Origin of the sequence: Corynebacterium sp. LK33 (genome assembly GCF_014334955.1) — a bacterium.
GTDB classification, from domain to species: domain Bacteria; phylum Actinomycetota; class Actinomycetes; order Mycobacteriales; family Mycobacteriaceae; genus Corynebacterium; species Corynebacterium jeikeium_D.
In genome coordinates this window covers 229,208-286,878 of record NZ_PDGU01000011.1, presented here as the reverse complement: position 1 = coordinate 286,878, position 57,671 = coordinate 229,208, and the positions used below count along the sequence as shown (strand labels likewise).

Sequence of the window (57,671 nt, the reverse complement as noted above, 5' to 3'; positions counted from 1 at the left end):
GGCGGTGATCGCTGCGCGGTCACCGGTGGTACGCGCGTGCTTTCCGACGCCATCGCCATTGAGGTCACCACCATGCCCGGTGAGAGCTTCATGGACCGCATGATTGGCCTGGTCGAAGGCGCACAGCGCAAGAAGACCCCGAACGAGCTGGCACTCGGCTCCCTGCTGCACGTGCTGACCCTGATCTTCCTCATGGTTGTCATCGCACTGGCTCCCATGGCCGTCTTCAACGGCGCCGAGCAGGACCCATTAGTCCTGGTCGCACTGCTGATCTGCCTGATTCCGACCACCATCGGCGCACTGCTGTCCGCCATCGGCATCGCCGGTATGGACCGCCTGGTGCAGCACAATGTGCTGGCCATGTCGGGCCGTGCAGTTGAGGCCGCCGGCGACGTCGCGACGCTGCTGCTGGACAAGACCGGCACCATCACCTTCGGTAACCGCCAGGCCGCGGAGTTCTCCGAGGTCGGCGACACCACGCACGCTGAACTGGTGCACGCCTGCCAGCTCTCCTCTCTTGCCGACGAAACCCCGGAGGGCCGATCCATTGTCGAGCTCGCGGAAACCGAATCGAATGAGCGCATCGACGAGTCCGTCTACGCCAATGCAACCTTCATTCCCTTTACGGCGCAGACTCGTATGAGTGGCATCGAGTTCCCGGCTACCGGCGGCGAGAAGAACCGCAAGGTGGTCAAGGGTGCTGCAACGGAGATTGTGAAGCTGATGAAGCGCATCGGCGCCACCGTGCCACCTGAGGTCGATGGCATTGTCCAGCGCATTTCGGAGGCGGGCGGTACCGCGTTGGTGGTCGCCGAAGTATTTGGCGGTGACGAAGTAACCAGCGGTGAGTCCGGACGTGTGCTGGGTGTCATTTATCTCAAGGACGTCGTTAAGCCTGGCATGCGTGAGCGTTTTGACCAGCTACGTGAAATGGGCATTCGTACCGTCATGATTACTGGCGACAATGCGATTACGGCGCATGCGATTGCGAAGGAAGCCGGCGTTGACGATGTGCTCGCTGAGGCTACCCCGGAGCAGAAGCTGGAGCTGATTCGCAAGGAGCAGTCGAAGGGACGCCTGGTCGCCATGACCGGTGACGGTACCAACGATGCTCCTGCATTGGCGCAGGCAGATGTGGGTGTGGCAATGAATACCGGTACCTCGGCGGCGAAGGAAGCGGCCAACATGGTGGATCTGGATTCGGACCCGACCAAGCTCATTGATGTGGTGGGAATTGGCAAGCAGTTGCTGATTACCCGCGGCGCGCTGACCACTTTCTCCATTGCCAATGACGTGGCGAAGTACTTCGCCATCATTCCGGCCATGTTTGTTACGGCACTGCCGGGGCTGGACAAGCTCAACATCATGAACCTGCACTCACCGGAAAGCGCCATCCTATCTGCGGTGATCTTCAATGCACTTGTGATTGTCGCGCTGATTCCACTGGCACTCAAGGGTGTGAAGTACCGTGCCGGGTCGGCCGCCTCGCTGCTGAGCCGTAACCTGCTCATCTTCGGTGTCGGTGGCATCATCGCACCGTTTATCGGCATCAAAATTATCGACCTCCTGCTCTCCGGAGTGTTCGGGATGTAAGTGCCTTGGCCTCGCGCCAAACGGCGCAGCCAGCGCACAGCACTTGGCATCTCGCAACATGTGAAAAGAATCGAGAAGGACATGAACAAGAACTTTCGGTTGGTATCCACCACAATCAAGGCATATTTGCTGCTCACCGTGGTTATCGGCCTGCTGTACCCAGCCGCAATCTGGGTAGCGGGGCGAATCTGGTCCGATAACGCTGATGGCTCGATGATGTATGACTCCGCAGGCAAGGCCCAGGGCTCGGAGCTCATTGCCCAAGAAGTGACAAAGCCGGGATTTTTCTACCCGCGCCCGTCTGCTGCGGGGGATAATGGCTACGACGCGATGTCGTCTTCGGCATCGAACGTGTCGCCGTATAGCAAGGAGTTCCAGGCTGAAATCGAACAGCGCCGCACCGATGTCGCTGCCCGCGAGGGCATCGACCCGGCCCAGGTACCGGTGGAGGCAGTTACCGCTTCCGGTTCCGGCTTGGACCCGCACATCTCCCAGAAATACGCCGAGCTGCAGGCGCCCCGTGTGGCTAAGGAACGAAACCTGCCACAGGCTGAGGTGGAGCGTCTAATCTCTGAAAATAGTGAGAACACAATGACGGAACAGGGCTCGCAGGATGGTGGGCGACTGGTCAACGTCGTAAAGCTGAACGCCGCCCTGACAGACGGACAGTAAGCATCCCGCGATCGGGCAAGGTAAGGCAAGTAAAGGTCTGTAAGAAATGGCCAAGCGAGGAAAACTGAAGGTCTACCTGGGGTTTGCCCCGGGCGTGGGCAAAACGTGCGCCATGCTGAGCGAGGGGCACGATCTGTACTCCCGCGGGCACGAGGTAGTCGTTGGGCTGGTGGAGCACCACGGTCGCGAGCGGACGAAGAAGCTCATCGAAGGCCTGCCGGTGTTGGATTGCCGAAAGGTGTCCTACCGAGGCAACACCTATCGTGAGCTGGATGTTGATGCGATTATCGAGATGCATCCTGAGGTCGCCCTCGTCGACGAGCTCGCGCACACCGTCGTCACCGATGAGCCGGACAACGAGTTCGTTCAGCAACGCAAGCGCTGGCACGATGTCTACCAGCTTCTCGACGCAGGCATCGATGTCATCTCGACGATGAACATCCAGCACCTGGAATCGCTTAACGACGTCGTTGCGGCCGTCACCGGCGTGCGCCAAATGGAGACGGTGCCCGACCGTGTCCTCCGCGATGCGGACGAGATTGAGCTCATCGACTTAAGCCCGGATGCCCTGCGTATCCGACTGTCCCGCGGCGAAATCTACCGCAAGGAGCAAGCGGAACTGGCGCTGCGGAAGTACTTCCGACCCGGCAACCTCAGCGCCCTGCGTGAGCTGGCACTGCTGTGGCTGGCCGACAAGGTCGAAGAGGTTCTGGACTCCTACCGCGAAGATGAGGAGATCGACGATCATTGGACTACCCGCGAGCGTGTGGTGGTAGCGGTGCGTGATGACAACAACGCCGAGGCCATGATTCGTCGCGGTGCTCGTATGACCGGTCGCGTGGCCGGCCGCGAGATGATTGTCGTGCACATTACCGGTGATGACGATGGCCTCGACCGCGGCTACTTGCGTCGACTGCGAAAACTGCAGGACCTCACCGAGTCGCTGGGTGGGCAGTGGCGTACCATCGTGGGCGATGATGTGCCGGGCATCCTGCTGGAGTTCTCCCGCACGGTGAATGCATCGCAGCTGGTCATCGGATCGGAGCTGGGGTTGCGACGCTATGTGGGGTTGAGTACTTCCCAGCGCATCATTGATCAGGCCGGGCCTATCGATGTGCACATCATCTCCTCGAGCTCAGAGAAGAAAGCTAAGCGGCGCAAGAAACTGCGCTCTCGCTTTTCCAAGGAGCGACGCATCACGGGGTGGCTCCTGGCGCTGGTGGGGCCAGTGCTGTTGACGTTGCTGCTTTACCAGCTGGACACCGGCCCGGAGTTCCTGGGCGTGCTGCTGCTGACCTACCTGATGCCGATAGTCTTCGCCGCGATGGCGGCAGGATTGGTGCCGGCGCTGGCGGCAGTGGTGGTCGCCTCAATACTGGCGAACTGGTACTTCACCGCTCCGGTGAACACCCTGACCATCACCGAGCCGGCTAGCTTGGCGCAAATCCTGCTCTTCGGTGTGATTGCCGCGGCTGTGGCGACGGTGGTGGAACGTTCCGAGCGCCGCCGAGAGATGGCGGACAGGAGTCTGCATCAGGCAGTCGTAATGTCCGAGTTGGCACACGGTGTCGTCCACGATGGCGACAACATGTCCAACCTGGTCCACAGCTTGGCGGATACGTTCTCGATGGAGCGTGTGGACGTGCAGCGTTACTCTTCAGAGCGCAAGAAGTGGTTGACCATTGTCACCACCGCAGAACACGGCTTGTCCGAACCATGGACGACAGAGCTGCCGATGACCAAGGTCAGCTCCGGCGATGATCTGCGCTTTGTGCTCAGCGGGCGCGAACTCACCGCCGCGGAGACCGCCATGATTGCGGCTCACGGTTCCCGCATCCGGGCGCTCATGGACATGGAGGAGATCGCCGCGATGCGCCGCGCCACCGCTGCCCTCGAGGCGGGCAACCGCGTGGGCAGCGCGGTGCTGACCGCCGTTTCACATGACCTGCGCACACCGCTGGCCAGCATCAAGGCTGCGATCTCCAGCATGAACATGGAGGACGTCGAGCTTGACGACGAAACGCGTCTCATCCTCATGGAGACAATCGAGAGTTCCGCTGACCGCCTAGAGGTGGTCATTGGCAACCTACTCGATGCCAGCCGCATCGACTCCAGCACCAAGCGGGTGGAAAGTGTGCCGGTTAGCGTCTCCGATGTTGTGGACGCGGTATGTGCGGAGCTGCCGGAAGCCGCAGGTCACATTGACCGCGATATTGACCATGACGCCTGCATGGTGGAAGGCGATCCTGGGCTGATCCAGCGCATTGTTTCCAACATCGTCATCAACGGCCGTCAGTACGCACCGGAGTCGAGCCTGACCATTCGTACGCGGCCCAGCGAGCGCGGTGTGCGCGGTCCCGCCGACATGCCGGTTATGGGCTCGCTGGGTGCTATCGCTGCGAGCGCATGCATAGACATTTTGATCATTGACCACGGTAAGGGCATCCCGGAGGATAAGTTGGAGGAGATTTTTCAACCGTTCCAACGCCTTGGCGACTACTCGGCACAATCTCAGGGCCTTGGTCTGGGACTTGCCGCCGCCTCGCGTTTTGCCGACGCCATGGGAGGCGCCATCCGCGCCGAACAGACACCCGGCGGCGGTGCTACCTTCGTGCTGACGTTGCCGCGTGCAATGGGCGAGAGAAAGTAGGATTCCATGAATCTCAGTTCAGGACAACCCGCTGGTCAGGCTGGCAACAAACCCGGGCGAAAGATACTCATCGTCGAGGATGATGTCGCCATGGCCCGCACTGTGCTTGTCAGTTTAAAAGCCCGCGGTTACGAGCCACGTGTCGCGCAAACGGCCACGCGGGCGTTAGCCGCGGTCAGCGAGTGGAAGCCCGACGCCGTTCTCCTGGATCTGGGCTTGCCCGATGTCAGTGGCCTGGAAGTTCTGCGTTCTTTGCGCAGGTGGAGCGATATTCCAGTGCTGATTGTCTCCGCACGTCACGACGAGGCGGGGAAAATCAACGCCCTCAATGAAGGGGCCGATGACTACGTCACCAAGCCTTTCTCGATGGGGGAGTTGTTGGCTCGGCTGCGTTCAACCATGCGGCGTGCTAGCAAAGTAGTGGTCGAAGAGGTGCCGAAGGTGACCTCCGCAGATGGTCATCTAATGGTTGACCTGGCCAAACGGCAAGTTCTCGTGGCGGACGAGCTCGTGCATCTGACCCCGCGCGAGTGGGACATCCTGGTCTACCTGGTGCAGCATCGTGGCGAACTGGTGACCAAACTGGAGCTTCTCAAGGCCGTCTGGGGTGGCCAGTACGAAAAAGAGACCAACTACCTGCGCGTTTACATCTCCCAGCTGCGCCACAAGATTGAGCCTCAGCAGGCTCACAACAAGTACTTGCGCACTGAGGTGGGGGTCGGTTATCGCATGGTGCTGGACGAGGAGTAGCAGCCGGCTGCTTGCCCGTTCTTGCTTGCCCGCCTGCACGTTCCCGCCTTCCCGCTCGCCTGCCTGCCTCTCCTCGCGACTTCACGACACCTATGTCACCTCATGCCGCCTCCACAGCTGGCACGAGGTGACGCCTGTGTCGTGAAGTGGCCCAGAAGGGGGGCGGAGCGAAGTGCCCTAGGGAAACAGGCCACCGCCCAGCTACAGATCCAAATCCAACGACGCACCTGGGATGGCGTCCAGCAGCCGCTGGGTGTATTCCTTCTCCGGGTGATCGAAGAGATCGTCGGTCGGACGGTGTTCAACCATCTTGCCGTGCTCCATCACGATGATTTCATCGGCTACCTGGCGCACCACCGCGAGGTCATGCGTGATGAACAGGTAGGCCAGGTCCAGCTCTTCCTGCAGCTCAGCCAGCAACTCGAGCACCTGCGCCTGCACCACCACGTCGAGGGCGGAAACGGCCTCGTCACAGACCACAACCTCAGGATTCAGCGCCAGCGCACGCGCGACTGCCACGCGCTGACGCTGACCGCCGGAGAGCTCACCGGGGAAGCGGCGTCCCATCTCGGCTGGCAGTGCCACGCGGTCGAGAAGCTCGAATACGCGCTGCTCACGCTCCTGCTTGGTGCCAATCTTGTGAATCCGCAGCGGCTCCTCGATGGAGGAATGCACCGTGCGCATCGGGTCCAGCGTCGCATACGGGTTCTGGAAAATCGGCTGAATGCGACGCCGCAGCTCCAGCTCCTCTTTACGATTCCGGCCCTGGACGCGTTTGCCGTCGAAAAGCACTTCGCCTTCGGTCGGATCGAGCAGACCCAGCGCCATGTTGGCGACAGTGGACTTACCCGAACCGGATTCGCCCACGATTCCGATGGTGCGACCGCGACGCAGCGTAAAGCTGATGTCATCGACGGCGCGGAAGGAATCCTTGCGCCACGGACGGTCGCCGCGGATGGCGAAGTCGCGCACCAAGTTCTTCGCGACCAGAATCTCCTTCTGGTCCGCATCCGATGTCGTCGGCGCCGCCACCACGCGATCACCGCGCCGGGCAGCCAGCGATGGAGCCGCCGCGATTAGCTGCTTGGTGTATGGATGCTGCGGGCGGGTGAGAACTTGCAGGGCAGGGCCGGTCTCCACGACACGTCCTGCTTGCATAACGACGAGTCGGTCAGCGCGCTCGGCAGCCAAACCGAGGTCATGGGTAATAAGCACCACGGACGTGCCGAGTTCGCTAGTGAGCTTGTCGAGGTGGTCGAGGATCTTCTTCGCCACGGTCACGTCGAGAGCGGAAGTGGGCTCATCGGCAATCAGCAGCTTTGGGTGCGCGGCCAAGCCCATCGCGATAAGCGCGCGCTGGCGCATACCACCGGAGAACTCGTGCGGGTACTGGTCGATGCGCTTCTTAGCATTCGGCAGTCCGGCCTGTTCCAGCAGCTCAATCGCCTTTTTGTGGGCCTCGGAGCCGGTGGCGATGTTATTGGCTCGCAGCGCCTCCTTAATCTGGGAACCGACGGTCCACACCGGATTGAGATTGGTCATCGGGTCCTGCGGAACCAGGCCGATGCCGTTGCCGCGGATGCTAACAAACTCGCGGTCGGTCAGGTGTGTGATGTCACGGCCATCGAAGGTGATGGTGCCACCGGTGACTTCACCATCACCGGGCAACAGTCCCAGCGCGGCGTGGACAGTGGTGGACTTACCCGAGCCGGACTCGCCGACAATGGCGACCGTCTCACCGGGGAAAACCTCCAGGTCGACGTCATGCACCACATCGGTCAACGATTTACTGCGGCGGCCGGACGCTGTGGTCGTCGGAAAGCCAATGCAGACATCCTTCAAGGTGAGAATGGGCGCTGCGGAAGTATTGGTGTCGGTGCTCATCGACGACGCTCCTTCGGGTCGAGAGAATCCTTCAAAGCGTCACCCATGAGGATGAAGCCGAGAACGGTAATCGCCAGGGCGAGTGCTGGCCAGAACAGGTTGGACGGGGCCTGGCGGAGCACCTGCTGTGCGACAGAGATGTCGTTGCCCCAGGAAACGGTGGTCGTCGGCAGGCCAATGCCCAGATAGGACAGCGTGGCCTCGGCGACGATGTAAATACCCAGTGAGGTCGTGGCCATGACGATGACAGGGGCGAGGCAGTTCGGCAGCACATGGCGGAAGAGAATGCCGGTGCTGGACAGACCGAGCGCCTTGGAGGCGGTGACGTATTCCTCGTTCTTCACCGAGATCACCGAGGAACGCACCACGCGCGCCATCTGCGGCCAGCCGAAAGCAGCGAGCACGAAGACCACGGACCAGATGGTGCGTTCGGTAAACAGCTGCATCAGCACGATGCCGGCGAGAATCAGGGGGATGGCAAAGAACATGTCCGTGATGCGGGAGAGCACCGCGTCGACCCAACCGCCGAGATAGCCAGCGATGGCACCGAGGATGATGCCCACCACGGTCACGGCCAGGGTGACGCCGATGCCGACGATGACCGAGGCGCGGGCACCGTAGATGACACGGGCGTAGACGTCGTAGCCCTGCTGAGTGAAGCCCATCGGGTGGCCGTCGCGGGTTGGGGCCAGCGAGTCACGCAGGTTTGCCGCCGTCGGGTCCACAGAGGTGAACAGCGACGGGAATGCGGCCACTGCGATGGAGAGCAAAATAATGAATGCGGAAACCCAGAACAGTGGGCGGTAACGCAGGTTCTGCCAGGCCGAACCCCAGAGCCCCAGTGGTGGGGTATCCGGCAACTGCTTGTGGTCGGGGTTCGTCGCCGGGTTTGGTGCCTGTGCGGCGTTGGCCTGGGTGGTGCCGGACTGTGCGGTGCCGGTATGCGCGGCGTTGGACTGCTTTTCTGGCTGAGTCGAATCTAACTGCGTCGAATCTGGCTTAGGCATAACGAATCCTCGGATCCAGGACTGCGTAGAGCAAGTCGATGAGCAAGTTGGCGAACATGTAAATAACCACCAGGATGGTCACGATGCTGACCACGGTGGGAGCTTCACCAATCTGGACGGCGTGGAAGATCAGGCCACCGATACCGGGCACGTTGAAGATGCCCTCGGTGACAATTGCGCCACCCATCAGAGCAGCGAGATCAGCGCCGATGAAGGTCACAACGGGAATTAGCGAGTTGCGCAAGATGTGGCGACGGGTGACTTCAGAGGTTGGCAAGCCCTTGGCGCGGGCAGTGCGTACGAAGTCAGCATGGCGTGCCGACGAGACCTCGGAGCGCGTCAGTCGCAGAACATAAGCAACCGAGACGAGACCCAGCACGAATGCCGGCAGCAGCAGGGAGGTAAAGGAGGCATCGCTACCAACGGTGGGGGAGACAATCTCCCAGCGCACACCGAAGAGGTAGCGGGCCACGAAGCCGAGCACGAAGGTCGGAGTTGCGATAACCAGCAGGGACATCACCAGAACGGTGGAGTCGAAGAAGCCGCCCTTGCGCATACCGGCAATAACGCCGAGGCCGATACCGAAAATGGCCTCAATGGCAACGGCCATCAGAGCCAGGCGAATTGTAATAGGGAAGGCCAGCGCGATTTCCTCGCCGACCGAGCGACCGGAGAAGGTCTCGCCCATATCCAGGGTGAACAGGCCCTTGAGGTACTCCCAGTACTGGACGAGGAAAGGCTCATCCAGGTGGTAGTGGGCGCGCAGTGCTGCGACCTGCTCCGGTGGCAGCTGCTTATCGCCAGCTAGTGCAGCGATGGGGTCGCCTGGCATGGCGAAGACCATTGCATAAATCAGCAGTGTGGCACCGAAGAAAACCGGCACCATCTGCAGGAGTCTCTTTCCGATATACCAACCCATGGTGCTAGTCCTTCTCAATCATTGGGTAGTCCAAGATGCCGTCCCACATCACCACGGGGTTACGCAGCTTCGGATTCCACGCCACCGAAGCATTCGGGTACCACAGCGGGATTGCAGGCAAATCTTCCATCAACACCGACTGAGCCTTGACATAAATCGGCTTAGCGTCTTCTGGGCTCTTTGCCGAGGCCGCCTCTTGAATCAGCTTGTCGAACTCCGGATTGGAGTAGTGGTTGTCATTCGAGGAACCACCGGTGACGAACTGCGGGATCATGTAGTTGGCCACTGACGGGTAGTCCGCTGACCAGCCAGTGCGGTAGCCGCTGGTGATGGTCTCGTTGGAGATTTCATCGCGCAGCTGCTTGAAGGTCGGGTAGGCCTTGCCGTGGGAATCGATGCCGAGGGTCTCGCCAATCATGTTGGTCACCGCTTCGACCCACTGCTGGTGTCCTCCGTCGGCGTTGTAGGCAATGTCGAACGAGCCGGTAAACGGCGCAATTTTGTTGGCTTCGGCCCACAGTTGGCGGGCCTTCTTCGGGTTGTATTCCAGCACCTCTTGGCCAGGTACGTTCGGGTCAAGGTCGCCGAGCGTCAACGAGCTGAACTCGCGCGCCGGGGTGCGGGTGTCGAAGAAAATCTTCTCAGTGATTAGTTTCCGGTCAATCGCCATGGAAATCGCTTGACGACGAAGCTTGCCCTCTTCACCCGAAAAACCTGGCAGATTTCGCGGAATTGCGAAGTACTGCGAAGAGGAGGTCGGGACGTTTGCGCTGGAGTCGGGGAAGTCGGTTTGGAAGCTGGCGAGAGCCGTTGGCGGAATTGTGCGTGGCAGCGTGTCCAGGCGGCCGGCCTGGAGGTCTGCATATGCGGTGTCCACGTCCGAGTAGAAGCGGTATACCAGGCCGTTGTTACGGGCCTTGTGCTCACCGGCGAAGTCATCATTGCGAACCACAGTTAGCTGGTTGTTGTGCAGCCAAGCGCGGCCTTCGGCCATCTTGTACGGTCCATTGCCGATTGGGTGTTCACCGAAAGCCTTCTTGTCTTCGAACGCGGCCTTCGGCAGCGGCATAAACGCGACATAGCCGAGGCTGAGCGGGAAGGAAGAATCTGGGTTGGTCAGATCCACGGTGAACCTCAGGTCATCGACCTTTTTCAGGCCGGAGAGTGTTTTCTCCGTGGCCTTTTCTCCCGAAACAGCATCAAAACCCTGCACGTTGGCGAAGAAGGACTGCTGCTTCTGCAGGTTCGGTCCGTAGGCAGCGTAATTCCAGGCATCGATGTAGCTCTGCGCGGTGACTGGTTCGCCGTTGTGGAAGGTCCAGCCCGGTTTCAGCGTGATGTCGAAATGGGTCGAGTCCTCGTTGGGCTTAATTTCTGCCGCATGATCCAGGATCATCGAGCCGTCGGTGTCGTAGCGCACCAGACCCGAGTAGAGCATGCGGAGGATATCGCCACCACCGGTTTCATTGGTGTCAGTGGTGTACAGCGGCGACTGTGGTTCGGAGTTCTGGACCACAATGAACCCCGCGCCGACCTGTTGCTGGTCAGTGCTGCAGGCAGCGAGCGCGGCTCCTGGCAAGGCGATTATCAGCAAAGCCGCCAGGATCTGGCGGACATGCAGCGTGAACTTTCCTTTTCCGCTGAGCGTTGTTGCGTGCAGTTTTGTGGCACGGGACTTCTCTCGCTGTCGGAGCTTCCGCCGGAGTTTCTGCCGGGTGTGGAAGGGGCCGGAGGCAACGGGTCTATGCATCGCGAGCCTTTCTAGATTCTGCCAGATAGGCGATATGAATTTGGCAATCGGCTCACTCCAAATGACTTAGATACCCACCTCCCACCTGCATAAGCAATGGTGGTGGTGACAACTTGGGTGTGGTGGACTCTAAGGTTTGGATACGACCGTTCAATACAGTCTCTAACCATACAAGTCCAAAAAACATATGAGTATTAATCAGGCGAATCATCCCTTATTTGACGGTGTTTTTCACCCTCGATTGGGGAGTTAATCCTGTGCAGTGGTGCAACGTTGTAACATCCTGGCACCCCCGCAGGGGTTGAGGCTGCTGAATTTCTGACTGTCCCACCGCTGGGCTCCTGTCCGGACCCCATCCGCGACTTCACGACAGCTATGTCACCTCATGCCACCTCCACAGCTGGCACGAGGTGACACCCGTGTCGTGAAGTGGGCTTTGGAGGAAGGACAGCGCATTAAGTCCCGCAGTACGAGTGGAAAGCACCCAACTCCCGCGGTGCCGGCTCCGTGAACCCCGCTGGGACGTCTTGCGACTCAAAGGGGTTGGTTACCGCCTCCAGCAGGTGCCGGTAGTCGGTCAGATCCCCCGCCCCTGCCGCCGCTAACGCTTCCGTGACCAGGTAGTTTCGCGGAATATACAGCGGATTCGTTTCCTCCATAAGTGTCAGGGCCGTCGTCTGGTCGATTCCCAGCTCCTTCCGCGTCCGCTTCCACAACTGCCCCCACTCAGCCGCGGCGGCGGGGAACGCAGGATCAGCGGTCAGCCTGGTCAGCGCAGCCAACGCAGCAACTGTATCCTCATCACCATCGGCCAGAACCTCAATCAGCGCCCGATGAGCATTCGTATGATCGAGCCCAAACTTCGCCAGCAACGCCTGCCACTGCTGCACCAGGGGGATGGCCAGCGGGTCGTCGTAAAGCGAGGGGAGAATCCCCAACTTTGGTAGCCACCTGCGGCTGAGCGCAGCGGTGAACTCGTCGGCGAATTCGCCCAGGATGTCGCGGGCGCGTGCGAGGGCATCCTCCGGGGTGCCTGCGAAATGCGGTAGCAAAGTCTCCGCGAGCTTCGACATGTTCCACCCGGCAATCGTCGGCTGCGCGCCGTACGCGTACCGACCGCCGTGATCAATGCTGCTAAACACCGCCCGCGGATCGTGCGCATCCAGAAACGCACACGGCCCGAAGTCGATGGTCTCGCCCGCGATGCTGGCATTGTCGGTGTTCATCACGCCGTGAGCAAAACCGCAGGCCAACCATGCCGCAACGAGATTGGCTTGCCGCTTGACGACGTCCCGGAGAACCGACTCCGCCGAACCCTCGTAGCCGTGCCGCTGCGTGGCGAACTCGATGAGCCGATCCATGATTCCGGTGTCCGCTCCGGAGCGTGAGACGAGCTCGAATGTGCCAACTCGCAGGTGGCTGGATGCTACGCGCACGACGATACCGCCCGGTTGAAGTTCGGTGGTGGGGTCGGTGTTGTCGAATGGGGTTTGCGAGCCGCGGTAAATCTCTTCGCCGGTTTTTATGACCGCCAGCGCGCGGGTGGTGGGGATGCCGAGCGCATACATGGCCTCGCTGATGAGGTACTCCCGCAGGGCGGAGGTCAGTGTGGCCTTGCCGTCACCGCCACGGGAGAAGGGCGTGGGGCCGGTGCCTTTCGCCTGGATCTCGTAGGCCTGGGTGTTGTCGCTGTGGGTTGTCTCTTTGGGGCAGTCGGGCTGGTTGGCCTGCCAGGGAAGCCCGGTCAGCCCCGGTTCAGCCTCAACTGTGGCGAGCAAGAGCGCGCGACCATCGCCGAGTAGGCCTGCGAAGTTGCCGAACTGGTGGCCGGCATAGGCCGTGGCCACCGGGGCTGTGTATGCGCCGGGTGGGGTATCGGTTTCCTGGCCGACTCCGTGGCCAGTGAGGAACTTCAGGCCAGCGTCTGACCGGAGCCACTGTGGGGAGAGACCGAGTTGGGTCGCGAGCTCGTCGTTAAGCATGACCAGCTGCGGCGATGGGGCGTCAAACCCCTGCTGGTCGATAGCGAGTTCAGGCAGTGCGGTGGGCAGATCAGCGACGTTTCTAGCCATGTGCGCAGTTTAACGGGTAGGCCGGATTAGAGTGGGCGTGCTGGTGCGTTCAGCGGTGCTACGCACGTTGAGGTGGCCTCGAAGGCGGAAAAACCCCGGTTACTGGAACAATTCCAGCAACCGGGGTGGGTGCGCTCGGGGTAGCCCTACTTCTTCAGGGACTCCGGGGCGTTGAAGCGCTCGCCGTGCTTCGCGGCCAGCTCTTCGGCGCGCTCGACGAAGCCCGCGACACCGCGGCGCTCCGGGTGAGCTGCGGCCGGGTCGACAACAGTGGCGCCGTCGTAGTTCTTAATGAACTGGCGAGTACCACCGGTCCAGGCCGGGTAGCCGATACCGAAGATGGAGCCGATGTTGCCGTCGGCGTCGTGAAGCAGAACGCCCTCGTCGACGCACTTCTGAGTCTCGATGGCCTCGATGAAGAGCATGCGGTCAACCAGCTCCTGCAGGTCGGTGTCCTCCGGAGCAATCGGGGTGATGTTCAGCTCCTCGCGGAGCTCGTTGAACAGGCCCGGCCAGAGACCGGAGCGCTTGCCGTCGACGTACTCGTAGAAGCCCTTACCCTCGAGCTTGCCCGGGCGCTCGAACTTGTGCAGCATGGCCTCGACCAGAGCCGGTACGCCGCCCTCGTCCAAGGTCTGACCTGCAGCCTCGGCGGCAGCACGGGTCTCGCCAGCGATCTTCTCCATGAGTTTGAGGTTAAGCTCGTCGGCAAGCTGGAGCTGCGGTGCCGGGTAACCGGCCTGGCGACCAGCGGCCTCGATGATGGCCGGGTCGTAGCCCTCAGCGACCATGCGCAGGGCCTCGTTGATGACGGTGCCGATGACGCGGGAGGTGTAGAAACCGCGGGAGTCGGTGACAACAATCGGGATCTTGCGGATTGCAACAGCGAAGTCCAGCGAAGCGGCGAGGATAGCCGGGTCGGTGTTGTCGCCGGAGATGATCTCAATCAGCTGCATCTTGTCCACCGGGGAGAAGAAGTGCAGGCCGATGAAGTCCTTCTCACGCTTGACGTGGGAAGCCAGCTCGGTGATCGGAAGGGTGGAGGTGTTGGAGCCCAGGATGCAGGTCTCCGGAACTGCGGCCTCGATCTCGGCGTGAACCTTGTGCTTGAGGTCGGTGTTCTCGAAGACGGCTTCGATGACCAGGTCGACATCGGAGAGGTCGTCGTAGGACTCGGTCGGCTTGATGCGGTTCAGCAGCGCTGCGGACTTCTCCTCGGTGGTGCGACCGCGCTTGAGAGCCTTTGCCTCCAGCCCCTCGGAGTAGGCCTTGCCGCGCTCGGCGTTCTCGAGGGAGATGTCTTTCAGGACAACTTCCATGCCAGCCTTTGCGCACACGTAGGCGATACCTGCGCCCATCATGCCGGCGCCGACAACGGCAACCTTCTTGAACTCGCGCTTCGGGTACGGGGTGCCGTCAGCCTGCAGCGGGCGGGAGCCGCCGCCCTGAGCGTGATTGAGGTCGAAGAAGAACGCCTGCATCATGTTCTTCGACTGAGTGCCGGTGACCAGCTCGGTGAAGTAGCGGGACTCGATACGCAGTGCGGTGTCGATGTCGACCTGAGAGCCCTCGATGGCAGCCTGCATCGCAAGGCGCGGAGCCTTCATCGGGGAGCCCTTGAGCTGCTTGGTCAGGTTTGCCGGGAAGGACGGCAGGTTCATTGCGAACTTAGGAGTCTTCGGGTCGCCGCCCGGAATCTTGAAGCCCTTCTCGTCCCACGGCTGTGCGGCCTTGGTATCTTCGCTGGTCAGCCATGCTCGAGCAGTGTCAATGAGCTGCTCCGGAGCAACAACCTCGTCAACGAGACCAGCTGCGAGGGCCTTGCCCGGGTTCATCTGAGCGCCGGTCAGAATGACCTTCATCAGCGCGTCCTGAATACCCAGCATGCGAACGACGCGGGAGACACCGCCGCCACCCGGCAGGAGGCCGAGGGTGACCTCTGGCAGGCCAATCTTGGAACCGCGGGCATCAGCCGCAACGCGGTGGTTAGCAGCCAGCGCGACCTCGAGGCCGCCGCCCAGTGCTGCGCCGTTGATGGCGGCAACAATCGGCACCGGGAGTTTCTCCAGGCGACGCAGGGAGGCCTTCATGTCCTCGACCATGTTGAACATGTCAGCTGCATCGTCCTCAGTGGCCTTGGACATCTGCTTGATGTCGCCGCCTGCGAAGAAGGTCTTTTTCGCAGAGGTGATGATGATGCCCTTGATGGAGGTCTCAGAGCCGTCGCCAATTTCGTTTTCTAGGCGCTCCACGGTGGCGCGGATGTCGTCCTGGAAAGTCTTGTTCATGGTGTTGACCGACGCATTCGGGTCATCCATGGTGAGGGTGACGATTCCGGCGTCGTCCTGATCCCACCGGAACATGTTATCTGTGCTCATAAATCAGTCAGTCCTTTGTGGTTATCGCGGTGTGACCGCGGTAATTGTCGCTGTGAGTTTCGTTCCGGTTTGCTTTAGACGCGCTCGATGATGGTTGCAACACCCATGCCGCCAGCCACGCAGAGCGAGATGAGGGCGTAGCGGCCACCGGTGCGGTGCAGCTCGTCGATTGCGGCGCCGGTGATCATGGCACCGGTTGCACCCAGCGGGTGACCCATGGCCATTGCGCCACCGTTGATGTTGAGCTTCTCGTAGTCGATGCCCAGGTTCTGCTGAGCGTGCTTGACGACGGCGGCAAACGCCTCGTTGATTTCCCAGACGTCGATATCGTCGACGGTCAGGTTGGCCTTGGCCAGAGCCTCGCGAACAGCCGGTTCGATACCGGTGAGCATGATGGTCGGCTCGACACCATTAACGGCGGTGGCGACAACGCGTGCGCGTGGCGTCAGACCCATGTCTGCGCCGGCCTTCTCAGAACCAACCAGAGTCAGTGCAGCGCCGTCGACGATGCCGGAGGAGTTACCTGCGTGGTGGACGTGGTTGATGCGCTCAAGCTGCGGGTACTTCTTCAGTGCAACTGCGTCGAAGCCGCCCTGCTCACCCATCATGGTGAAGGCTGCGCGCAGGCCGGAGAGAGACTCTGCGGAGACACCCTCGCGGATGGTCTCATCGCGGTCGAGGATGGTCAGGCCGTTTGCGTCCTTGACTGGGACGACGGAGCGGTCGAAGCGACCCTCGGACCATGCCTTTGCGGCACGGGCGTGGGATAGTGCTGCCATCTCGTCGAGGGACTCGCGGGAGAAACCGTCGAGAGATGCGATCAGGTCAGCGGAGATACCCTGCGGGACGAAGTCGGTCGCGAAAGAGACCTGTGCGTCCATCGCCATTGCACCGCCGTCGGACATCATTGGCACGCGGGACATGGACTCGACGCCACCGGCGAGGACGAGCTCGTCCATGCCGGAGCGGACCTTCTGAGCAGCCAAGTTGATGGCGGAGAGGCCGGAAGCGCAGAAGCGGTTGATCTGGACACCGCCGGTGCGGTACGGCAGACCTGCGGTGAGTGCTGCGGTGCGGGCAATGTCCGCACCCTGGTCGCCGACCGGGCTGACGCAGCCAACGATGAGGTCGCTGATGCGTTCTTCATCCAGATCCGGGAAGCGGTTGCGAATTTCGTCGATGAGGCCGACGAGAAGTGATACCGGGCGTACCTCGTGGAGGGAGCCGTCCTTCTTGCCCTTGCCGCGCGGGGTGCGAATTGCCTCGTAGATGAAGGCTTCGCCGCCCGGCTGAATGGTGGCGGAAGTCATGTGTTTTTACCTCACAGATTCGTCGTAAAGTGTCGTGCGTCACTCTATAACGAATGGCGGATTGCCGGGGGTGATTTGAGGGGTGCTGGGGAGGAAGTTGACTCGCTGTAGTCTCCCACCTGCGGTTATGGGAGAAACCGGGGGTAATTACATAAGTAGTTTTGGTGATGTGGCGCGAGAGTGGGGCGGTAACGGTCTGTCATGTGAAGGTCCAATCGTTACGCCTGTCCAGCTGCCACGCCCGCCCCTTACAGGCCCCTGCAAACGCCTGCCCGCAACCATCAAGCCGCCTCTCCATCATCCTCCGTGAACCCCAAGTTCCGATAGCGCTCGACAAAGGCCTGGATGCGCTGCAGCACCCGTGTCTTGACCTTTTCACGCTCATTACCTGGGGTAAACCGCGACATTGGCGGAAGAATTCGAACAATTCCGGTGCCAAGCGTGCTGACAATGCCGGTGGTCAGCGCCTCTTCAATAAAAGATTGCGCCGTGGGCATCCGCAGCTTCTCTTCAGTGATAATCGCATTGAGCTCTGCCGTGCGTTTGGTTCTGATGAATTCCTCCCACTGCTCGTCAACAGGCTGTGTCAGGCTCACTGTGTTGACGAACTCTTCAATCAGATCGCGCTTGTTCCGCAGCGATGGGCTGGAGTTTGCAGCACGGGAAATCTGAGCACGAATTTCTTCGCTTTCGTCGCTGCCGTGGGTTTCACGGTATTGCTCGACGAGCATGAGAATGTAGTCGACGTTGATCTCGACCTGCTTAATCAGCTCCATCTCGAAGACCACATCGTCGTTAATGGATTCCCGGTCCCCGTCGCTTTCAGTACGGAATTCCGCGAACAGGTCGAGGTAGATACTGCGGTAGTCCTGCTCCTGGCGAGGCGTCAACAGCGCGTCATCAGCGAATTGGTCGAAGGAAGTCAGGATGTTTTGGACACGCAGAATCGCGCCGAAAAGCTTGATGAACTCCTTCTTCGCCTTCTCGCCAACAATGACCTTATCCAGCGGGTATTCCTGGAGCAGTCGCTTCACTAGCTTGGCATATTCGGCAAAGTACTCAGCGTAGGGCTTAAGCAGTACCACGCTTTGCGCCTTGGTATCGCCGAAGAGCCGCAGTGCCTGATTTGTGGCGTCTTCAAGGTCTCGGAAGCAGACAATGTTGCCGTACGTCTTGACGGAATTGAGGATTCGGTTGGTACGCGAGAATGCCTGAATCAACCCGTGGTATTTCAGATTCTTGTCCACGAACAGCGTGTTCAAGGTAGTGGCGTCGAATCCGGTGAGGAACATGTTGACCACGATGGTCATATCGACTTCCCTGTTCTTCATTCGCAGGGAGAGGTCTTTGTAATAGTTCTGGAATTTCTCGGCTGAGGTGTCGTAGTTGGTCTTGAAATACCCGTTGTAGTCGGCAATCGCCGCTTCCAGGTAATCGCGCGCAACCTTGGGTAGCTGCTCGGGCTCCATGCCTTCTTCAAGGAGCAAGCCTGTCTCGTCGGCCACGGCAGTAGCTGCCGCAGCGTTTTTCTTTTCGCTTGACGACGGAATCGTCGGTGACTCATCCTTTTCGGCCTCATTTGGCGCGAATGAGTAAATCATGGCAATCTTCAGGCGCTCTGCTTCTGGCAGTGACGCTTGCGCTTCTTTGAAGAGGTTGTAGTAGGTGTAGGCAACATCGACAGAAGCGGTGGCGAAGATAGCGTTAAAGCCCCGAACTCGTTGTTCTTTCTTGATTTCCTTAATGCGACCGCGGTGCCGGGCCTTTGCTGAGGCGGATACGTTCTCGACAACGCGGTGTTCGTAGAAGGTTTCCCGCTTTGTTTTCTGAGCGAAGTGTTCGAGCGTGTAGTCGACGACGTTTTTCAGGCGTGGCTTTGCCAGGAGTGCGCCTTCGGTGTCGATGCCTGTGACTTCCTTGTCCTTAACGTTGCCAACCGAGATGGTGTTGACGTAGTCAATCCGGAAGGGCAGGACATTTTTATCGGTGATGGCGTCAACGATGGTGTAGGCGTGGAGTCGTTTGCCGAAAGCCTGCTCGGTGGTTTTGAGGTTGGCCTTGGTGCCGCTGGTGGAGTTGTCGGCGAAGATGGGCGTTCCGGTGAAACCGAAGAGGTTGTATTTCTTGAACGCCTTAGTGATGGCCGTGTGCATGTCACCGAATTGGGAGCGGTGGCATTCGTCGAAGATGATGACCACATGCTTGCCGTAGACATCGTGGTGTTTGTTGCCTGCGATGAAGTTCGACAGCTTCTGAATTGTGGTGATGATGATGGATGCGTCGTCGTCTTCCAGCTGCTTCTTCAGCACGGCGGTCGAGGTGTTGGAGTTCGCAGCGCCCTTTTGGAAGCGGTCGTACTCACGCATGGTTTGGTAGTCGAGGTCTTTACGGTCGACGACGAAGAGAACCTTATCTACATGCGAGAGTTTGCTAGCCAGCTGTGCGGCTTTGAATGAGGTGAGGGTTTTCCCCGAACCGGTCGTGTGCCAGATGTAGCCGCCAGCCTCGGTGGTGCCAAGGCGTTCACGATAGTTATTGGAAATCTCAATTCGTTGCAGAATCTTCTCAGCAGCGACGATCTGGTACGGGCGCATCACCAGTAGTTCTTCCGCGGCGGTGAATACGCAGAACTTAGTCAGAATATTGAGAAGCGAGTGCTTGGACAGGAATGTCTTAGTGAAGCCAACAAGATCCCGGATGGGTTGATTGTTTGCGTCAGCCCACCACGATGTGAATTCAAAGCTCTTAGCACCACGCGCCGGGCGGCCTTTTCCTCCCGTTTCCTTGATGTGTAGTTCACGGGTGGTGTTGGAGTAGTACTTGGTCAGCGTGCCGTTACTGATGACAAACAGCTGCACATAATCGAACAGTCCGTCACCAGACCAGAAAGAGTCGCGCTGGTAGCGCCTAATCTGGTTAAAGGCTTCACGCAAATCTACGCCACGGCGCTTGAGTTCGATATGCACCATGGGAAGGCCATTGACCAGGATGGTGACGTCGTAACGATTGGAGTGTTTCGCACCGCCTTCGCCCTTTTCCACCTCGTACTGGTTAATGACCTGCAGCCGGTTGTTATGGACATTTGCTTTATCCAGTAGTCGGATGTTTTTGCTCGTGCCGTCGTCACGCGTAAGAACCTGAATGTGGTCTTCGTGGATGCGACGGGTCTTCTCCTTGATTCCGTCGTTGGCGCTGGTGACGCAGGTGCGATAGAACCGTTCCCATTCCGCGTCGCTAAACGTGACGTGATTGAGGGTTTCGAGTTGACGGCGCAGGTTGGCAACGAGGTCTGCTTCGCTGTGGACGGGCAGGTAGTCGTAGGCCTGCGACTGGAGGATGTTGATGAGTTCCTGCTCCAGTTGTGCCTCGGTTTGGTAGTCCTCCGAGGTGCGCTCCTCGGCCTTGTACTCCGCTACGACGGTGCTCTGCTCACCGACAGCAATCGGATCGTACTTGGTTACTCGTCGCTTGCCGACGCCGTCCTGGTTCATGCCGCCAATTCCTTAAAAGTCAGTAGTTGATCCCGGTAGTACTCGTATTGCTTCCGGCGAGCTTCAATTTCGGCAGGCAGGCCGGAGGTGAGGTCGTTTACGAGTGCATCGAACTTGTCGAGAATGTTTACGATGCGCTGCTGTTCTTCGAGGGGAGGGACGGGGATTTTTACTCTTTTGAGTGCTGGCGTCGTAAGCTGCGGAATGCCCCCTTTATCGCTTGATATTCCAGCGACGTTAAGTGAATAGTTTAGGAAGTGTACGCCAATTAAATCGCTATTCGGTATAAGTGTCAATAAACGAATGATTGGAGTGAATTTACCTTCCCGTACAGTGTGGAAGCCTATGGTTCCTCGTGCAGAAATAGTAACTGCAGGTTCTGAAACTTCATAACTTGATGAAAAGCCGTATAAAGATGATTCACCCGTACCGTTCGAGAATACTGGGTATTGAAACTCTCCTTCGGGTTCTTTTGTTCGAATAATGTCTATTGGGGCATCTTTTCCAGCGAAGATCTTTGAGCAAATCTTTCCGAGCGGGAGTGTAGGAATTGAGGAGTCAAACGTCAGCAGTTGGTCACGATAAAACTCATACTGCTTTTTCCTGGCTTCCAGCTCCGCTTCCAGCTCCGCTTCCAGCTCCGCTTCCAGCGATTGGAAGGTGTCGAGGATTTTTACGATTTCATTTTGTACTGGCAAGGGCGGTAGAGGGACTGGGATCTTTTTCACGTAAGAGTTTGTAATGCCTTTTACGATTGTTCCATTTCCTGATATTTTAAGAGTTTTCGAAAAGTGAACAAGGAAGTATGGGTTAATGTCTTCAGTTAATGTTATACCGCGAATATCTTGGTTAATTGCAATATCTTTTTCGAGAACACGCATTTCTCCTGGCGCTATTTTAGTTGCAATTACAATCGAGCCGGATTTAATTATTTTAGTCGAGCTATTGTTAAGCCCTAATTCCGTTATTCGCTGACGCGTGGTGGTTAGCGTATTTTTTGTTGCAGTGATGTCTCCAACCGAAGCCCAGGGGATGGCCCCTCCCCAATATGACGAGACTGCTCGAGATGGAGTTCCACCGCCAAGGTTCTTAACTATTAACTGTCCTAGTTCGATAAAAGGCACACCATTCGGACAGAGTTCCTCGATGAGCTTTTCGATCTGGTTCACTTCTGCTCCTTCGGTGGTTGCTGAATCTGCTTCTGAACTGCAGTGATTTCCTTGAGATAGTCCCGCTCCACACCACTGGGTTGAGTATCCATCACAGTTTTGTACTTCTCGTATTCTTCATGGGCCTTCTGTACTGCTTGGCGGTGGGAAACCGTTCCTGCTCCCTCTAAGGATTTACCGCCCATGGCCGCAATCATTGTGGTGAGGTGATCCATCCAGTCCGCCATATACGTCGGCTGGTGCATCTGCGCACGGAATTCTGCCGCATCGAAGTAGGCAGAAACCAAGGTATTCAGGCGTTTTAGCTCATCCTCGGCAAGGTAGTTTTTGGCAATCTCCACCTCAGCCTTGGTGATGCGCTCGCCCTTCCAATTCGTCAACCCCATGTTTGGCTTTGCGGCATCCGAACGTTCGTAAACCACCTCGGCTGCCGTGTGGCCATGAGCACCAAAATGAAGCTTATTCTGGACCGTCGCAAAGAACTGCTTACTCACAGCGGCCCGCGGATCGTAATCCACGCTGGTGGCGTACAAATCTAGAACCTGGCGATGAATGACCTTCTCACTAGAGCGAATATCGCGGATGCGCTCCAGCAATTCACGCCAGTATGTTCCGCCACCGCCCTCTTTCAGCCGCTCATCATCCATGGCGAAGCCCTTAATCAGGTATTCGCGCAAAACGCCTAGCGCCCACTGCCGGAACTGAGTACCCCGCAAGGACCTCACTCGGTAGCCCACGGAGATAATCACGTCGAGGTTGTAGTGCTCCCGCTCGCGCGAAACTTCCCTTGAACCTTCGAGTTGAACTGTTCGGAATTTCCGAACAGTTGCCTCTGACCTGGGAAGCTCACCTTCCGCAAACACATTTCTAATATGTTCGGAGACGTTCGCCTTCGACGATTGAAACAGCTCCACCATCTGGGCCTGAGTGAGCCAGACGGTTTCGTCGACAAGCCGTACTTCAATCCGAGTAGCGCCGTCGTCCGTGCGGAACATCACCAGCGCACCCGCAGACGTCATGCTCATGTCGCCGTTCGTGTCAGACATCTGTGCGGGTTCCCTCAAGATCTGCCACAATCTCATCGATTGCCTCGCGCAGCTGGCGCTGTCGCTCCACAATGCCAACAATCTGCTTATTCAGCTCCACGATGTCGATGACCTCGCGGGTGTCCTCCGGTTCGACGTAGGAGGAAACTGCGATGTTGTAGTCGTTATCCGCAATCTCCTCAGCGGGCACCAGTTTGGTGAAATACTCCACATCCTCGCGGGCAGTGAAGGCATCCAGAATCTTCTTCTGATTCTCCTCATTCAGCCGGTTCTTGTTACCACTGCGCTCGAACTCTGCGGAGGCATCGATGAAGAGAACCGAATTGTCCTTCTTCGACTTCTTCAACACGATGATGCAGGTCGCGATGGTGGTGCCGAAGAAAAGATCCGGCGGCAACTGGATAACCGTATCCACATAGTTGTTATCCACCAGGTACTTTCGAATCTTCTTCTCCGCACCGCCGCGGTAAAGCACACCAGGGAACTCAACAATTGCGGCAGTGCCATTCGTCGCAAGCCACGAGAGAATATGCATCGTGAACGCCAAGTCGGCCTTCGACTTCGGAGCCAGGACACCTGCCGGGGCGTAGCGCGGGTCGTTAATCAACAGTGGATTATTATCGCCTTCCCACTTAATGGAGTAGGGCGGGTTGGACACAATCGCCTCAAACGGCTGATTGTCCCAGTGTGCCGGGGCTGTCAAAGTATCGCCCAGCGCGATGTCGAAATTGTCGAAGTTCACATCGTGCAGGAACATGTTGATGCGCGCCAGGTTATAGGTGGTCAGGTTAATCTCCTGGCCAAAGTAGCCCTCGCGGACACCGCCTTCGCCCAGCACCTTCTTAAACTTCAGCAGCAGTGAGCCCGAGCCGACCGCTGGGTCATAGACCCTGTTCACGCCCTTCTTGCCTACCACTGTAATCCGGGTCAGCAGCTCCGAAACCTCCTGCGGCGTGTAGTATTCGCCACCGGACTTGCCTGCCTGAGAGGCATACATGCCCATCAGATACTCGTAGGCGTCGCCGAATAGGTCGATGGAATTATCGTCAGCCTTCACGGTCAGTGGCATGTCCGCGATACGCTTCATTACGTCACGGATTTTCTTATTGCGGTTAAGAACCGAGTTGCCGAGTTTGCTGCTGTCTAGGTTGAGATCATCGAAAAGCCCCTTCAAGTCGGCTTCGCTGGCAGTGCCTTGAGCTGAGGCTTCGATATTGTCAAAAACCATGCGAAGGGTTTCGTTAAGATCCTCAAGATAAGCGTCCGCAGATTTCTTGCGGGATTCTTCGTCGGAGCCCTCACCGTTGGTTTTGGCTAGGACATTGCCAAACAGCTCCGAAGGGAGGATGAAGTAGCCCTTTTCCTCGACGATGCTGGCGCGTCCCCATTCAGCATCCTCGTCAGAAAGGGAAGCGTAATCCGCGTCCTCATTGCCAGCGGCGCGTTCGCCCTCATCGATGTACTCGGAGAGCTTCTCCGAGATAAAGCGGTAGAACATCATGCCGAGCACATAAGACTTAAAATCCCAACCATCCACGCTGCCACGTAAATCGTTGGCGATGTTCCAAATCGTCCTATGCAGCTGTGCCCGGTCCGCGTCACTCATAGTGAAAATCCCCGCTCAATCAGTAAAATGCTTGAGCTCCCAGTTTAGTTGCGGACAATACGAAGTCAGGGGAGCACGCTCCGAGAGAAACTGACCCCCTACCGCTTCCGCAGCACCAGCACCAGGTTCGACACCGCGAACTCACGTAGCCCCGGCACGTGAACCATCCACCAGGCCCACCACGGGTGGTAACGCGGAAACGCGGCCAGCAGTTCACAGTCGCCGGCCTCCGCGGCAGCGTGCGCCCACTTCAAACCTTCACCGCAACCGACCTTGAACAGGGACTCGCCAAAGTAGTTCTTCGGCCGCTTGCCGTGCTTCTTCTCATACATGCGCCGCGCGCGGTCGCCACCCAGGTAGTGCGTCATCCCCATCTCGTGACCACCGAATGGGCCGTACCAAATGGTGTAGGAGTAGACGACCAGCCCGCCCGGCTTGGTTACGCGCAGCATTTCCTCGCCCATCGTCCATGGCTCGGGCACGTGCTCGGCAACGTTCGATGAGTATGTCAGGTCAAAAGCATCATCGCGAAACGGCAGTTCCAGCCCCGATCCGCGTACCGACGACTCCAGCTTGATACCCGCCGCCGCCATCTCGCCCACATCTGGTTCACAGGTGTAATATTCCACGCCACGCTGGGCAAATGCTCGGCCAAAGTACCCCGGGCCGCCGCCGACATCAAGGATGCGCTTGCCACGCAGTGCGGTATTCGTCGTAACGCTTGACGACGTGCCCGCCGGCCTCCCTGCGCCCGGCGACTCCGCCGTACCAGCGGTGCCCGTCGCATCCACCGCGCCCACTGAACCATCCGCCCCAGCTGCGATTCCTTCTAGCAGGCCAATGGTGTCCTCGGCCAGGTGTCCATAGAAGATATCGGGATCGGTTTGCTCGTATTTGAAGTCGTTGAGCAACCCGAATGAGCGCGACAGCGTAGCAAAGCTGCGCAGCTCTTCCAGGGCAGGTGGGACGATAAAAGCGGGAAAGCGAAAGCTGGTCACGTCAAACAATCTAATGGACTGGTTGGGTTTGGGAGTATGGATTTGAGCTAAAGCGGCAACGAAAGCCGCGCCGAGCGTTAGGCTCATATTGTTATGAAAATCTTACTGTTGTGTTGGCGCGACACTGGTCATCCCGAAGGTGGAGGTAGTGAGCGCTATTTGGAGCGCGTCGCAGGTTACCTTGCCGACCAAGGCCATACTGTGGTGTTCCGCACGGCCAACTACCCAGGCGCACCAGCCCTTTCGCGTCGTGATGGCGTGACTTTCTCCCGTGCTGGTGGAAACTTCTCCGTCTACGTGCGCTCCTGGACCGCGATGCTGGGTGCGCGACTTGGTGTGGGGCCAATTGCCAAGGCACTCGGCGGCCAGCCGGATGTCGTGGTCGACACCCAAAACGGTGTCCCCTTTTTCGCGCGGATTTTCTCCGGCGCACCGACGGTGCTGCTGACACATCACTGCCACCGTGAACAGTGGCCAGTGGCAGGGCCGATTATTAGCAAGCTGGGGTGGTTCATCGAGTCGCGTCTGTCGCCGATGATTCACCGCCGCTGCCGCTACATCACCGTTTCCGAGCCAAGTGCCGCTGAACTGGTAGAACTCGGAGTGTCTCCGGGGCGTATCGCGGTGATCCGCAATGGTGTGGACCCGATTCCGGAGGAGTTGCAGTCGACTGAAATCATGGCGGACCTATCCGAGTGCGACGGTCCAGCACCGCATTTGGTGACGCTGTCACGATTGGTTCCGCATAAGCAGATTGAGCACGCCATCGATGTGCTTGCAGATCTTGTACAAGATCGTCCAGGTGCGATTCTCGATGTTATTGGCTCGGGATGGTGGCACGACAACCTCGTGGAATATGCCCGTGACAAGGGCGTTTCGGATCATGTGGTATTCCACGGCCAGGTCACCGAGGCGGATAAACACCGCATCCTCTCCAAGGCGTGTCTGCACCTGATGCCTTCGCGCAAGGAGGGCTGGGGGCTCGCCGTCATCGAATCGGCGCAGCACGGCGTGCCGACGGTCGGTTACCGCTCCTCGGCGGGCTTGCGCGATTCGGTCAACGACGGTGAAACTGGCCTGCTGGCCAGCGATGAAGCTGACCTAATTACCAAGACACGACAGATTCTCGATAACGACGAACTGCATCGCGCAATGTCCAAGGCCTGCGTCGCGCGTGCCGCGGAATTTGGCTGGGACAAGACCGGCGAGGCAGTTCTGAATGTCTTGGAAAACCCAACTCTGGACAAGCTGCTACCTGCGGCGGGGCAGTAGTGCTTCCATTACTCCAGTCAGTAGTCCCGTCAGCAGCCCAGCGAGTAGGCAAAGAGTCCAGATTCCAAAGGCTGTCCACGCAGCTGCATAGGCCCCCGGGCTTGGTTGTGTGGCCGGCTCGATAACGCCGGGGACATGGTATAGCTGCAGGTCAGGGGTTTCATAGACGGGATCTAACGCTGCCACAATGTCAGCGGAGTCGCCGAAGTTGCCGGGCGAGTTCTCCACTAGGACCCAGCCAACGCCTTGGTCTCGAAGACTCTGGAGCGCAGACTCAAGCTCCTCCTGCCTCTTCGCACCACCGAGCAGCGTGCGCTCAACGGTTGTGGCGCCCTCGCCAGATACCGACTGCCCAGAGACAATCAGTTCGCCAGAGCTCACTACCGGAGCGGGCAAAATCTTCGTGGCCGGGTCGAGGACAGGACGCCCATCAATAATGCGGTAAGAACCGGCAGGTAGAACCGCAACGCGATCGTCGTCAAGCGCGACCACACCGGAAACCGCCGACCAGCCCTCCCATGACGGAATGGGGCGGAGCGGAGCGACATCGGCGGGCAGCGTGGGGACAGCGGCGATGATGATAAGCGCGCTGACGCCAGTAGCCAACCACTGGCCGATATTGGCGGTGGCGCCGCGAGCGCGGCGTGCCAGGTACTCCGCACCGCTGGCGGCGAGGATGACATAGGCGGGGACGGCGAGCGCGATCCACTTTTGCGTATCACGAAGCAGGCCCGCGCCCGGGATGTGCTCCAGCGCCCAACCCATCATCAAAATGCCCGGCGTTGTTGCGGCGAGAGTGACGAGCACGATGGCCGTGGCGCCAGTGATAATCAGCCCCCGCCAGCGCTCTTGCGAATGCCAGACACGACGGAATCCCAGACCCATAAGCACCAGGAGTGCCAGCACCATAATCGCCGAAAAACCAACCTCGCGCGTCAGTGGCACAGCCTGCTTATTCCAGATGCCACCCAACCCCAACAGGCTGCCGAGCGTGCCGACGTGTGCCTCTGCTCTGGCCGCAAATGCGGCAGCGCCCGCCACATCGGAGGACCCAGCTGCACTCGGGTTCAGCAAAGATGCCATCAGCCACGGTGAACTGACCGCTACTGTTGTGGCCGCGATCCAAGCGCGGTCGCGGTTATTGCGCGCGGCAACAATGCCGGTGATACCAGCCAAAAGGGCCCCGGTCGGTGTGAGGCCCGCAGCGGCAATTGCGCTGGTGCGCCACACGGTGCTACCCATCTGTGTTGCCAGAACAACTGCCGGAAGCAGCAATACGGCGATGACCAGTGACCACTGTCCCTGGAGCAAACGCTCGACCACAAACGGGTTCCAGAGCAGCATCGTCGGTGCAATCAGCTGGCTGGCCAAGCTCGGAGTCATGGGTACAAGGCCCGCACTGGAAGCGCTACTGGTGCCCGAGCCGTGGCGAGTGAACCTGCGGGCGAGCTCAGCAGCTGCAAGACCACCAATCAAACAGGCGCCCACCATGCCGAAGCGCACCCAATGGCTGGCATCCACAAAGTAGCCCAGTGCCCACAGTGCGGTGTCCTGCGGAACAGCTCGTGCCGCAGCGGGGCCGAGTCCCAGGGCCGCGTCGGTAAGCGGTGGGTGATTGGGGATGACCATGTCGCGCAGCAGAAACATCGGTGCCCCAAAGCGACCATCGGCCGGGGCCTTGTGGGGCACAAAGAGCGGCCAGCACACGGCAGCGGTCAGCAGGAGAATCCACGACAACACAAAAACCCAGGCGACTCGCTCCGAATGAGAGCGAGCCGACTGGGTCAGAGTAGTGCGGAAACGTTGTGTCACGTGCCCTATATTAAATTATTTTTCGCTTTCCTCAGTGAAACTTAGGGTAAGCGAGAGCCTTGAGGCACCGTAGTTTGGCGTCTTAGGCAGACTTGCTGCGAACACGGAAGCCAATCACGATGAGAACCAGGCCGAGGATACCAAGGATCCACGGTGCGACAGTGCCACCGATAGTCAGCGACTTACGTGCTTCCTTAGCGCGGTCCATCTGACGGCCCTTGGAGCCTTCATCCCACTGAGCGGTGTACTTCATCGCGGTACGGTTCTGCTCCTTGGCCTCCTTTTCACGGCCAGCCTTGGAAGCAATTTCTTCCGCTTCCTTGTCGTCCTTGGCGTAGAACATGAACATCTCTTCAGTACCGTTGACGATCACGCCAGAGGTCGGCTCGACGCGGACAGTACGGACGTTGGTGTAGTAACGATCCAGCTCGACGTCGTCGTCACCCTCCAGGCCCCACTTGTGAGCCGGGAAGCTCAGGCGCATGGAAGCCAGCGAGGACTTGTCAGCCTCGGTGAGCTTGCGGCCGTCGCGAGTGAAGTGCTCGGTCAGGGACTCGTAGAGGTTCTGCGGCGGAATGGTCATGGAGTACTTGTAGACCTTGACGCCATCCTGAGTTTCCTCACCGACGAAGTCAATCTCGAAGTTACGCATCGCCTGGACGTCGTAGTACGGGTAGGACTTCTTCTCAGCACCAAACGGGAACTGGTACTGGATGCCCGGACGGGTGAACGTCGGCGGCTTGGTGTCCGAACCACCCTGCGGTGCGTTAATAGCAACGCTGGAGATCGGGTCATCTACCGGGTACGCAGTGCTGCGGTCGACGGTGATGCGGTCGAGGGTCGCATTGATGAGGTTCTTCGGCTCTTCGCGGTCATCGCGCAGCAGAGTGGTACCGACCTGGAGAGTTGCAATCTTGTCGTCAGCCGGCTCCTCGATCTCAACGTGGCGCTTCGACTGCATCGGAGTCTTGTCGTTGATGAAGCAGTGGACCGGGAGATCGCGCTTCTCTTCGTCCGTCTCTGCCTTGCAGCGCGGGTCATTCTTGCGGTTTGGCGTTGGCTCATTCTTGCCCAGCTGGCTGGAGTCCAACAGAGTGCCGTCGCGCACCTCCGTGATGGTATCGCTCACAGTGTCAAGTGGGATGACCCGGAGGCGAGGCACCAGGAAGGTTGGCAGAAGGACGGCAATGACAATCAATGCAGCACCGATGATAATCAGTGCATGTCCGAGAGTTCTCTTCATCAGCGGATAGTCCTTTAACTGTACGTAACTTTCTGCTGCAAAACCTAGCAGGAAGTTAGGAGTTATGTGGTGTGTTTTTTAAAAATAACTTGTCGGGAAAACAAAAGAGTTTTGGAAAAACCGGCCTGAACAGGACTTATTTCATAATAAAATACAAGTGATTTTACTCATTCCGGTATCCGTGTAAGAAAGTACTATGACGTCCAAGGCATATGCGGCAGCGCCAAACGCTGGGCAAGACACAGTGTCGAGCTCTGTGCCGAACTCTACGCCGAGCACTGCATCCGGCTCGGGATCCAGCTCAGGATCGACCACTGCCACCACATTCCGACCAGGCTTCCTGCCTTCGCTGGAGGGGCTGCGAGCTGTGGCTTCGATGGGCATCATCGGTACGCACGTCGCATTCCAGACCGGGCATGATGTGGGAGCCCTGTGGGAGCGTATGCTCGGCCGCTTCGACTTCTTCGTGGCCGTTTTCTTCGTGCTGTCCGGATTCCTGTTGTGGCGTTCTCACCGCTCGGGTTACGGCGGCATTCCCCGTCGTAAAGCATTGGCTGATGCCGACGGCGGACGGAAGAAGAGCTGGGCGAAGTACTACAAGAAGCGTGTCGCGCGGATTATGCCCGCGTACTGGGTGCTGGTGCTTATTGTGCTCATCGCACTGCCGGTGGGGCGTGGCGCGGATCTCAAGATCTGGCTGACAAACCTGACTCTGACACAGGTGTATTTCTCCGGCTCGCTGCACGGTGGGTTGACGCACCTGTGGTCGTTGTCGGTGGAGGTCGCATTCTACATCTCGCTGCCGCTGTTTGCCATTGGGCTTAGCCGGTTGGACCCGCATCACAAGCAGGGGCGCCGCATAGTAGCGATTTCCCTGCTCGCGATCGTGAGCTTCGGCTGGCCCTACCTGCCACTGCCGTACCCGGAAGGCGTTAACCCACATATTCAGCCGATTGCATACTTTTCCTGGTTCGCAGCTGGCATGATTCTCGCCGAGCTGGAATCGCTCCAGGGCGTCGATACCGATGCCGCCCGCGCGAAGGTGGAAACCATGCAGCGCTGGGCACGCCGCCGTTCGCTGTGGCTGGCGATCGCCGTTGGTGCGCTGGTCCTGGCTTCCTACCTGGGGCCCGAAGGGCTTGTCGAGCTCACCAACTGGGAATTCACCCGCCGCCTACTGTGCGGTCTGGTCTTCGGTGCCGCCATCATCGGCCCCTGGACGATGGCGCCGGAGTCGCGCTTCCTCGAACACCCCATCATGCAGGCGCTGGGGCGCTGGTCGTACGGTATCTTCCTCTGGCACGTGGCGATGCTCTCCATTGCATTCCCACTGCTAGGCGTGAAGCTATTTACCGGCCATCTGCTCAGCGTCACCATTGTCACGGTTGCACTGTCGATTCCGGTGGCCGCCGCCTCCTACGCGCTCGTCGAGGAACCTGCCCGCCGCTTCTTCGCAAGTGTCTGGGTCAACCGCTAACGGCTTTTAATCAGCGGTGTTGTCGGTGTCGCTAGCATCTCTGTCGGTGTCGTCATCAGCACCGCCACCGGAAAGCATCGAGCAGCACGCCACGATTGTCAGCGCCGCCGTCAGCAGTAACTGAAGCGGCCAGCCGGCACCGGCGTAGTCATCCTTTGGCCATGGGTTCGCCGCCAGCACCAAGCCCGCAATCGACATCATCGCAGCAAGCGCCACAATTAGTGCATTTCGCACGTTCAGCCATGGCTTGACGACGTCCCCACGCTTCCGTGCCCAGAAAACCGCACCAAGGGTAGCGGCAACCACCACGAGGGCAACGACCACGCCAGGCCAGCTGGATACCAGCGTCACTGTCGCGGCAGCCGCAACACCAATAGCCGCCCGCGGCAAGTCATTGCTCAGCGAAGATGCGGGAATCGGGGTGGTGAGAGCGAAGCGTCGCCAAGCGAAAGCCAGCCCCACAGCGACCAGTGCGTACACGGCTGCGAGTGCGCCGCCTGCGAGGATGCCCGTACGCCAGGTCTGCTGCGGTGGATAGGTCAGCTCGACCGCACCACCAATTCCAGCCGGAATCGTCCAACCCTGCTGCCAACCAGAGACCGTTACCGGCTTCATGGCGGCACCTCCGACACGAAGCTCGTGGCCAGCATTGACAGAGATTGGCAACCACACGATGCGATCGTGGTCGGCAGCGTCAATAGGATTGTTCAGGTCGATTGACGTGACTTTCTGCTGCTCAGCTGACGGCGCGAAGTAGTCAGTCGAGGTGAGCGATACCCAATCGGACTTGGCATCGATGCGCCATGGACCCGGCGAGAGCTCAATCTCTTCACCACAGGTCAGCTCACGGTGATCAGAACCGTCACCTCGCTGGAGGCTGGCCCACGGGTCTCCGATGCTGCTGCGACAGGTATCAGCATCGACCTTCACCTTTACCGGCTTCGGAACGGTGAACAGGCGCACCAGCGTGCCCTCGTGAATCTCCTGGCCGAAGACCCAACGCTGAGCCAGCGACGAGGAATTCGGCACCACCGGGACACGAACCGGGGTGAGGTCCTCCGCTATATCCTCGGCGGAAAGTTCCGCCTCTCCATTGGAATCGGGGTTGCTGGATTCGAATGCGTCGAAGCCAGTGTCCCGCTTTGGAATCACCAGTCCTAGCTCGGAGATAGCAAAGCCTACAGGAGCAATCTTTGCTGTGATGCGCACAGATGTGGTCTTGCCGCCGGGCAGCGGAATGTGGGTCGTCTCACCCGGGACCAACTGTACGGAGCTGGAAGCCGTATCGGTCTGGATGCGCAGTTGCGCCGGAACGCGAGCACCGGTCAGGCTGAGCACTGCGTTATCGGTCGGTTCCTTCCACGACAGCTTGACCCACTCAGCCTGACTCTTGCCTGCCAGGGGTTCCCACCAGGTAGAGGTGTCGCCGTCGAGCATTGCGTTGACCGAGTGGTCAGCCGATGCACCACCGACGTTGTATGGCTCAGAGGCCGACGATGAAACCTCAATTGTGGCGCGACCCGTTGCTGTCTGCGTCAGTGGCAGTCCCGCGACGGGGTAGTCCGGAACGAGGTTGCGGACATATGAGTCCTCGTCTTCGGCCAGGATTGCCGACTCCGCTCCGACGACTTCACCATAGTTGCGGCCGCGGCGTGCGGGAGTGTCGGTGACAGTGCCGGCGTTCTTACCGGACAGGATGCGCACCGGGGCATCGGAATCGACCTCATCAAGCCGCGGGAGCACTTCAGGACCACCGGCGACCAGCGGCACCTGTGTAGTGTCCACCAACCGCGGCGAAAGGGCGTGATTGCGCAGCTCCTTCGGGCCCGCGCCCCAAATCTGGATAGCGGTATGGCCGTCCTCGTCCGTGAACTCCGCCACCTTTTCCATGGTCGGGGAGTCCTGCAGCGTGGAGGTGATGGCGCGCGGCGAATCGCCCCTCGAGGTAACTCTCAAGTCGTGGCGGACCAGCACATAGCCGATGCCATTGTTGCGCAGGGTGGCATCCAGTGCCGGTACCTCGCGGCCCCGAGTCAGCGAATTGCGCAGACCATCGAGGCCGCGAATCGCCTCTGGGGGTACTAGCGGCACGGTATCGCGGACGGCCCAGGGCACGTCGGCAAGCGGCTGGAGCGGTTCGTCGCGAGTATTGCCCCATGTCTGATCAGCAAACGGAGATGACGGCATCACCAGCGTGCGGGTGTCCTCGCCCTGCTCATTCAGCCAGTCGGCCGCTTCGTGCCAGTAGCCCGGAACCTCGGAAAAACCGCCTGCCGGAGCGAGACGGGCGCTCCACGCAGGTGCGGTGGCACTGGCGATAACCACCAGAACCAGCATCGATGCGATAGCGCGCGGGTGCTTCTCAGGGTGCAGCCACTGCTGCCAGCCAGTGGTTGCTGAATCGCTCGCCGTCTCGTTCTTGTGCTCGTTCGCTGGCTCTCGCCACGGCCATGGCAGCTGGGCTGTCGCATGAGCGAAGCCGATAACAAGTGGCAGGCGCACAATTGTGTCGAATTTGTGCAGGTTGCGTACTGCTGCGAGCGTGGAATCGAGCACCTCTCGAGCCGATTCCCACACCAGCCCGAATGGCTCCGTCCAGGCCGCCACGATGACAAGCCCGATCAGCAGCATCATCAGCCACATCCGACGCAGCGGCAGTGAGCGCATGACCAAGCCAAGCAGACCAATCGCCGCCACAGCCAGAGTGGCGTAAATGAGGATGGGCTCCGCGACCAGAGCATTTCCGCCGACTCGCTCGAAAGAGACAAACGGGGTCCACGAAGTGGAGCCGCGGAGCGTCTCGCCGAGACTCAACCAACGAGTGGTCACGCCGGAGGACTCGATGTAGTCCGTAAACGGTGGCGAGTACTTGCCCAGCAGTAGTAGCGGCACGATCCACCACATGCTGACCGCTGCACACGCAGCCAGCCAACCGCCGAGCATCGCCCACGCACGCCCGCGGCGAGGCCCCGTAAAAGCGAAGAAGATCAGCATCAGACCTGCGGGGATGCAAGCCGCAGCTGTACTGACCGCATTGACCGCGCCAGTGCACAGTACCGCTAGACCGGACAGCAATACGGCACGGGCAGTCGCACGCCAGGGCAGTTCCTCGCGCCGGGCCGCGACCCGCAGGAGCGGAAGCAGAATCCACGGTGCCAGCGCTACGGGCCAGGTCTCGGACGAAATCGCGCCCAACGTCGTAATCACGCGCGGCGACAACGCGTACAACAACGCCGCCAGTACGCGAGAGGTATGCGTGCCGACGCCTATAGCTTCGGCCACGCGATATGCGCCGGTAAAAGCCAAGCAGAGAGTAAGGCTCCACCACAGCGCCTGGATGATCCAGCCGGGCGCTAGGACATCGGGCAGCAAGCTGAACAGCGCGAAGAATGCGCCCTGTGGAAAGAGATAGCCATATGCCTGGTTTTGGAGCTGTCCCAGTGGCATGGTGTCTGACCACATGTTGAGCGAGGCGGACAAAAACCCGATGGGGTCTTCTGTCAGGTCGTGCTTTGTGTCAGCGACAGTCTTGCCGGGGGACTGGATGAATGCCAGCAGGCACAGCAAAACCCACCAAGGTACAAGCACGCGCTTACGCGCTCGAACAAAGGTGGGCATAGCGTTAAAGGAGGGTTAGCGTTAAGGGCTTAACGCTGACCGTACTCGACACCGCCAAGCAGAGCGTCATCGGTGGAAACAGCCTGTGCTTCCGGAATTCGGTCTTCGGTCAGAGCCTGGCCGATGCCGAAGATAGCGGCACCACCGAGAAGGGCGCCAATGAGCGCCGAGGCCAGGGCAGGGCCAACGCTACGACGCTGCTCGGAATCAGTTTCGTATGCCATGTTGAGGACTCCTCGTGTGCATTAAGTCAATACTGTTTATAAAACTACACTCTGTGACATCTGTAAACCAGTGGAACAGCTGGGAATCTCTCCCTGCCTTGAATTTTGGGTGGTTTCAGCGGTCATTGAGTTTTCTTAGTTGAGAGATTAACCCATTTTCTATCAGCTAAGTAAGTTTTTAAAAATTTTCTAGAAATTATTCCTTTTCCCCCGGAACGACAAGGACCGGGCGGCCAGCATTCTTCAGCAACGCGTCAGAGGTCGAGGCGGTAAACAGACCACGCAAACCAGTCACACCGCGAGTGCCGGAGATAATCACGCCCGCATCGAGGTCGTGAGCTGCATCGACGATGGCCGACCAGATAGTAGTTTCGGTCTCTACCAAGTAAGGCTCGGCGACGAAGCCGGCCTCAGCGGCAATCTGCACACCCTCACGGCAAATACGAACAGCCTCGTCGTGTGCCGGATCGCCGTCTTCAGTAGTGGCATCCCAGTCGGGCTGCATCATGCCGGAGGCGCCAGCAGTGCGAGCTGCAGCACGCTGTAGAGGCTCCCAGGCCGTCAGAATGTAGGCCTTCTTAACGCGCAGCAGTTTTCCGGCGTAGGCCAGCGCCCGCTTGGCTTCGTCGGAGCCGTCGTAGGCAATGAGCATGGAATCAGAAATCGGTTCAACCATTTTCGAGTTCAATCCTTACGTCAGAGATAGCCGAAAAACTGTCAATAGATACAGAAAAAGAGATGTCGCTGTAATCCAGGATAGGACAACAGCGACATCGAGTACGTCAATCTTTAAAGCTACTCCGAACGAGCGGCTTGAATCAGCTAGAGAGTCATTAACAGGAAGCGGTAACGTCCACTGTTATGGCAGCAGAACAAAATCCAGGGCAACCTCAACCAAAAGCTTCTGGGTCCTCGAAGAATGTCATCGCGCTCAGCGTTCCCGTTCTTGTTATCGCCGTAATCGTTGCGGCGCTGAACTTGCGCCCGAGTATTGCGTCGATTGGTCCGGTGCTCGATCAGCTCCTCTCCGACCTCGGCGCATCCTCCGCCTTTGGTGGTCTGATTACGGCCATTCCGGGGCTCGCGTTTTTCGCGATTGGGTTGTCCGCGGTGTCCGTCGGCAAGCGGATGGGCTTAAGCGGCGCGCTTACACTGTCTGCGACGTTGCTATTCGTCGGCCTTGCGGTGCGCCCGTGGGTGAGCAGCATCTGGCTATTCCTGTTGTTTACTGCGTTATCGGTTGCTGGCATCGCGCTGGGAAATGTACTGCTACCTGCGTGGATTAAGGTGCACGGCGGTCGCCATACGGTCGTGCTGATGATGCTGTACTCCAGCATGCTCGCCCTCGGCGGTGGACTGGGGCCAGCGACGGCATTTTTCATTAGCGATTCTCCCGAGACATCTGCAGATGGCATCGAAATGTGGCGCTGGGCGCTTGCCGCATGGGCAATCACCGCTCTGGTGCAGCTCGTCGTGTGGTTGCCGCTGCGTGCACGCATCGGATTCGACTACCCGAAGGCGCCGGTCAGCTCCTCGGCAAGCACACCAATCTGGAAGTCACCGACAGCCATTGCGCTGGCAGTTTTCTTCGGCGTGCAGTCGATGAACGCCTACGTGCTCATGGGCTGGATGCCGAAAATGCTTATCGACGCAGGTATCAGCGTAAACATAGCCACTGCAGCGTCCATGATTGTTCAAGGGTTGGGCATCATCGGCGGGCTGCTGATGCCGCCGCTGATTGCACGGCTCCGCACCATGTCCTACGTCGCCTTTGGTCTCGGCTGCCTTTTCTTCCTCGGCTATGTGTTGATGATTTTGATTGACCAGCGGGGAGCGGCGGAAACTGGTGCTGGATACGCGATTGGGGCTGCGTTCCTGCTGGGTGTGGGTGGTTTTTGTTTCCCCATGGCCATCGCACTGATTCCGGGCCGCACGCGCAGCCACGAGCTGACCGCGCGACTGTCCGGCTTCGTGCAGCCAATCGGCTACATCTTCTCCGCAGTCGGCCCCTTCCTGGTAGGCGTGGCCGCCGGAACCGCGGAAACATGGACACCGATTCTGGTCGTGCTGCTTGGCACCACGGTGGTGCTAGCAGTGCTTGGGTTGATTGTCGGTCGGCCAACGTACATTGATGACGAACTGGCCGACCGTGGTATCGGCGAAAAGAAGCCGGGACGTATTCAGCTCGACTGAATTTAGGGGAGTTAGCTCCACTGTATTTGGACACGGGCCAACTTAGCTTTGAAACTATGACAAAGAAAAAGAATTTAATCGCGCTGGCCTGGAGTTTTATTCTCGGACTGCTGTTCATTCCGGGATTGATTGTCTCCGCTTTTCTTCTGCCCTGGATTCCGCTCATTGGCCGCGGTGCCGATTGGCTCTCCCGCTGGGCAGCATCGTGGTCCGGCACCCCAATCGCCAACCGCGTGACCAATCGCTGGTTCGACATCCGCAACTTCGTCAACCTGCTTGTCCAGTTGGCCATTGGCTTTGTCACCTTCACAGCGTGGGTCGGCGGCGGGTTCACTGTCGGAGTGCTCTTCGCTGCACCATTCCTGGTTGATGAAGTGCAGTTTTTCAGCTGGACTCTGACTGACCCCACACAGAAAATCGGGGTTGCCTGGGTTTTCGCCATCGTCTTTTTGGTGCTGACCATCGCCATCAACCTCGGTGCCGGCCTGCTGTCCATTTGGCTCTCTCGCGTCATCCTCGCACCATCCAGTGAGGAAGTCAGCCAGTCCCGCGATGTGCTCATCGACTCCTTCTCAGGCGAGCGCCGTCGCATTGAGCGCGAGCTTCACGACGGTCCGCAGCAACACCTGACCGCCTTGAAACTCAACATCGCTGCTGCTCGCATGGGTAAGACTGAAGAAGAAGTAGCCGAGGCGCTCTCCGCTGCCGACCGCAATGCAACGCAGGCTCTTGCGCAGCTGCGCTCCGTGGTGCTTGGCATTGCCCCGCCAGTGCTTTTCGAAAATGGCTTAGTCGCAGCAGTAGAGGAATTGGCAGCGCACTCTGGCATGGAGGTTTCTGTTCGTGAGGACGGTGTCTCCGACTTCGGCCCGATTGATGAAACCACAGCGCTGCTCGCTTACCACTGCGCAGCGGAGGGGCTGACCAACGCCACCAAGCATGGCCATGCCGATCGAGCTGATATCACTCTCGGGGTTCAGACTCCGAAGAAGGCGCTCGTGTCCCATCTGGGTACGCTTACGGTCACTGTGCGCGACAATGGCGAAGGCCTGGAAAAACCAACGAGTGCAGACGCTGTAGACGTCGTAAAGCATGACAGTGGAACCGGCATTGCGGGCCTGCGCGAACGGGCGGCAGCGCTCGGTGGAACCGTGGAACTCACCAACGCCGACGGTGGAGCCCAATTGCTGCTGGAACTGCCGATTCGCCAAGGAAGGATGCGATGAAAGTACTGTTGGCAGAGGACTCCGTACTCCTGCGCGAGGGGCTGACCGGCCTGCTGCGGGCACTGGGGCACGAGGTCGTCGCCGTCGGCGATGCGGATCAGCTGCTCGCCACCGCCGAAGGGCAGGTGTTCGATGTCATCGTCACCGATGTCCGAATGCCGCCGAACATGCGTGACGACGGACTGCTCGCGGTCTCCACACTTCGCCAGGACAACCCCGACCAGCCGGTTGTGGTGCTCAGCCAATACGTGGCGGCCAGCTACCTGGATCGCCTGCTGCAGCATGGTGGCTTTGGGTACCTGCTTAAGGAACGCGTCTCGGATGTCGACCACTTCGTTGCGGCGCTGGAAGAAGTGCGTGGTGGCGGTACCGTGGTCGATTCTGAAGTGGTTGCGACGCTACTGGCCGCAAAGCAGGACGGCATCGCCGAGCTGACTCCACGTGAGCGCGAAGTGCTCGACCTGATGGCGCAGGGGCTTAGTAATAAGGAAATAGAAAAACGCCTAGTACTAACCGCAGGCGCTGTGAGTAAGCATGTGGCGAATGTGTTCTTGAAGCTCGGCTTCCAACCGGAAGATAACAACCGTCGTGTCAAAGCAGTATTGCGGTGGCTGAGATATACCGCGCCATCGACTTAGGCTTTGCCGTTGTCTTTGGTATAAACCGTGCCCTACGCAAAAGTGTTGCTCAGATGTGCTATTCGGAGTTGATTGGTTGTTGTGGCACCGCGGGATGTAGCCGAAAAGCAGCGGAAACAAAAATGAGGCTCAGCTTGACGCTGAGCCTCATTGGGCGGAGCCGATGACGGGAATCGAACCCGCGCCGCCTGCTTGGGAAGCAGGAGTTCTACCATTGAACTACATCGGCACACAGTAGGCGGAATGATTAAAAGCACGCCACGGGATTGGCACAGTAGGTGTGGCATGCAGGCAATCAGTCGCCCTCTGTAACTTCAATGTAGCACTCTCGATTCGTGTCGAAAAAATTGGTCTTGAAGACCCTCTGTCCGTCTTTTCGGGTTAATCGCTGATCTCCTTGTAGGACCTTATCCAGTCCTTCCCGGGGGATTCAGTGCGGGCATATCCTGTAACCCGCACACGCTGTGTATTACAGAGCGGTTAAGCTGGTCTATGTGTTGCTCTCAGATCGTGATATTCGTGCCGCTATCGATGCCGAAGGCTCCGGCCATCTCGGCATTGATCCTTTTGACCCGAAGATGATTCAGCCTTCGTCCATCGACGTGCGTCTGGACAAGTTCTTCCGAGTTTTTAACAACTCGCAGTACACGCACATCGATCCGAAGTTGCCGCAGGAAGAGCTGACATCCCCGCACGAGGTTCCAGAAGGGCAGCCCTTCATTCTTCACCCGGGCGAGTTCGTCCTGGCATCGACCCTGGAGTACTTCACTATTCCTCCGCACTTGGCAGGCCGCCTGGAAGGTAAGTCTTCGCTGGGGCGTCTGGGCCTGGCAACGCACTCGACCGCCGGCTTTATTGACCCAGGTTTTTCAGGCCACATCACGCTGGAGCTTTCCAACGTGGCCAATCTGCCCATCGCACTGTGGCCAAACATGAAGGTCGGCCAGCTGGCACTGTTTAAGATGTCCTCCCCGGCGGAGGTACCGTATGGCTCCGGCAAACTCGGTTCGAAGTATCAGGGGCAGCGCGGCCCGACCCCGTCGCGTGCGTACCTGAACTTCCGCGATGAGGAATAAGGCACCTGAAACTCGGGATATGAACTCGGAATATAAATGAATTGTGAATAGCCCCGAGTGAATTCTCGGTGAAGAAATGGAAACAATTGTTCAATAAAGAGTTTTCGCAGGTGAAAAGCCTAAATATGGGCCTTTAGTTCACACCATTTAAGGGTTAAATCGGCTTGATGGCCTTTTATCTTTCGATAAATAATAGCCCTTATGCGTATTACGGTTATTGGTACGGGTTACCTTGGCGCCACTCATGCCGCGGCGATGGCGGAGTTAGGCCACGAGGTTCTCGGCGTAGATGTTGATCCCGCCAAGATTGAGGCATTGTCCGCAGGCCAAGTTCCTTTCTTTGAGCCTGGCTTGCCCGAACTGCTAAAGAAGCACGTTGAGTCAGGGCGACTACGTTTCACCACTAACTACGACGAAGCCGTTGAATTTGCGAACGTCCACTTCGTAGGTGTCGGAACTCCGCAGGTTAAGGGCTCGTACGCCGCCGATGTTCTCTATGTGGACGCCGCCATTACCGAATTGGCTAAGCGCGTCGTCGGCAAGCATCTAGTGTTTGGTAAGTCCACTGTGCCCGTCGGTACCGCACCGCGCCTGCAGGAGCTGGCTGCGAAAATGATTGGTGAGCGCGCCGCAGCCGGTGATGAGCAGTTGAAGAACACCAGCCTCGAAATCGCCTGGAACCCGGAGTTCCTGCGCGAGGGCTTCGCGGTAAAGGACACCCTGGAGCCGGACCGTGTGGTGCTGGGCACCCAGAAGCCGGGCATGATCCTCAATGGTGCGGGTCAGGAGGTCGAATCGATTGCCGAGGCCAGTTTGCGCGAGTGCTTCGGCCCTATCTTCGAGCGCGAGACTCCGCTTATCGTCGCGGACACCGCCACCGCAGAGCTGGTGAAGGTGTCGGCAAACGCATTCCTCGCCACCAAGATTTCCTTCATCAACGCGGTCTCTGAAATCTGTGAGGTCACAGGTGCGGATATCACTACGCTTGCCGACGCCATCGGTATGGACGCCCGAATTGGCCGCCGCTTCCTCAACGCGGGTCTGGGCTTCGGCGGCGGTTGCCTGCCGAAGGATATCCGCGCATTCATGGCCCGTGCCGGTGAGCTGGGCGTTGACCAGGCGCTGACCTTCCTGCGTGAGGTCGATGCGATTAACATGCGTCGCCGTGAAAAGACCGTTGACCTGGTACGCGGTAGCTTCGGCGGCTCGCTGCTCGGCCACACCGTGACCGTGCTGGGTGCGGCCTTCAAGCCGAACTCTGACGATGTGCGTGACTCCCCGGCGCTGTCGATTGCCGGTTCGCTGTCGTTGGCAGGCGCTTCGGTAAGCGTTTACGACCCGCAGGCCATGGAGAACGCCAAGAAGAATTTCCCGACCTTGGAGTACGCACCGAGCATCGAAGCGGCCCTGGAAGGCTCGGAGATGGTTGTCGTCGCCACCGAGTGGCAGCAGTTCCGCGACATCGACCCGGTGGCTGTGAAGAAGCTGGTCAAACGCGCAGCGGTGCTCGACGGCCGCAACTGCCTGCCAGCCGACCAGTGGCGTGCCGCAGGCTGGGATGTCACCTGCCTCGGCCGCGGCTAAATGCTAGCTGCCCTCGAGCGCTTCGGAAACTTCATACCCTCCGGGGCCACGGTATAGGCGGCGATGAGGGTGGTAATCGGCACTGCGAGTACCAAAGCCACCGCACCGATGGTGGAACGCAGCAGCTCTGTGGCCACGACATCGGAGGTCAACGACTGCATCAGCGGCCGGTCGGAGACGCTTAACAAAATCGATAGCGGTAGTGCGGTGCCGAGGTACGCCAGTACCAGTGTGTAGACCATCGACGCGATGTGATCGCGACCGACGCGCATTGCCGAGCGGAAGACCTCCATAGGCCGCGACCGCGGAGCTGCTTCGTAGAGCTCCTGGACGGTCGAGGCCTGGGCGATGGTGACGTCGTTAAGCACGCCCAACGCGCCGATGATGAATCCCGCCAGAAGCAGACCTGTGACGGAGACGTCAGGCAGGTAAAGCTGAATGAGCAGGTTGTCCTCGTTGCCGAGACCACGTAGCTGTGACGTGGAGATTGCGAGGTTGGCCAGGCCCGCCGCCAACACCATCGTGGTGAGTGTTCCCGCCAGTGCGGAAGCTGACTTCCAATTGATGCCATGTACGAGGAAGAGCACCGGGAAGAGGATCGCCGCGCCCGCCGTGATGGCTAAGGCCACAGGATCGCCACCGCGTAGCAGTGCCGGAACCAGGAATCCCATCACTGCGGCCAGCGTGATGCCAAGACCAATGAGGCTCAAGACTCCGCGAGTCATGCCGACGAGGATGATGAGAAGTACTGCCGCGCCGAGCCACAACCAGATCGTCGTGGTGCGATCCATGTCCAGGAAGGTGTAGGTGTTGCCGATGCTAGCGGTGTCGACAACCTGATGAGGTGCGAGGTCGACGACATTAGTGTCGGCCTCGGGAGCAGCGGGGGCAGCGGGGGCAGCGGGGGCTTCTGCGCCGGATTCAGGTGCTGGTTCCTGCTCCGGGGCTGGAGCTGGGGCCGGAGCCTCTGCATCAGGAGCAGGCTCACCCTCTGCGCCCTCAGGGGCAGGCGCGGGCACAACTCCGGGAGCCGGTGTCATCAACCCCGAATCCGGCACGGCACCATTGTCGACAGCTCCGGTACCGGCCGCGTTTGGACGGTGAATTGCCAGGACGACCTTGTCTCCCTCCTCCAGCTCAATCTCGCCGGGAAGGCCGGATGCCTCCAGCAGAGTCTTCTTGCCCTCGTCTGGACCCGAGGTCAGCTCAATGACCGAGAGCTGGCACTTCGGCGCCGCGGGGTCGTTGAGCGAAGCCGTCAGCCCTGGCCGCGGCTGGTCGTCGAAGACGCGTCCGTTGTCAGGCGAATTGCACGCGCCGACGCTGTGCTTTACGACGGTTCCCTTGACCGTCTCTGCAGCTGACGTCTGTGACTGCAGGAATCCCGGCCCTGGGCTCGGAGCTTCACCCGATGGCCAGAGCCCAATCACTGCGAGGAAAGTGGCAATACCAGCAACTGTGAGAACTGTGGCCAGTAAGCGACGTGCTCTTGTGGGGTTGTGCCGCGGTTTCGTTGGTTTTGGTTTGGCTTGTGCAGGTTCGTTTTGCCGTGCCGGTGCTGGTTTTGAATGTGCGGCAGGCTCTGCAAGTCGTGCTGGGGCAGCCGAGGTTGCAGAGTTGGGTTGATTCGCGGTATTGACAGCCCGGAACCGGCCGGTAGGGGAGCCGCTGTTCGAGTTCTTCAGTACGTCGAGATGCGCACCTATGTCGGAACCCGGAGCAACGTGAAAAGGTTGCTGGTTGTCAGAGTTCATTGAATCTTTTGAATGCCTGCCCACCCTTAATAACCTAATCGCTGCACCAGCACCGGAAGGCGTACCGCCATTCCGGCGCGCCGAGCCGTAGTCATCAGCGCTATGGCTCACCTATCGATGCAATACTCACTCATCGATGCGCTCCAGTGTGTCCATAAGTGAATAGCGCATCGATATGTGAGAAGGGCAGAACCAGTAGCGTGCGCAACCTTAAGTACTGCTATTGCTTGTAGCTGACCAGGAAGTTGCCTAGGCGCTCGATAGCTTCCTTCAGGTCGCGTGCCCACGGCAGGGTGACAATCCGGAAGTGATCCGGCGTCGGGTAGTTGAAGCCAGAGCCGCCGACCATCAGGATCTTCTCTTCACGCAGGATGTCGAGCATCAGCTTCTCGTCATCGTGAATTTCGTAGACGTTCGGATCCAGCTTCGGGAATGCGTACATTGCTCCCATCGGCTTCACGCAGCTTACGCCCGGAATTGAGGTCAGTCCCTCGTAGGCGACATTGCGCTGCTCCAGCAGGCGACCGCCTGGCAAGATCAAGTCCTCGATGGACTGGTAGCCGCCAAGTGCCACCTGAATGCCGTGTTGAGCAGGGACATTCGGGCATAGACGGGTGCTGGCCAGCAAGTTGATGCCCTCGATAAAGCCCTCTGCGTGGCGCTTCGGGCCAGTCAGCACCATCCAGCCCGCGCGGTAGCCGGCCACACGGTAGGTCTTGGACAGGCCGTTGAAGGTGATACAGAGCAAATCCGGGGCCAAGGAGGCAGTGGAAATGTGCTCTGCATCGTCGTAGAGGATGCGGTCGTAGATTTCGTCGGAAAGCAGCAGGAGTGAGTGCTCACGAGCGATATCGACGATGGCTTCGAGCGTCTGGCGTGTGTAGACCGCGCCGGTCGGATTGTTCGGGTTGATGATGACAATCGCCTTCGTGCGATCCGTCACCTTCGAGCGAATGTCTTCGACATCCGGGGCCCAGTTATTCTCCTCATCGCACGTGTAGTGGACGGCCTTGCCGCCGGCGAGGGTGGTTGCTGCAGTCCAGAGCGGGTAATCCGGAGCTGGAATGAGGACCTCATCGCCCTCGTTGAGCAGCGCCTGCGTGGTGATGGAAATCAGCTCGGAGACGCCGTTGCCCAGCCAGACGTCGTTGACGTCGAAACGGGGGAAATCCGGGTCCATCTCATAGCGCGTGACGACGGCACGGCGTGCGGAGTAAATACCCTTGGACTCGGAGTAGCCCTGTGCGTGGGGGAGGGCGCGGACCATGTCCTGCACGATGGTGTCAGGTGCATCAAAGCCGAACTTTGCCGGATTGCCGGTGTTGAGCATCATGATGCGGTGGCCGTCGGCCTCCATCTGTTCGGCGAGAGTAGTCACCGGACCGCGAATGTCGTAGAGGACGTTCTGCAGCTTGGAGGATTGGTCCAGTGTCTCCAGTGGAGTGCGGCGAGGTGCCCTGATGTTTCCACGACGGGCGGCAACACGGGCAGCACGGGACTGCTCGGCCTGAGCGGCCTGCGCAGCCTGAGCGTCCTGCGTTGTCTCGTTGGTGGTTTCGGTGCCCTGGGAAGTGTCTTTACTGGAACTCACCTGTCTAAGCATGCCACTTTTTTGCTCCCGCACCATGCTTTTCTCACAGCGGGGGCAGATTAATTGCACATTGATTGCGCAAAAGCGTCCTGCATGAGGATGCAGGACGCTTTCTGGGGTTCTGAGTGCTGGGGTTTCGGCTGTTAGTTACTGCTTAACTGCGGAGCCGTCGATCTGCAGGGAGATCTCGTTTCCAATCAGGATGCCGCCAGTCTTAATCGGTGCGTTGTACTCAATACCGAAGTCGGTGCGGTCAATCTTGGCAGCTGCCTCGAAGCCAACGCGAGTCTGGCCCCACGGGTCCTCAGCGGAGCCGAAAATGTCGACATCCAGGGTGACCGGCTTGGTAACGCCATTCATGGTCAGGTCGCCGGTAACGGTGGCCTTCTCCTCGCTCTGGAGCTCAATGGAGGTGGAGACGAACTCGAGGGTCGGATTCTCGTCGGTGCCGAAGAAATCCTTCGAGCGCAGGTGGTTGTCGCGCTCTTCATTGTTGGTGTTGATGGAATTCGCCTGAATGGTTGCCTTGACCGTGGATGCCTCCGGCTTGTCAGCGTCGAAGGTAATAGCGGTCTCGAACTCGTCGAACTGGCCGTGAACCTTAGTAATCATTGCGTGGCGAACGTTGAAGCCAACGGTGGAGTGCTGAGTATCAAGAACGTAGTTGCCAGACTGAAGAGCCATGGTGAATCTCCTAAAAGTTAAAAAGTGTTTCGAATCTTTCGAAGTATTTTTGTCCGCCGGAACCAACTTCCGGTGTTGACATGTCAACTATAACCAGGGCTGTGGTGATGTGTCAACAAATTTCTAGGAAAATGCCGGATAATTTTTAGTAACGCACGTCCGGCCGGGCGATTGGGGCAGGGTTTTGTCATGGCTGGGCGAGGCTCCTTTGGTTGGAGGCGGTTCATATGGAGTCGTTTTAAGTGCTTATGCCCAGCATAACAGGCGTTGACATGTCAACAACCGCTATTTAGGATTGAGAATTATGCAATTCGGAATTTTTACAATTGGCGACGTCACAAAAGATCCTACGACCGGACAAATCCCTACTGAACATGAGCGAATTAAGGCAACTGTCGCCCTAGCGAAGAAGGCCGAAGAGGTCGGCCTCGATGTATTTGCTACTGGCCAGCACCACAATCCACCGTTTGTGGCACCGGCGAATCCGCCGATTTTATTAGCCAACCTCACAGCACAGACCGAAAATCTGATTCTGTCGACTTCGACAACGCTGATTACCACCACCGACCCCGTGCGCATCGCCGAGGATTACGCCTACCTCCAGCACCTTTCCGAAGGTCGCATTGATCTCATGATGGGCCGCGGCAACACCGGGCCGGTTTATCCGTGGTTTGGCAAGGATATTCGCAAGGGAATTCCGCTGGCCATCGAGAACTATCACCTGCTGCGCACTCTTTGGCGTGAGGAGAATGTGGATTGGCAAGGTCAATTCCGCACTCCGCTGCAGTCCTTTACGTCCACACCGCGCCCGCTCGACGGTGTAGCACCTTTCGTGTGGCACGGCTCAATCCGCTCCACTGAGATTGCTGAGCAGGCCGCCTTCTATGGGGACGGCTTCTTCCATAACCACATTTTCTGGAATATCGAGCACACCACAGCCATGGTCAATCTCTACCGCCAGCGCTTTGAGCACTACGGTCATGGTGCTGCTGATCAGGCAATCGTCGGGCTTGGCGGTCAGGTCTTCGCCGCTGAGACGGAGAAGAAGGCCAAGGAGATTTTCCGCCCATACTTCGACAATGCCCCGGTCTATGGACATGGGCCATCTCTGGAAGAATTCGAGAACATCACTCCACTGACCGTCGGCACGCCTGAGCAAATTATCGAACGTTACCTGGGCTATGCAGATGCCGTTGGCGACTACCAGCGACAGCTCTTCCTCATCGACCACGCCGGCCTGCCGCTGGAAATGGCGTTGGAGCAGGTTGAAATCCTGGGAACCGAAATCGTTCCGGTCCTGCGTGAAGAGTTTGAGCGCCGCCGCCCGGCGCACGTGCCTTCCGACCCGCCGACGCATGCCTCGCTGGTTGCCGAAGGCGTAGATTCCCCGCACCTTCTCGTCCGCCCGGCTGAAAGGAATCAGCAGTGAAAAAGCTCGTCGTCGTAAGTGCTGGTGTTTCCGATCCATCAACCACGCGCATCCTTGCCGACCGCATCGCGGAGGCCGTCGAGGCGCAGGTCTCCAAGCGTGGCGAGGGGCTCCAAATTGAGTACGTCGAGCTGCGCGAACTCGCTGTCAGCCTCGGCACTGTGATGTCCACAGGGCTTTACGACGAAAAATTGCGCGCCGCCCTCGAGACTGTCAGCGGTGCTGATGGATTGATTGCCGCGACCCCGGTGTTCGCAGCGTCTTACTCGGGGTTGTTCAAGATGTTTTTCGACGCCCTGGATAAGGATGCGCTGACTTCTATGCCGGTCATTATTGCTGCGACGGCTGGCACAGCACGACATTCGTTGGTGCTGGAGTATGCGATGCGTCCGCTGTTTAGCTACCTGCGCGGCACGGTTATGCCGACTGCTGTATTTGCAGCCACTGAGGACTTTGGTGCTGGCGATGGTGCCGGAAATGGCGCCGGCGGAGTGTCCGGCGCGGAGATGAATAATCGCGTGGTGCGTGCAGCTCGTGAGCTTGCCGAGTACCTTGTCGGTGTTCGCTCGGCCGTAGTCGGTTTTGGTCCAGATTTTGGGAACGAAGCTGAAGAAAAGGGTGCGGCGCATTCAGCGGGCGGGGTCAACGAGAGGAGTCAGGGTGTCAGCGAGCCGAACCATCGACGCAGTACAAACACGCGGGTGGATACTAACGTCACGGATTTTGCCACACTGCTAGAGGGGCTCGACGGCACCGCGAAGTAGCCGCGCTCACGTGAAGGGGCGGCAGAGGAGGGGTAGGGGGTCAGCGCTCTTTAGCGGCACCACGGGAGGTTGTAGTAGTCGCAAGAGAAGGTATCGGAAAGAGCGTATTCCTTAACCTGCAGGTCGTCGCTGCTGGTCGTAGCTGTCGGTGCTGCGGTAGCGGTCGGGGCGCCGGTCAGCGCGCTCAGGGAAAGTGCTGCGGATGCAATGGTGGTAGCAAGAACGGAAGTGCGTCGAAACATTAGGTAGTACTCCGAAAGATATCTGCCTCGGCAAAGTGTCAGGGCTTTGTGGACTGCCGGACTTCGCCAGTGATTAATAAAGAAATCATAACTATTTAATCAAGAGTGTGAAGTGTGGAGGTCTCTCTACCCGCCCGCGCCTGGGGGTGGCCATTCGGCTACTCTCTGGTGTCTTTATGTAGGTGGGCTAGTGGCCGAAATGTTGATTGTCTAGTACCAAGTGGCCGACCGAGGCATTTTTGAATTGGTTCAAAAGGCGTAGTTCTAATGCGTTTAAATTGATCGTCGAAATCTTATTGTTGCGCCCATAATTGCTGGTCAAGGTCAATTAGATGTCGTATTTTCGCGTGGCAGAAATCGGTGGGATTCCATTTTTGCTATGTGGATAATCGCTGCGGCCGTCGTAAAGCCAGTCGAAAATTTTCCATTACAAAACGCTGAATTTCGACTTACCTTTGCAGGTGTCAGTTCAAGTATTTCCTTACGAGTTGCTCGTCACATCCTGAAAGGATTTCGCCGTGAAGAAGACCCTGCTCTCCGGCTCCATTGCAGCCCTGGTTACCATGTCCTCGCTGGCTGTCGCCCCGGTGGCCGAAGCTGCCCCAGCCCCTACCCCGGGCACCGTCGGTGGCACCTGCTCCGTTGAAGGCCAGTCCGGCCAGTCCCTGAAGATCACCGGCTCGAAGTTCGAGGTCGAAGGTACTGCGACTGTCGCTAACTACGGCGACACCGACCTGCCGCTGACCCAGACCCTGAAGGAGGGCAAGACCAAGTCCTGGAATGTCGGCGGTTCGGTCGACTTCGACCTGCTCAAGCTCTTCCATGTCACCTTTAGCGCCGGCTACCAGTCCACTCAGACCTGGGAGGTTGGCCAGACCCTCGGCCCGTACCCAGTCAAGCCTGGCTACACCGGTGTTCTGGAGTATGGCTTCCTGAATCAGTCCTTCGAAGGTACTCACCTGACCTGTAAGGGCGGAAAGTGGATTGACGCGGGTCGTCCGTACTGGGGCACCATCCCGAAGGAGCGTCACATTCGCGTTTCCATGCGCGCCAACGAAGCTGATCGCTCCGTCGACGGTGCTGCTCCGCAGGTCAAGGAGTACGCCGTCTAAGACGGGCTGAGCCTCTTTAAGACCTCGAAGCAGAAGGAAGTTTCTCCATGTTGAGCCTGAAAAAGAAGGCCCTGGCCTGCGCGGTGATGGGTGCAAGTCTTCTTGCACCAGGCATCGTTGGACAGGCCGCGGCGACCCCGCTGACCCAGACCCCTGACCAAGATGAGCACCACACCGGTTTCACCAACACGGATAAGTGTGACCCGGTCAAGGATGCCAAGCGTCACCCCTGGGAACAGTGGATTACCGACGAATGGGACCGCTACAACGGCACTAACTCATTCACCAACCGCACCGACCGCCCGATTCAGTACACCCTCGAGGTGACAGAGGGAGTCAACGAGTCCGTAAAGGCCATGAGCTCCGGAAATATGTGGGACGTGTTCCTCCACGGGGTGAAGAACAAGTACGGCATCGTCGAGGTCAGTCAGTGGTCGGTTGGCGACAAGCTGGGCCCGGTGACCGTCAACCCCGGTGAGACCGTTCGCGCAGACTACGGCGTGCACATGAAGTCCTTCATTGGCCGTGTTCGCACCTGTGACCAGAAGACCGGCCTGTGGCGCGGTGAGCCCTACTTCGGTGAGTACAACGGCAAGGGGCCGTCGACTCGCTTCGTGGTCTGGCACAAGACCACCAAGGAGGGCGAGCACCGTCAGCAGTGGGCGCCTGTCAGCGGTAACTCCGGTGACGGCGGCCCGGCATCCGCCACGATTAACGACTAGGAGCAGTTATGAAAAAGCGTGTTGTCGCCATGTGCTTGACGACGGTCTTTGCGCTCGGACTCGGTGCTCCGACAGCGGTGGCCGCCCCGAATCCAGGAGCCGGTGAACCGTTCGCGCCGGAGGAGTGGGTACCAGTGCCCAAGCCGGCGGCAGTTGACCGCGGTCCGGCACCGGGAACCACTTGTGAAGCTCCGGGTTCGGTGGCTGAGTTCGTGGAAATCACCGGCTCTCGCTACGACGTTGAGGGCGTTGTCTCTACGAAGAATGACATCGGTGATGAGCCGATTCCGCTGACGCAGACCATCAAGGAGTCCAAGACCAAGAAGTGGTGGACCAATATCTCTGTCAGTGTGAAGGTCAGCAAGGAGCTCAACCGCAAGTACTCCTGGGAATACTCCCGAGAGATGGTTTGGAGCCTCGGGCAGAAGATCGGACCATACGAAGTGCGCAAGGGTGAAACTGGTCGTCTGAGCTGGGGATTCCTGGTTGACGAGTTCGCCGGACAGACAGTTCGCTGCAACGCCAACTCGAAGACGTGGGAGCCAATTGGGCGCAGCTACTTCGGTGTGGCTCCGCGCGAGCGACATGTCGAGGTGACCATCCAGTAGTTACACAGTTCTCTCTCCACACTCAGCACGGGTAAAAGGGGCATATTCGCGAAAGTGAATATGCCCCTTTTTGCTATCTATCTCGGGCCTGCAAAGGCTCAATTCAGAGCCGCTAACCGGCCAAATCTCAGAGCCCCTGGTTATTCTGCAGCGGCGGATGCCGGCGGATGGAAGCCTGCGTCTATTGCTTTCAGCGCCAGGTCCAGGCGAGAGGTAGCTCCAAACTTATTGAACATGCTGGAGAGGTGCTTCTTGATAGTGCCCGGCGACTTGCCGAGTTCCTTGGCGATGTCGTGGTTTGACTTACCGCGGCAGATTAGGCCGAGAACCTCTCGCTCGGCTTGAGTGATCTTGTACGAGGAAATGTTGCGGGACGGCAGAGTTTTAATCAGCCGAGTCGCAGAAATCGGCGAGATGACGGTGCCACCCTGGAAGACATCTTCAACTGTGCCAATGACAGATTCCGGGCGGGCAGTTTTGAGAATGTAGCCATTTCCGCCGAGACTCAAGATTTTCAGCATTGTTTCATCGGTATCAAATGAGGTGATAGCGATGAATTTCGGTGGATTCTCCACCTTCTTAATGCGCTCAAGTAGCTCAACGCCGTCCATGTTGGGCATATGAATATCGGTCAAAACTACGTCAACGCCACCACGGGCAATAATGTTGAGAGCCTCGTGGCCATCGCTGGCTTCATCGACCACGGTGATATGCGGTGCCTTCTTGAAATAGGTTCGCAGCGTCGAGAGTACGAGTGGGTCGTCGTCGACAATGAGAACCTTAATGTCAGACATCCGCGAACCTTTCATAGAAGTTATAAAAACCGAACAATATCTGTCATCGTGTGATATTACTACGCTAACCAGGACTTTTCGAGAGATATCTTCGTCACAGGCGGCTACTACATCAATCTTACGCTAGCGTAACCTACTGGTTGGTAGGTGGCATGTGGAGTTTGCAATTCCACACATTTCCTTCTCGTTCTGACGTGATGGAACCGTCCCACGGTCGCACTCGCCGATGCAGTGAGGAAAGCCCCAAACCGCTCGAGAGCATCGCCCGCGGCAGAAAATGCGGTAGCGCCTTCGATACCTGATTGCTGATGTCGAGCGTGAAGCCATCTTCCTCGTTGCTCAGCGCCAGAATGTGAACGTTCGTTTGCGGTTCGCCGTACTTCTGAATGTTCGTGCAGAACTCCGACAGCGCCGGCGAGATAACCTCTGAAATCTGCGTCAAAGAGGGCTCGGTTTCGATCCTCGTGGCCAGCGAAACGTTAAACCCAGCTTCCTGTAGTTCATCTTTGGCCTGTTGGAGCACCTTGTTCATGCTGGGAACTCGCTCATCCTGGCCGATAGCGGAGGTCAAAGAACTCTCGTCGTCAGCGGATTTCAGCAATGAAAGCAACTGGCGAAGCTGTAGCAGGCCTTCTCGGGAGGTCTCTGCGATGTCCTCCAGGGATTCTTCAAGTTTTTCATCGGTCCCTTCTCGCTCGATGGCGAGCGCCTGCGCCAGCATGGTTACGCGAGTAAAGGACTTGGCGGTGGAGTCGTGCAGTACGGTCGCCAACTCAAGGCGTTGTTCTTCCAGAGCGCGGTTAGATTCAATCGTTGCCCGCCGGCGTTGCTCTTTGTAGCGGCTGCGCATCATGCCGATGGCGTAGGCAATTACAAAAAGCAGTGTTGTCACAAAGGTTGCGACATGGTCGCGTGCGAAAGTACTTGTGTTTACGTCGTAGTTTGAAATCACCAACAAGAGCAACGCAGTGATTCTCGCCGGCATCTTGTTGTTGTTAGCACGCATCACTTCCACGATGAGAAGCGCACAGAAAATCTGCATTGGAGCTTGCTCTGTTGGGAGGAAGGTCAACGCCAAGAAATTCGCTGGGACAACCACCATGGCAAAGAGCGGCAAATACGTGGCCACTGCAACAAGAATGACCTGAAGGCCACCGATAATGGTCGGCAACAATAAATCAGAGTTGCTCTCGCGGAAAATTAGCGCATCGAGAGCCGTGAGGATCAGCGCAATGACCATCTCCACTGACCCCGGAGTCCTCAGAAAGTCTCTTATCTGTGACAGCGATTTCTTAATCACTACGCCAAGACCTCTTTCCACACCACAACGCGGTCATCTCTAACGGGATGCAGTAATCAATATATTGTCAGTGCGGTCGAGAGTGCCATTTGCATGATTAATGCCGTGGCGCAGGGACCGTCGTAAAGCACAAAAAATCCGCCCGGGAAGAATAACCTCTCGGGCGGATTCCTGTTTACTTAGCGAGCGCTACTTACGTCGCGCCGATCCTGGCAGCGGAACTCCGTGCTGGTTGCGCGGAAGGTTCTTAGCGCTTGCCGACGGCGCCTGCGTCTCCTCGGCTGGGGCCTCAGTGGCCTGCTCGGTGGAGGTGGCATCTTCCGCCGACTGCTGTTCGGTAACCTCTGGCTGCGCCGGAGCCTGCTCTGCCTCTGGCTGAGCAGGAGCCTCCTGAGCTTCGGTTTCCTCTGCTGCCGGGGCAGGGGTGCTGGCGACTGGCTTGGCCTTGCGTGCGCCCCCCGGGATTGGAGCGCCCTTGCGTGCGCCGCCCGGAACCGGAGCACCGGATGCGGTCTTCGGCTGCTCAGCTGCTGGCTGGTCAGCTGCTGGCTGCTCGGACTCGGTGGCCGCTACTTCAGCAGCGGTGTCCTCGGCGGGAGCGGTTTCCTCGGCCTTCGGCTTGGCGGCCGGGGCTGCCTTCTTAGCACCACCTGGAACCGGGGCACCCTTGCGTGCGCCACCCGGAATCGGAGCGCCCTTGGTTGCCTTCGGAGCCTCAGCCGGAGCTTCGGTTTCTGCAGCTGCTGGCTCTGCCTGCGCGGCCGGCTTAGCGGCCTTGGCGCCGCCCGGAACTGGAGCGCCCTTCTTAGCGCCACCTGGAACCGGTGCGCCGGCCTTTGCTCCGCCTGGCTTCGGAGCGCCGCCCGGAGCTGGAGCACCCTTCTTGGCACCGCCTGGGGTCGGGGCGCCGCCCTTTGCACCACCTGGAACCGGGGCGCCGGCCTTGGCGCCGCCTGGCTTCGGAGCGCCACCCGGAGCAGGAGCACCCTTCTTGGCGCCACCCGGAGTTGGTGCACCGGCCTTGGCACCGCCTGGCTTTGGAGCACCACCCGGAGTCGGAGCGCCCTTCTTGGCACCACCTGGGGTCGGTGCGCCGCCCTTGGCACCACCCGGCTTCGGAGCACCACCCGGAGTCGGAGCGCCACCCTTGGCGGCAGCGCCTGCAGCAGCACCAGCAGCTGCGGCACCAGCGCCGGCAGCGGAAGCCTTCTCTGCCTTCTTCTTCTCGGCAGCCTCAGCCTTCTTGCGCTTAGCTTCCTCTTCCTCGAGGCGCTGACGCTCTTCCTCTTCAGCCTTCTTCGGATCGACCCAGCCACGCTCCGGCTGCTCAATCCACTCCGGTTCGCGTGCCTGCGGCAGCTCGCCGTCGACCTTCACGGAGTCGCGGAGCATCTGGGCGATGTCCAGGACCTCCGGCTTCTTCTCGTCGTCCTCGATGACGTTGTTGACGCCATCGTTCATCATCGTCTTACAGAACGGGCAGCCGATGGCAATTGCCTCAGCGCCGGTTCCGACAGCCTCTTCGGTGCGGTTTACGTTGATGCGCTGACCGATGGTCTCTTCCATCCACATGCGAGCGCCACCAGCACCACAGCAGAAGCCGGTGTTCTTATTACGTGGCATTTCGACGAGGTTGGCGCCGGACGCGCCAATCAGCTCACGCGGAGCTTCGAATACCTTGTTGTGGCGGCCCAGGAAGCATGGGTCGTGGTAGGTGACCTGGCGGCCCTGACCCGAAGCAACCGGCTGCAGGCGGTTAGCACGAACCAGCTTGTTCAGCAGCTGGGTGTGGTGGACAACTTCGTACTGTCCGCCCAGCTCCGGGTACTCGTTCTTGAAGGTGTTGAAGCAGTGCGCACAGGTGACGACAATCTTGCGCTGCTTCGGCGGCACACCGTCGAAGACCTCGTCGAGCTGCTCGATGTTCTGCTCAGCCAACATCTGGAAGAGGAATTCGTTACCAGCACGGCGAGCGGAGTCGCCAGTACAACCCTCGGCCTGGGAGAGCACAGCGTACTTCACACCTGCGGTGTAAAGCATCTCTGCAACAGCCTTGGTGGTCTTCTTCGCATTGTCGTCGTAAGCACCGGCACAACCGACCCAGAACAGGTACTCGGTATCGTCGAAGCTCTCGACATCCTCGCCCCAAATCGGGACAACGACGCCTTCCTTGCGGACCTCATTGATCCAGTCGGCACGAGTGGAAGCGTTCTGGCCCCACGGGTTGCCCTTGGTCTCAAGGTTCTTGAACAGGCCAGCCAGCTCGGTCGGGAAGTCCGACTCCACCAGAACCTGGTAACGACGCATATCAACGATGTGGTCGATGTGCTCAATGTCAACCGGGCACTGCTCAACACAGGCACCACAGTTGGTGCAGGACCACAGAACGTCCTGGTCGATGATGCCCTCGTCGCCGTCGCCAACCAGCGGCTTGGTCAGGAGTGCTGCGCCAGCGCCTTCGCCCTCGCGAGCGGTTTCGATGGTCTCGCCAGCCATCAGGTACGGGGCAGAAGCGTAAGCGTGGTCACGCAGCTGGTTAACCAGCAGCTTCGGGGACAGCGGCTTGGAAGTGTTCCAGGCCGGGCACTGCTCCTGGCAGCGACCACACTCGGTACAAGAGGTAAAGTCCAGCAGAGCCTTCCAGGAGTGGTCGGTGACCACGCCAGTGCCCATGGAGTCAACCTCCGGGTCAGCCTCTTCCAGGTTCAGGATCTCGCCGTTAGAGGTCATCGGCTTAGCCCCAGCGAGGGCGTTGTAGCCATCAGCGTTGCGCTTGAGCAGGATGTTGGCGAACGCCAGGAAGCGGTGCCATGCGACACCCCAAGTGAGGTTGCGGCCAACAACGAAGAGCCAGACCATACCGGACAGCAGCTTAATCAGCGCGAAGATGGACACCATGACTTCGGAGGCCGGCAGAATCTGTGCGATACCACCGGTGACGAAGTTCGCCCAGGTCCAGACCTCGGCGCCAGTGTGACCGTGGTCGCCGTAGGTAGCCAGCTTGGCAGCCTTGACGAACATCATGCCCAGGCCCTCGATGAGGACGACGGCCTCAACGAAGTAGGCAGCCTTGGCGTTGGATCCGTAGAAGCGGCTCAGACGCTCCTTGCCCAGGTTGGTCTGGCGGACGAGAATCAGTGCCAGGATGCCCAGGGTGGTGCCCAGGCCGAGCAGTTCGTCGATGAAGTGCCAGGCGGTCAGATTCCTGAGGATTGGCCAACCACCGGCTGGCCAGAAGGTCTGAATGTACGCCTCGAACCACACTAGGGAACCGAGGAGGAAGCCCACCATGACGAACCAGTGAGCCACAGCAACGCCGGGCTTCTTGGCCATCTTGGTGTGACCGACGATCTCTCGGATCATGGTCCAAATACGGGTTCCCCATTCACCGGTGTGACCGTACGTCTTTTGGCCCACCATGATGGTCTTCACCATATGGGTGAATCCCTTAATAAAGATGAACCAGCAGGGCAGGGACAACAGGACGCCAATAACGCCGACTGCGACGGTGAATCCGGTAGATTCCGGAATCGCCGTGTCAGCCGTCGCCGCGGCGAGGTTGAGCACGCTCATAATGTTCCTTCTAGGCTGGCTCAGCCAGGGTGATGGCTGAGTGAAAATAGTTCTCTTGTGAGTTCTATCACGAGCCGCGGACGCTTACCTAACTAATGTGCAAAATAGTGCTGAATTCATCGATACACGGTGTAACCAGCGATTATTTGACGAATTACGCAAAAAAATCGTTGTTTTATTCGAGAGGGTTTCGACGGGTTTTAACGCCTTCGCTTAACGACGGCGCGCGACACTTTCGTCGTCACGCTTTTATGGGCGGAAGTGGCGGCGGCGTTGCGTGTATGTAGTTGTCGAGTGTTGCCGATTCGATGTTTTGCGGACGCATTGCGGGGGTGGCGCTGGAGCGTCGGGACGGGGCTGTGTCGCGAGACGGAGAGGGTGCTCGGTGGTGTGTTGGCCTTCGAAAATTGACTGAAGCAGACATGCATTCACATGCGTTACATTCTTAACATTAATAACAATAGTGACTTCTGTACCTGTGTTTTGGTGGATAATTTGCTATCGGACCCCGGGATTTGCTGGCAGTTAACGAAAAAGTCATTAAATGTAACTCACTTTTATGAATCCCAAGTGGATTTAAAAGCCTCTATGTCCGCAATTTACCTGGTAGGCGGCGTGCTATTTTGGTGGCGAAGAGAGTGCCTGGCCACCCCCGCGTAATTCTTATGTAGGCGCCATTTTGTGTAGCGCCTAGTATTAGCAGCGTGATACTGCGGATTTATCCGCCTGATTCTAAATGGCATGTGGGGTATGGATTTCTCCGTGCCACTTTTTCTTGAGAGGGACTTTAATGGCGCGATCTTTCCGTGCAATCGCTATGGCTGGAGCATGCCTTATTCTTACTGCGAGTGCGGTCTTTGGCTCGGGCGCAGTGGCAAACGCCAATCCGGTCAGTGCGGTCGCAATCAAGGCGTTCAATAGCTCGCTTGTGACTCCAGTGGTGGTGTCCCCGGTCGGACGTGCAGCTGCGGAGACTGCGCTACTTGATCCTCAGGTGCCGATTATTGTGCTCGGAGCCCGTCTCAATCCCGACTGCAGTGCTCCTGCTGTTTTGACGTCCCGATTGGAAACTGCACGTTCGCTGGCGCTGCGTCATCCGCTTAACCCGGTCGTCGTCACGGGTGGTCGTACTCAGCCGGGCTGTCAGACTGAGGCTGAGTACATGCGTGATGCCCTTGCGTCCATGGGCGTATGGAAGCAGCGAATCACGATGGAAACAAACTCGGACTCCACTGTTGAAAATGCGGCTGGCACTGCATACCTTGCGGAATCGGGAACCAGCGGCGTTCGTGCCGCTGTCATTGTGACTTCTCCAACGCACACACCACGCGCACGCGACACCTATTCTGCTGCCGACGACTCTGCTCTGTGGCTGGCTGTCCCGTCGACTGTGAACTAGCAGTTTCTAGGAATTGGTGAAGTTTGCCTCGCGCTTTTCAG

General features: G+C 58.8%; 42 protein-coding genes and 1 tRNA gene (2 of these 43 running past the window's edge). 17 read left to right on the top strand and 26 right to left on the bottom strand.

Features of this window, described 5'->3' with window-relative positions; translation table 11 throughout:
* From kdpB to CRD20_RS04545, 4 genes are all read left to right on the top strand, one after another.
* Nucleotides 1-1,593, top strand: partial view of a potassium-transporting ATPase subunit KdpB gene (kdpB, locus tag CRD20_RS04560; protein ID WP_187404922.1) — the 3' portion only. Its footprint begins 516 nt before the window's first position; 1,593 of the gene's 2,109 nt are visible here — the last part of the coding sequence; the start codon falls outside the window, past its left edge; it ends in the stop codon at nucleotides 1,591-1,593.
* Between the two features lie 81 nt (nucleotides 1,594-1,674).
* On the top strand, nucleotides 1,675-2,265 hold the full coding sequence (gene kdpC, locus CRD20_RS04555; protein WP_187404921.1) for a K(+)-transporting ATPase subunit C: 591 nt from the start codon (nucleotides 1,675-1,677) through the stop codon (nucleotides 2,263-2,265).
* Nucleotides 2,266-2,311: 46 nt separating this feature from the next.
* Nucleotides 2,312-4,915, top strand: a complete 2,604-nt coding sequence (locus CRD20_RS04550) for an ATP-binding protein (protein WP_187404920.1) — start codon at nucleotides 2,312-2,314, stop codon at nucleotides 4,913-4,915.
* 6 nt (nucleotides 4,916-4,921) lie between these two features.
* Nucleotides 4,922-5,665 (top strand): response regulator transcription factor, encoded by a 744-nt coding sequence (locus CRD20_RS04545; RefSeq protein ID WP_070602356.1) that lies wholly within the window; start codon nucleotides 4,922-4,924, stop codon nucleotides 5,663-5,665.
* A 201-nt stretch (nucleotides 5,666-5,866) separates the two neighbouring features.
* Here the strand turns inward: CRD20_RS04545 and CRD20_RS04540 are convergent, their stop codons facing one another.
* From CRD20_RS04540 to CRD20_RS04485, 12 genes are all read right to left on the bottom strand, one after another.
* Nucleotides 5,867-7,549, bottom strand: a complete 1,683-nt coding sequence (locus tag CRD20_RS04540) for an ABC transporter ATP-binding protein (protein ID WP_187404919.1) — start codon at nucleotides 7,547-7,549, stop codon at nucleotides 5,867-5,869.
* Nucleotides 7,546-8,556, bottom strand: coding sequence for an ABC transporter permease (locus CRD20_RS04535; protein ID WP_187404918.1), 1,011 nt, complete (start codon nucleotides 8,554-8,556; stop codon nucleotides 7,546-7,548). The genes CRD20_RS04540 and CRD20_RS04535 overlap by 4 nt, the downstream gene beginning before the upstream one ends.
* The gene (locus tag CRD20_RS04530; RefSeq protein ID WP_016421610.1) at nucleotides 8,549-9,475 is read right to left on the bottom strand and encodes an ABC transporter permease; all 927 of its coding nucleotides are present in this window, start codon (nucleotides 9,473-9,475) and stop codon (nucleotides 8,549-8,551) included. Before CRD20_RS04530 ends, CRD20_RS04535 begins: the two co-directional genes overlap by 8 nt.
* Nucleotides 9,476-9,479: 4 nt before the next feature.
* Nucleotides 9,480-11,225, bottom strand: coding sequence for an ABC transporter substrate-binding protein (locus CRD20_RS04525; protein ID WP_187404917.1), 1,746 nt, complete (start codon nucleotides 11,223-11,225; stop codon nucleotides 9,480-9,482).
* Nucleotides 11,226-11,680: 455 nt separating this feature from the next.
* Nucleotides 11,681-13,297 carry a protein adenylyltransferase SelO family protein gene (locus CRD20_RS04520; protein ID WP_187404916.1) on the bottom strand — a complete coding sequence of 539 codons (1,617 nt, stop codon included), beginning with the start codon at nucleotides 13,295-13,297 and terminating at the stop codon, nucleotides 11,681-11,683.
* Nucleotides 13,298-13,443: 146 nt separating this feature from the next.
* Complete coding sequence (locus CRD20_RS04515) at nucleotides 13,444-15,675, bottom strand: 3-hydroxyacyl-CoA dehydrogenase NAD-binding domain-containing protein (RefSeq protein WP_187404915.1); 2,232 nt, start codon at nucleotides 15,673-15,675, stop codon at nucleotides 13,444-13,446.
* 74 nt (nucleotides 15,676-15,749) lie between these two features.
* Complete coding sequence (locus tag CRD20_RS04510; protein WP_070642665.1) at nucleotides 15,750-16,985, bottom strand: acetyl-CoA C-acetyltransferase; 1,236 nt, start codon at nucleotides 16,983-16,985, stop codon at nucleotides 15,750-15,752.
* Nucleotides 16,986-17,266: 281 nt separating this feature from the next.
* Complete coding sequence (locus tag CRD20_RS04505; protein WP_187404914.1) at nucleotides 17,267-20,476, bottom strand: type I restriction endonuclease subunit R; 3,210 nt, start codon at nucleotides 20,474-20,476, stop codon at nucleotides 17,267-17,269.
* Nucleotides 20,473-21,645 carry a restriction endonuclease subunit S gene (locus CRD20_RS11295; protein WP_187404913.1) on the bottom strand — a complete coding sequence of 391 codons (1,173 nt, stop codon included), beginning with the start codon at nucleotides 21,643-21,645 and terminating at the stop codon, nucleotides 20,473-20,475. Before CRD20_RS11295 ends, CRD20_RS04505 begins: the two co-directional genes overlap by 4 nt.
* Entirely contained in the window at nucleotides 21,642-22,691 is a 1,050-nt protein-coding gene (locus CRD20_RS04495) for a virulence RhuM family protein (protein ID WP_187404912.1), read from the bottom strand. Before CRD20_RS04495 ends, CRD20_RS11295 begins: the two co-directional genes overlap by 4 nt.
* On the bottom strand, nucleotides 22,684-24,297 hold the full coding sequence (locus CRD20_RS04490; RefSeq protein WP_187404911.1) for a type I restriction-modification system subunit M: 1,614 nt from the start codon (nucleotides 24,295-24,297) through the stop codon (nucleotides 22,684-22,686). The genes CRD20_RS04495 and CRD20_RS04490 overlap by 8 nt, the downstream gene beginning before the upstream one ends.
* Nucleotides 24,298-24,395: 98 nt before the next feature.
* Nucleotides 24,396-25,295 carry a class I SAM-dependent methyltransferase gene (locus CRD20_RS04485; protein ID WP_370545889.1) on the bottom strand — a complete coding sequence of 300 codons (900 nt, stop codon included), beginning with the start codon at nucleotides 25,293-25,295 and terminating at the stop codon, nucleotides 24,396-24,398.
* 93 nt (nucleotides 25,296-25,388) lie between these two features.
* On the opposite strand from CRD20_RS04485, the gene CRD20_RS04480 reads away from it, so the two are divergent.
* Entirely contained in the window at nucleotides 25,389-26,567 is a 1,179-nt protein-coding gene (locus CRD20_RS04480; protein WP_187404910.1) for a glycosyltransferase family 4 protein, read from the top strand.
* Here the strand turns inward: CRD20_RS04480 and CRD20_RS04475 are convergent.
* Nucleotides 26,547-28,379 carry a hypothetical protein gene (locus CRD20_RS04475; RefSeq protein ID WP_187404909.1) on the bottom strand — a complete coding sequence of 611 codons (1,833 nt, stop codon included), beginning with the start codon at nucleotides 28,377-28,379 and terminating at the stop codon, nucleotides 26,547-26,549. The two genes, CRD20_RS04480 and CRD20_RS04475, sit on opposite strands and share 21 nt — an antisense overlap.
* 82 nt (nucleotides 28,380-28,461) lie before the next feature.
* Nucleotides 28,462-29,622, bottom strand: coding sequence for a DUF3068 domain-containing protein (locus CRD20_RS04470; RefSeq protein WP_048734381.1), 1,161 nt, complete (start codon nucleotides 29,620-29,622; stop codon nucleotides 28,462-28,464).
* A gap of 196 nt (nucleotides 29,623-29,818) precedes the next feature.
* Between CRD20_RS04470 and CRD20_RS04465 the strand changes: the two genes are divergently transcribed.
* Nucleotides 29,819-31,099, top strand: coding sequence for an acyltransferase (locus tag CRD20_RS04465; RefSeq protein WP_187404908.1), 1,281 nt, complete (start codon nucleotides 29,819-29,821; stop codon nucleotides 31,097-31,099).
* 6 nt (nucleotides 31,100-31,105) lie between these two features.
* Here CRD20_RS04465 and CRD20_RS04460 read toward each other — a convergent pair whose 3' ends face one another.
* The 3 genes from CRD20_RS04460 to CRD20_RS04450 form a co-directional block, all read right to left on the bottom strand.
* A complete protein-coding gene (locus CRD20_RS04460) occupies nucleotides 31,106-34,717 on the bottom strand; it encodes an alpha-(1->3)-arabinofuranosyltransferase family protein (protein WP_187404907.1) in 3,612 nt (1,203 codons plus the stop codon).
* Between the two features lie 29 nt (nucleotides 34,718-34,746).
* Complete coding sequence (locus CRD20_RS04455) at nucleotides 34,747-34,941, bottom strand: DUF2613 domain-containing protein (protein ID WP_005510537.1); 195 nt, start codon at nucleotides 34,939-34,941, stop codon at nucleotides 34,747-34,749.
* Nucleotides 34,942-35,137: 196 nt separating this feature from the next.
* Nucleotides 35,138-35,617 carry a universal stress protein gene (locus CRD20_RS04450; protein ID WP_005510532.1) on the bottom strand — a complete coding sequence of 160 codons (480 nt, stop codon included), beginning with the start codon at nucleotides 35,615-35,617 and terminating at the stop codon, nucleotides 35,138-35,140.
* Between the two features lie 185 nt (nucleotides 35,618-35,802).
* On the opposite strand from CRD20_RS04450, the gene CRD20_RS04445 reads away from it, so the two are divergent.
* From CRD20_RS04445 to CRD20_RS04435, 3 genes are read left to right on the top strand one after another with little or no spacing between them, the layout of a single operon-like run.
* Nucleotides 35,803-37,134: an MFS transporter gene (locus tag CRD20_RS04445; protein ID WP_187404906.1), complete on the top strand. Its 1,332-nt coding sequence runs from the start codon at nucleotides 35,803-35,805 to the stop codon at nucleotides 37,132-37,134.
* A gap of 56 nt (nucleotides 37,135-37,190) precedes the next feature.
* Nucleotides 37,191-38,360: a sensor histidine kinase gene (locus tag CRD20_RS04440; protein ID WP_187404905.1), complete on the top strand. Its 1,170-nt coding sequence runs from the start codon at nucleotides 37,191-37,193 to the stop codon at nucleotides 38,358-38,360.
* Nucleotides 38,357-38,998: a response regulator transcription factor gene (locus CRD20_RS04435; protein ID WP_070601011.1), complete on the top strand. Its 642-nt coding sequence runs from the start codon at nucleotides 38,357-38,359 to the stop codon at nucleotides 38,996-38,998. The genes CRD20_RS04440 and CRD20_RS04435 overlap by 4 nt, the downstream gene beginning before the upstream one ends.
* Nucleotides 38,999-39,156: 158 nt before the next feature.
* Here CRD20_RS04435 and CRD20_RS04430 read toward each other — a convergent pair.
* Nucleotides 39,157-39,227, bottom strand: a tRNA-Gly gene (locus CRD20_RS04430).
* 265 nt (nucleotides 39,228-39,492) lie between these two features.
* Here CRD20_RS04430 and dcd point away from each other — a divergent pair.
* Together dcd and CRD20_RS04420 are read left to right on the top strand one after the other, a co-directional pair.
* Nucleotides 39,493-40,074 carry a dCTP deaminase gene (dcd, locus tag CRD20_RS04425; RefSeq protein ID WP_005511764.1) on the top strand — a complete coding sequence of 194 codons (582 nt, stop codon included), beginning with the start codon at nucleotides 39,493-39,495 and terminating at the stop codon, nucleotides 40,072-40,074.
* Nucleotides 40,075-40,275: 201 nt separating this feature from the next.
* Nucleotides 40,276-41,658, top strand: a complete 1,383-nt coding sequence (locus tag CRD20_RS04420; RefSeq protein WP_187404904.1) for a UDP-glucose/GDP-mannose dehydrogenase family protein — start codon at nucleotides 40,276-40,278, stop codon at nucleotides 41,656-41,658.
* Here the strand turns inward: CRD20_RS04420 and CRD20_RS04415 are convergent.
* From CRD20_RS04415 to CRD20_RS04405, 3 genes are all read right to left on the bottom strand, one after another.
* Nucleotides 41,655-43,088 carry a YibE/F family protein gene (locus CRD20_RS04415; RefSeq protein ID WP_187404903.1) on the bottom strand — a complete coding sequence of 478 codons (1,434 nt, stop codon included), beginning with the start codon at nucleotides 43,086-43,088 and terminating at the stop codon, nucleotides 41,655-41,657. The two genes, CRD20_RS04420 and CRD20_RS04415, sit on opposite strands and share 4 nt — an antisense overlap.
* 544 nt (nucleotides 43,089-43,632) lie before the next feature.
* Nucleotides 43,633-45,015 carry a pyridoxal phosphate-dependent aminotransferase gene (locus tag CRD20_RS04410; RefSeq protein ID WP_284857224.1) on the bottom strand — a complete coding sequence of 461 codons (1,383 nt, stop codon included), beginning with the start codon at nucleotides 45,013-45,015 and terminating at the stop codon, nucleotides 43,633-43,635.
* 135 nt (nucleotides 45,016-45,150) lie between these two features.
* A complete protein-coding gene (locus CRD20_RS04405; protein ID WP_187404902.1) occupies nucleotides 45,151-45,687 on the bottom strand; it encodes a YceI family protein in 537 nt (178 codons plus the stop codon).
* A 304-nt stretch (nucleotides 45,688-45,991) separates the two neighbouring features.
* On the opposite strand from CRD20_RS04405, the gene CRD20_RS04400 reads away from it, so the two are divergent.
* Both CRD20_RS04400 and CRD20_RS04395 read left to right on the top strand, forming a co-directional pair.
* The gene (locus tag CRD20_RS04400; RefSeq protein ID WP_187404901.1) at nucleotides 45,992-47,116 is read left to right on the top strand and encodes a CE1758 family FMN-dependent luciferase-like monooxygenase; all 1,125 of its coding nucleotides are present in this window, start codon (nucleotides 45,992-45,994) and stop codon (nucleotides 47,114-47,116) included.
* The gene (locus CRD20_RS04395) at nucleotides 47,113-47,880 is read left to right on the top strand and encodes an FMN reductase (protein WP_187404900.1); all 768 of its coding nucleotides are present in this window, start codon (nucleotides 47,113-47,115) and stop codon (nucleotides 47,878-47,880) included. Before CRD20_RS04400 ends, CRD20_RS04395 begins: the two co-directional genes overlap by 4 nt.
* Before the next feature lie 50 nt (nucleotides 47,881-47,930).
* On the opposite strand, the gene CRD20_RS04390 is transcribed toward CRD20_RS04395, so the two are convergent.
* Complete coding sequence (locus CRD20_RS04390; RefSeq protein WP_005511778.1) at nucleotides 47,931-48,122, bottom strand: hypothetical protein; 192 nt, start codon at nucleotides 48,120-48,122, stop codon at nucleotides 47,931-47,933.
* A gap of 518 nt (nucleotides 48,123-48,640) precedes the next feature.
* Here CRD20_RS04390 and CRD20_RS04385 point away from each other — a divergent pair.
* From CRD20_RS04385 to CRD20_RS04375, 3 genes are read left to right on the top strand one after another with little or no spacing between them, the layout of a single operon-like run.
* Complete coding sequence (locus CRD20_RS04385; RefSeq protein ID WP_187404899.1) at nucleotides 48,641-49,234, top strand: hypothetical protein; 594 nt, start codon at nucleotides 48,641-48,643, stop codon at nucleotides 49,232-49,234.
* Nucleotides 49,235-49,281: 47 nt separating this feature from the next.
* Entirely contained in the window at nucleotides 49,282-49,956 is a 675-nt protein-coding gene (locus tag CRD20_RS04380) for a hypothetical protein (protein WP_005511744.1), read from the top strand.
* 8 nt (nucleotides 49,957-49,964) lie between these two features.
* A complete protein-coding gene (locus tag CRD20_RS04375; RefSeq protein ID WP_005511781.1) occupies nucleotides 49,965-50,564 on the top strand; it encodes a hypothetical protein in 600 nt (199 codons plus the stop codon).
* A gap of 140 nt (nucleotides 50,565-50,704) precedes the next feature.
* Here the strand turns inward: CRD20_RS04375 and CRD20_RS04370 are convergent, their stop codons facing one another.
* From CRD20_RS04370 to CRD20_RS04360, 3 genes are all read right to left on the bottom strand, one after another.
* On the bottom strand, nucleotides 50,705-51,358 hold the full coding sequence (locus CRD20_RS04370) for a response regulator transcription factor (protein WP_016421571.1): 654 nt from the start codon (nucleotides 51,356-51,358) through the stop codon (nucleotides 50,705-50,707).
* Nucleotides 51,359-51,491: 133 nt separating this feature from the next.
* Nucleotides 51,492-52,598 (bottom strand): histidine kinase, encoded by a 1,107-nt coding sequence (locus tag CRD20_RS04365; protein ID WP_222866199.1) that lies wholly within the window; start codon nucleotides 52,596-52,598, stop codon nucleotides 51,492-51,494.
* Between the two features lie 249 nt (nucleotides 52,599-52,847).
* The gene (locus CRD20_RS04360; RefSeq protein ID WP_187404897.1) at nucleotides 52,848-56,231 is read right to left on the bottom strand and encodes a heterodisulfide reductase-related iron-sulfur binding cluster; all 3,384 of its coding nucleotides are present in this window, start codon (nucleotides 56,229-56,231) and stop codon (nucleotides 52,848-52,850) included.
* A gap of 790 nt (nucleotides 56,232-57,021) precedes the next feature.
* Between CRD20_RS04360 and CRD20_RS04355 the strand changes: the two genes are divergently transcribed.
* Complete coding sequence (locus CRD20_RS04355) at nucleotides 57,022-57,630, top strand: YdcF family protein (RefSeq protein ID WP_187404896.1); 609 nt, start codon at nucleotides 57,022-57,024, stop codon at nucleotides 57,628-57,630.
* A gap of 6 nt (nucleotides 57,631-57,636) precedes the next feature.
* Here the strand turns inward: CRD20_RS04355 and CRD20_RS04350 are convergent, their stop codons facing one another.
* Nucleotides 57,637-57,671: the 3' portion of an enoyl-CoA hydratase gene (locus CRD20_RS04350; RefSeq protein WP_038626800.1), read on the bottom strand. The gene runs 742 nt beyond the window's last position; the window shows 35 of its 777 coding nt (coding positions 743-777); its start codon lies beyond the right edge, outside the window; its stop codon occupies nucleotides 57,637-57,639.

Bases quoted from the DNA above. Each gene is read 5' to 3' on its own strand.
- CRD20_RS04525 (WP_187404917.1), bottom strand. From the start codon at position 11,225: ATGCATAGACCCGTTGCCTCCGGCCCCTTCCACACCCGGCAGAAACTC.
- CRD20_RS04380 (WP_005511744.1), top strand. From the start codon at position 49,282: ATGTTGAGCCTGAAAAAGAAGGCCCTGGCCTGCGCGGTGATGGGTGCA.
- CRD20_RS04515 (WP_187404915.1), bottom strand. From the start codon at position 15,675: ATGAGCACAGATAACATGTTCCGGTGGGATCAGGACGACGCCGGAATC.
- CRD20_RS04480 (WP_187404910.1), top strand. From the start codon at position 25,389: ATGAAAATCTTACTGTTGTGTTGGCGCGACACTGGTCATCCCGAAGGT.
- CRD20_RS04370 (WP_016421571.1), bottom strand. From the start codon at position 51,358: ATGTCTGACATTAAGGTTCTCATTGTCGACGACGACCCACTCGTACTC.
- CRD20_RS04495 (WP_187404912.1), bottom strand. From the start codon at position 22,691: ATGTCTGACACGAACGGCGACATGAGCATGACGTCTGCGGGTGCGCTG.
- CRD20_RS04405 (WP_187404902.1), bottom strand. From the start codon at position 45,687: ATGGCTCTTCAGTCTGGCAACTACGTTCTTGATACTCAGCACTCCACC.
- CRD20_RS04545 (WP_070602356.1), top strand. From the start codon at position 4,922: ATGAATCTCAGTTCAGGACAACCCGCTGGTCAGGCTGGCAACAAACCC.
- CRD20_RS04450 (WP_005510532.1), bottom strand. From the start codon at position 35,617: ATGGTTGAACCGATTTCTGATTCCATGCTCATTGCCTACGACGGCTCC.
- CRD20_RS04535 (WP_187404918.1), bottom strand. From the start codon at position 8,556: ATGCCTAAGCCAGATTCGACGCAGTTAGATTCGACTCAGCCAGAAAAG.
- CRD20_RS04375 (WP_005511781.1), top strand. From the start codon at position 49,965: ATGAAAAAGCGTGTTGTCGCCATGTGCTTGACGACGGTCTTTGCGCTC.
- CRD20_RS04435 (WP_070601011.1), top strand. From the start codon at position 38,357: ATGAAAGTACTGTTGGCAGAGGACTCCGTACTCCTGCGCGAGGGGCTG.
- CRD20_RS04355 (WP_187404896.1), top strand. From the start codon at position 57,022: ATGGCGCGATCTTTCCGTGCAATCGCTATGGCTGGAGCATGCCTTATT.
- CRD20_RS04550 (WP_187404920.1), top strand. From the start codon at position 2,312: ATGGCCAAGCGAGGAAAACTGAAGGTCTACCTGGGGTTTGCCCCGGGC.
- CRD20_RS04360 (WP_187404897.1), bottom strand. From the start codon at position 56,231: ATGAGCGTGCTCAACCTCGCCGCGGCGACGGCTGACACGGCGATTCCG.
- CRD20_RS04520 (WP_187404916.1), bottom strand. From the start codon at position 13,297: ATGGCTAGAAACGTCGCTGATCTGCCCACCGCACTGCCTGAACTCGCT.
- kdpC (WP_187404921.1), top strand. From the start codon at position 1,675: ATGAACAAGAACTTTCGGTTGGTATCCACCACAATCAAGGCATATTTG.
- CRD20_RS04445 (WP_187404906.1), top strand. From the start codon at position 35,803: ATGGCAGCAGAACAAAATCCAGGGCAACCTCAACCAAAAGCTTCTGGG.
- CRD20_RS04470 (WP_048734381.1), bottom strand. From the start codon at position 29,622: ATGAAGAGAACTCTCGGACATGCACTGATTATCATCGGTGCTGCATTG.
- CRD20_RS04460 (WP_187404907.1), bottom strand. From the start codon at position 34,717: ATGCCCACCTTTGTTCGAGCGCGTAAGCGCGTGCTTGTACCTTGGTGG.
- CRD20_RS04540 (WP_187404919.1), bottom strand. From the start codon at position 7,549: ATGAGCACCGACACCAATACTTCCGCAGCGCCCATTCTCACCTTGAAG.
- CRD20_RS04390 (WP_005511778.1), bottom strand. From the start codon at position 48,122: ATGTTTCGACGCACTTCCGTTCTTGCTACCACCATTGCATCCGCAGCA.
- CRD20_RS04420 (WP_187404904.1), top strand. From the start codon at position 40,276: ATGCGTATTACGGTTATTGGTACGGGTTACCTTGGCGCCACTCATGCC.
- CRD20_RS04455 (WP_005510537.1), bottom strand. From the start codon at position 34,941: ATGGCATACGAAACTGATTCCGAGCAGCGTCGTAGCGTTGGCCCTGCC.
- CRD20_RS04440 (WP_187404905.1), top strand. From the start codon at position 37,191: ATGACAAAGAAAAAGAATTTAATCGCGCTGGCCTGGAGTTTTATTCTC.
- CRD20_RS04365 (WP_222866199.1), bottom strand. From the start codon at position 52,598: ATGGTCATTGCGCTGATCCTCACGGCTCTCGATGCGCTAATTTTCCGC.
- CRD20_RS04505 (WP_187404914.1), bottom strand. From the start codon at position 20,476: ATGAACCAGGACGGCGTCGGCAAGCGACGAGTAACCAAGTACGATCCG.
- CRD20_RS04410 (WP_284857224.1), bottom strand. From the start codon at position 45,015: ATGCTTAGACAGGTGAGTTCCAGTAAAGACACTTCCCAGGGCACCGAA.
- CRD20_RS04465 (WP_187404908.1), top strand. From the start codon at position 29,819: ATGACGTCCAAGGCATATGCGGCAGCGCCAAACGCTGGGCAAGACACA.
- CRD20_RS04530 (WP_016421610.1), bottom strand. From the start codon at position 9,475: ATGGGTTGGTATATCGGAAAGAGACTCCTGCAGATGGTGCCGGTTTTC.
- CRD20_RS04400 (WP_187404901.1), top strand. From the start codon at position 45,992: ATGCAATTCGGAATTTTTACAATTGGCGACGTCACAAAAGATCCTACG.
- CRD20_RS04490 (WP_187404911.1), bottom strand. From the start codon at position 24,297: ATGAGTGACGCGGACCGGGCACAGCTGCATAGGACGATTTGGAACATC.
- CRD20_RS04510 (WP_070642665.1), bottom strand. From the start codon at position 16,985: ATGACTTCCGCCACCATTCAGCCGGGCGGCGAAGCCTTCATCTACGAG.